The 56,787-nt window shown below is 73.8% G+C and carries 48 protein-coding genes and 3 pseudogenes (1 of these 51 only partly in view); 32 read left to right on the top strand and 19 right to left on the bottom strand.

Translation table 11 applies throughout. The features are described 5' to 3' along the window. Nucleotides 1–463, top strand: partial view of a Uma2 family endonuclease gene (locus tag ACFHW0_RS25435; protein ID WP_416611467.1) — the 3' portion only. It extends 83 nt beyond the left edge of the window; only the last 463 of its 546 coding nucleotides appear in the window; the start codon falls outside the window, past its left edge; its stop codon occupies nt 461–463. Nucleotides 464–594: 131 nt separating this feature from the next. Beyond that, nucleotides 595–1,347: a GH25 family lysozyme gene (locus ACFHW0_RS25430; RefSeq protein WP_416611465.1), complete on the top strand. Its 753-nt coding sequence runs from the start codon at nt 595–597 to the stop codon at nt 1,345–1,347. Nucleotides 1,348–1,445: 98 nt separating this feature from the next. Here ACFHW0_RS25430 and ACFHW0_RS25425 read toward each other — a convergent pair whose 3' ends face one another. Then, nucleotides 1,446–1,676, bottom strand: coding sequence for a hypothetical protein (locus ACFHW0_RS25425; RefSeq protein WP_366640818.1), 231 nt, complete (start codon nt 1,674–1,676; stop codon nt 1,446–1,448). Between the two features lie 90 nt (nt 1,677–1,766). Next, complete coding sequence (locus ACFHW0_RS25420; protein ID WP_416611462.1) at nt 1,767–3,689, bottom strand: protein kinase domain-containing protein; 1,923 nt, start codon at nt 3,687–3,689, stop codon at nt 1,767–1,769. 92 nt (nt 3,690–3,781) lie between these two features. Between ACFHW0_RS25420 and ACFHW0_RS25415 the strand changes: the two genes are divergently transcribed. The 5 genes from ACFHW0_RS25415 (at nt 3,782) to ACFHW0_RS25395 (ending at nt 8,595) form a co-directional block, all read left to right on the top strand. After that, nucleotides 3,782–3,991 (top strand): acyl-CoA carboxylase epsilon subunit, encoded by a 210-nt coding sequence (locus ACFHW0_RS25415; RefSeq protein WP_416611460.1) that lies wholly within the window; start codon nt 3,782–3,784, stop codon nt 3,989–3,991. Nucleotides 3,992–4,135: 144 nt separating this feature from the next. After that, entirely contained in the window at nt 4,136–4,615 is a 480-nt protein-coding gene (locus ACFHW0_RS25410) for a hypothetical protein (protein ID WP_416611458.1), read from the top strand. Between the two features lie 1,450 nt (nt 4,616–6,065). Then, entirely contained in the window at nt 6,066–7,187 is a 1,122-nt protein-coding gene (locus tag ACFHW0_RS25405; protein ID WP_416611514.1) for a S8 family serine peptidase, read from the top strand. 100 nt (nt 7,188–7,287) lie between these two features. After that, nucleotides 7,288–7,932: a Maf family protein gene (locus ACFHW0_RS25400; protein ID WP_416611512.1), complete on the top strand. Its 645-nt coding sequence runs from the start codon at nt 7,288–7,290 to the stop codon at nt 7,930–7,932. A gap of 9 nt (nt 7,933–7,941) precedes the next feature. Continuing rightward, a complete protein-coding gene (locus ACFHW0_RS25395; RefSeq protein ID WP_416611456.1) occupies nt 7,942–8,595 on the top strand; it encodes an O-methyltransferase in 654 nt (217 codons plus the stop codon). 184 nt (nt 8,596–8,779) lie between these two features. On the opposite strand, the gene ACFHW0_RS25390 is transcribed toward ACFHW0_RS25395, so the two are convergent. From ACFHW0_RS25390 to ACFHW0_RS25375, 4 genes and pseudogenes are all read right to left on the bottom strand, one after another. Further along, nucleotides 8,780–10,144 (bottom strand): MFS transporter, encoded by a 1,365-nt coding sequence (locus ACFHW0_RS25390; protein ID WP_416611454.1) that lies wholly within the window; start codon nt 10,142–10,144, stop codon nt 8,780–8,782. Nucleotides 10,145–10,225: 81 nt separating this feature from the next. Beyond that, nucleotides 10,226–10,981: an ABC transporter permease gene (locus tag ACFHW0_RS25385; RefSeq protein ID WP_334605359.1), complete on the bottom strand. Its 756-nt coding sequence runs from the start codon at nt 10,979–10,981 to the stop codon at nt 10,226–10,228. Between the two features lie 18 nt (nt 10,982–10,999). Further along, a pseudogene (locus tag ACFHW0_RS25380) lies at nt 11,000–11,958 on the bottom strand (ATP-binding cassette domain-containing protein). A 131-nt stretch (nt 11,959–12,089) separates the two neighbouring features. Then, nucleotides 12,090–12,701, bottom strand: a complete 612-nt coding sequence (locus ACFHW0_RS25375; protein ID WP_416611510.1) for a PadR family transcriptional regulator — start codon at nt 12,699–12,701, stop codon at nt 12,090–12,092. A gap of 146 nt (nt 12,702–12,847) precedes the next feature. Here ACFHW0_RS25375 and ACFHW0_RS25370 point away from each other — a divergent pair, with 146 nt between their 5' ends. Beyond that, complete coding sequence (locus ACFHW0_RS25370) at nt 12,848–14,599, top strand: acetyl/propionyl/methylcrotonyl-CoA carboxylase subunit alpha (RefSeq protein ID WP_416611452.1); 1,752 nt, start codon at nt 12,848–12,850, stop codon at nt 14,597–14,599. A 162-nt stretch (nt 14,600–14,761) separates the two neighbouring features. On the opposite strand, the gene ACFHW0_RS25365 is transcribed toward ACFHW0_RS25370, so the two are convergent. Continuing rightward, nucleotides 14,762–15,649, bottom strand: coding sequence for a LysR family transcriptional regulator ArgP (locus tag ACFHW0_RS25365; RefSeq protein ID WP_416611450.1), 888 nt, complete (start codon nt 15,647–15,649; stop codon nt 14,762–14,764). A gap of 96 nt (nt 15,650–15,745) precedes the next feature. Between ACFHW0_RS25365 and ACFHW0_RS25360 the strand changes: the two genes are divergently transcribed. Both ACFHW0_RS25360 and ACFHW0_RS25355 read left to right on the top strand, forming a co-directional pair. Next, nucleotides 15,746–16,342, top strand: coding sequence for a LysE/ArgO family amino acid transporter (locus ACFHW0_RS25360; protein ID WP_416611508.1), 597 nt, complete (start codon nt 15,746–15,748; stop codon nt 16,340–16,342). A 77-nt stretch (nt 16,343–16,419) separates the two neighbouring features. Continuing rightward, nucleotides 16,420–17,859 carry a GuaB1 family IMP dehydrogenase-related protein gene (locus ACFHW0_RS25355; RefSeq protein WP_416611448.1) on the top strand — a complete coding sequence of 480 codons (1,440 nt, stop codon included), beginning with the start codon at nt 16,420–16,422 and terminating at the stop codon, nt 17,857–17,859. A gap of 93 nt (nt 17,860–17,952) precedes the next feature. Here the strand turns inward: ACFHW0_RS25355 and ACFHW0_RS25350 are convergent, their stop codons facing one another. Continuing rightward, entirely contained in the window at nt 17,953–18,522 is a 570-nt protein-coding gene (locus tag ACFHW0_RS25350) for a TetR/AcrR family transcriptional regulator (RefSeq protein ID WP_416611446.1), read from the bottom strand. Between the two features lie 82 nt (nt 18,523–18,604). Between ACFHW0_RS25350 and ACFHW0_RS25345 the strand changes: the two are divergent. The 4 genes and pseudogenes from ACFHW0_RS25345 to ACFHW0_RS25330 all read left to right on the top strand — a co-directional run bounded on the left by ACFHW0_RS25345 (nt 18,605) and on the right by ACFHW0_RS25330 (nt 23,406). Next, nucleotides 18,605–19,052: pseudogene (locus ACFHW0_RS25345) on the top strand (DoxX family membrane protein). A gap of 25 nt (nt 19,053–19,077) precedes the next feature. Then, nucleotides 19,078–19,542 (top strand): MarR family winged helix-turn-helix transcriptional regulator, encoded by a 465-nt coding sequence (locus ACFHW0_RS25340; protein ID WP_416611444.1) that lies wholly within the window; start codon nt 19,078–19,080, stop codon nt 19,540–19,542. Then, the gene (locus ACFHW0_RS25335) at nt 19,536–21,269 is read left to right on the top strand and encodes an ABC transporter ATP-binding protein (RefSeq protein ID WP_416611442.1); all 1,734 of its coding nucleotides are present in this window, start codon (nt 19,536–19,538) and stop codon (nt 21,267–21,269) included. Before ACFHW0_RS25340 ends, ACFHW0_RS25335 begins: the two co-directional genes overlap by 7 nt. 175 nt (nt 21,270–21,444) lie before the next feature. Then, complete coding sequence (locus ACFHW0_RS25330) at nt 21,445–23,406, top strand: ABC transporter ATP-binding protein (protein ID WP_416611506.1); 1,962 nt, start codon at nt 21,445–21,447, stop codon at nt 23,404–23,406. Nucleotides 23,407–23,465: 59 nt separating this feature from the next. Here ACFHW0_RS25330 and thrS read toward each other — a convergent pair whose 3' ends face one another. After that, complete coding sequence (gene thrS, locus ACFHW0_RS25325) at nt 23,466–24,683, bottom strand: threonine--tRNA ligase (protein ID WP_416611440.1); 1,218 nt, start codon at nt 24,681–24,683, stop codon at nt 23,466–23,468. Between the two features lie 547 nt (nt 24,684–25,230). Between thrS and ACFHW0_RS25320 the strand changes: the two genes are divergently transcribed. Continuing rightward, nucleotides 25,231–25,878 carry a DedA family protein gene (locus tag ACFHW0_RS25320; protein ID WP_416611438.1) on the top strand — a complete coding sequence of 216 codons (648 nt, stop codon included), beginning with the start codon at nt 25,231–25,233 and terminating at the stop codon, nt 25,876–25,878. A 95-nt stretch (nt 25,879–25,973) separates the two neighbouring features. Beyond that, nucleotides 25,974–26,594, top strand: coding sequence for a DUF998 domain-containing protein (locus tag ACFHW0_RS25315; protein ID WP_416611436.1), 621 nt, complete (start codon nt 25,974–25,976; stop codon nt 26,592–26,594). Here the strand turns inward: ACFHW0_RS25315 and ACFHW0_RS25310 are convergent. Then, the gene (locus ACFHW0_RS25310; RefSeq protein WP_121396632.1) at nt 26,572–27,975 is read right to left on the bottom strand and encodes an NAD(P)H-quinone dehydrogenase; all 1,404 of its coding nucleotides are present in this window, start codon (nt 27,973–27,975) and stop codon (nt 26,572–26,574) included. The two genes, ACFHW0_RS25315 and ACFHW0_RS25310, sit on opposite strands and share 23 nt — an antisense overlap. 165 nt (nt 27,976–28,140) lie before the next feature. Here ACFHW0_RS25310 and ACFHW0_RS25305 point away from each other — a divergent pair, with 165 nt between their 5' ends. Further along, nucleotides 28,141–28,596 carry a gamma-glutamylcyclotransferase gene (locus ACFHW0_RS25305; protein WP_121396633.1) on the top strand — a complete coding sequence of 152 codons (456 nt, stop codon included), beginning with the start codon at nt 28,141–28,143 and terminating at the stop codon, nt 28,594–28,596. 91 nt (nt 28,597–28,687) lie between these two features. On the opposite strand, the gene ACFHW0_RS25300 is transcribed toward ACFHW0_RS25305, so the two are convergent. From ACFHW0_RS25300 to ACFHW0_RS25285, 4 genes are all read right to left on the bottom strand, one after another. Further along, nucleotides 28,688–29,650: a GNAT family N-acetyltransferase gene (locus tag ACFHW0_RS25300; protein WP_416611433.1), complete on the bottom strand. Its 963-nt coding sequence runs from the start codon at nt 29,648–29,650 to the stop codon at nt 28,688–28,690. 76 nt (nt 29,651–29,726) lie between these two features. Further along, nucleotides 29,727–30,470, bottom strand: coding sequence for an SCO6745 family protein (locus ACFHW0_RS25295; protein ID WP_416611431.1), 744 nt, complete (start codon nt 30,468–30,470; stop codon nt 29,727–29,729). Between the two features lie 28 nt (nt 30,471–30,498). Continuing rightward, a complete protein-coding gene (locus tag ACFHW0_RS25290; RefSeq protein ID WP_416611429.1) occupies nt 30,499–31,449 on the bottom strand; it encodes a hypothetical protein in 951 nt (316 codons plus the stop codon). A 5-nt stretch (nt 31,450–31,454) separates the two neighbouring features. After that, on the bottom strand, nt 31,455–32,084 hold the full coding sequence (locus ACFHW0_RS25285) for an MBL fold metallo-hydrolase (RefSeq protein ID WP_416611427.1): 630 nt from the start codon (nt 32,082–32,084) through the stop codon (nt 31,455–31,457). Nucleotides 32,085–32,200: 116 nt separating this feature from the next. On the opposite strand from ACFHW0_RS25285, the gene ACFHW0_RS25280 reads away from it, so the two are divergent. Beyond that, the gene (locus ACFHW0_RS25280) at nt 32,201–33,211 is read left to right on the top strand and encodes a DUF4349 domain-containing protein (RefSeq protein WP_416611425.1); all 1,011 of its coding nucleotides are present in this window, start codon (nt 32,201–32,203) and stop codon (nt 33,209–33,211) included. Here ACFHW0_RS25280 and ACFHW0_RS25275 read toward each other — a convergent pair. Further along, nucleotides 33,168–34,427: an amidohydrolase gene (locus ACFHW0_RS25275; RefSeq protein ID WP_416611423.1), complete on the bottom strand. Its 1,260-nt coding sequence runs from the start codon at nt 34,425–34,427 to the stop codon at nt 33,168–33,170. The two genes, ACFHW0_RS25280 and ACFHW0_RS25275, sit on opposite strands and share 44 nt — an antisense overlap. Nucleotides 34,428–35,229: 802 nt before the next feature. Then, a complete protein-coding gene (locus tag ACFHW0_RS25270; RefSeq protein WP_416611421.1) occupies nt 35,230–36,813 on the bottom strand; it encodes an acyl-CoA mutase large subunit family protein in 1,584 nt (527 codons plus the stop codon). 205 nt (nt 36,814–37,018) lie between these two features. Here ACFHW0_RS25270 and ACFHW0_RS25265 point away from each other — a divergent pair, with 205 nt between their 5' ends. Together ACFHW0_RS25265 and ACFHW0_RS25260 are read left to right on the top strand one after the other, a co-directional pair. Further along, nucleotides 37,019–39,187: a serine/threonine-protein kinase gene (locus ACFHW0_RS25265; protein ID WP_416611419.1), complete on the top strand. Its 2,169-nt coding sequence runs from the start codon at nt 37,019–37,021 to the stop codon at nt 39,185–39,187. A 48-nt stretch (nt 39,188–39,235) separates the two neighbouring features. Beyond that, nucleotides 39,236–40,960: a phospho-sugar mutase gene (locus tag ACFHW0_RS25260; RefSeq protein WP_416611417.1), complete on the top strand. Its 1,725-nt coding sequence runs from the start codon at nt 39,236–39,238 to the stop codon at nt 40,958–40,960. 161 nt (nt 40,961–41,121) lie between these two features. On the opposite strand, the gene ACFHW0_RS25255 is transcribed toward ACFHW0_RS25260, so the two are convergent. Then, nucleotides 41,122–41,799 (bottom strand): GOLPH3/VPS74 family protein, encoded by a 678-nt coding sequence (locus ACFHW0_RS25255; protein WP_416611415.1) that lies wholly within the window; start codon nt 41,797–41,799, stop codon nt 41,122–41,124. A gap of 77 nt (nt 41,800–41,876) precedes the next feature. Then, the gene (gene upp / locus ACFHW0_RS25250) at nt 41,877–42,509 is read right to left on the bottom strand and encodes a uracil phosphoribosyltransferase (protein WP_089002050.1); all 633 of its coding nucleotides are present in this window, start codon (nt 42,507–42,509) and stop codon (nt 41,877–41,879) included. A 131-nt stretch (nt 42,510–42,640) separates the two neighbouring features. Between upp and deoC the strand changes: the two genes are divergently transcribed. The 10 genes from deoC to ACFHW0_RS25200 all read left to right on the top strand — a co-directional run bounded on the left by deoC (nt 42,641) and on the right by ACFHW0_RS25200 (nt 54,115). Beyond that, nucleotides 42,641–43,600, top strand: a complete 960-nt coding sequence (deoC, locus tag ACFHW0_RS25245; protein WP_416611412.1) for a deoxyribose-phosphate aldolase — start codon at nt 42,641–42,643, stop codon at nt 43,598–43,600. Nucleotides 43,601–43,606: 6 nt separating this feature from the next. After that, the gene (locus tag ACFHW0_RS25240; protein WP_416611410.1) at nt 43,607–45,037 is read left to right on the top strand and encodes an aldehyde dehydrogenase family protein; all 1,431 of its coding nucleotides are present in this window, start codon (nt 43,607–43,609) and stop codon (nt 45,035–45,037) included. After that, complete coding sequence (locus ACFHW0_RS25235) at nt 45,030–45,854, top strand: aldehyde dehydrogenase family protein (RefSeq protein WP_416611408.1); 825 nt, start codon at nt 45,030–45,032, stop codon at nt 45,852–45,854. The genes ACFHW0_RS25240 and ACFHW0_RS25235 overlap by 8 nt, the downstream gene beginning before the upstream one ends. 117 nt (nt 45,855–45,971) lie before the next feature. Beyond that, on the top strand, nt 45,972–46,436 hold the full coding sequence (locus ACFHW0_RS25230; protein ID WP_416611407.1) for a BlaI/MecI/CopY family transcriptional regulator: 465 nt from the start codon (nt 45,972–45,974) through the stop codon (nt 46,434–46,436). 10 nt (nt 46,437–46,446) lie between these two features. After that, on the top strand, nt 46,447–47,352 hold the full coding sequence (locus tag ACFHW0_RS25225; protein ID WP_416611405.1) for a M56 family metallopeptidase: 906 nt from the start codon (nt 46,447–46,449) through the stop codon (nt 47,350–47,352). Between the two features lie 288 nt (nt 47,353–47,640). Further along, entirely contained in the window at nt 47,641–48,891 is a 1,251-nt protein-coding gene (locus ACFHW0_RS25220) for a cytochrome ubiquinol oxidase subunit I (RefSeq protein ID WP_416611403.1), read from the top strand. 10 nt (nt 48,892–48,901) lie between these two features. Further along, nucleotides 48,902–49,909, top strand: coding sequence for a cytochrome d ubiquinol oxidase subunit II (locus ACFHW0_RS25215; protein WP_416611401.1), 1,008 nt, complete (start codon nt 48,902–48,904; stop codon nt 49,907–49,909). Continuing rightward, entirely contained in the window at nt 49,906–51,582 is a 1,677-nt protein-coding gene (gene cydD / locus ACFHW0_RS25210; RefSeq protein WP_416611399.1) for a thiol reductant ABC exporter subunit CydD, read from the top strand. Before ACFHW0_RS25215 ends, cydD begins: the two co-directional genes overlap by 4 nt. Beyond that, nucleotides 51,579–53,363 carry a thiol reductant ABC exporter subunit CydC gene (gene cydC, locus ACFHW0_RS25205; protein ID WP_416611397.1) on the top strand — a complete coding sequence of 595 codons (1,785 nt, stop codon included), beginning with the start codon at nt 51,579–51,581 and terminating at the stop codon, nt 53,361–53,363. Before cydD ends, cydC begins: the two co-directional genes overlap by 4 nt. A 92-nt stretch (nt 53,364–53,455) precedes the next feature. Beyond that, nucleotides 53,456–54,115, top strand: coding sequence for a permease prefix domain 1-containing protein (locus ACFHW0_RS25200; protein ID WP_416611395.1), 660 nt, complete (start codon nt 53,456–53,458; stop codon nt 54,113–54,115). Nucleotides 54,116–54,181: 66 nt separating this feature from the next. Here ACFHW0_RS25200 and ACFHW0_RS25195 read toward each other — a convergent pair whose 3' ends face one another. Next, nucleotides 54,182–54,523, bottom strand: a complete 342-nt coding sequence (locus ACFHW0_RS25195; RefSeq protein WP_416611393.1) for a PadR family transcriptional regulator — start codon at nt 54,521–54,523, stop codon at nt 54,182–54,184. Nucleotides 54,524–54,640: 117 nt separating this feature from the next. Between ACFHW0_RS25195 and ACFHW0_RS25190 the strand changes: the two genes are divergently transcribed. Continuing rightward, the gene (locus ACFHW0_RS25190; protein ID WP_416611391.1) at nt 54,641–55,591 is read left to right on the top strand and encodes a DNA primase; all 951 of its coding nucleotides are present in this window, start codon (nt 54,641–54,643) and stop codon (nt 55,589–55,591) included. Nucleotides 55,592–55,631: 40 nt separating this feature from the next. After that, nucleotides 55,632–56,787: pseudogene (locus ACFHW0_RS25185) on the top strand (transposase); the annotation flags it as partial.

Below are 56,787 nucleotides of genomic sequence, written 5' to 3'. Positions count from 1 at the left end.
CGAGTTGCTCGACGGAAGCCTGATCGTGAGCCCTGCCCCGAGCAAGCGACACCAGCGGGTGTCGCGGCTGCTGGCCAACAGCCTGGACGACGCTGCGGGGGCCCTCGCGGTCTTCGAGGCGGTGAACGTCCGGCTCGGCGTCGACCGCATCGTCATCCCCGACGTGGTGGTGGCCGACACCGACGACGAGGGCACCGTGGTCGAGGCGGGCGAGGTCGTCCTCGTCTGCGAGATCGTCTCGCCGGGGAACGCGGCCGCCGACCGGTTGGTCAAGATGCAGCTCTACGCGATCGCCGGGATCCGGTGGTACCTGCTGGTCGAGCAGGACGCCTCCGGCCACTCGCTGCGACTGCACCGGCTCGACGGCACGCACTACGTCGAGGAGCAGGTCGCCAAACCGGGCGAGGAACTCCGCCTGACCGAGCCGATCCGCTGGCGCGTCGACCCGGCCACGCTGCGCTGAGACGGAGACGCGCGCCCGTCCGGGTGGTCGCCTTCCACCGTTCCTGAAGATTTCCTTAGCTCCCCTTGCCATTCGAGGCACTTACCTCCAAAGATGAACGTCTATTAAGTCCGGCGTCCTTGGAGGCATCCATGACCCGTACCGGAACATCCCTGCGGCGGCTGCTGGCCGCCACCCTCGCGGCCCTCGCCACCGCGGCGGCGGGGCTCGTCGCGACCGCGGCCCCGGCGTCCGCCGCCACCACCCCCGGCATCGACGTGTCCCACTACCAGGGCGCCATCAACTGGACCAGCGTCCGCAACGCGGGCATCCAGTTCGCCTTCATCAAGGCGACCGAGGGCACCAGCTACAAGGACCCGAGGTTCAACACGAACTACGTGGCCGCCTACAACGCCGGCGTCATCCGCGGGGCGTACCACTTCGCCCGGCCCAACATCTCCTCCGGGGCGGTCCAGGCGAACTACCTGGCCTCCAACGGCGGCGCCTGGTCGGCCGACAGCCGCACCCTCCCGGCCGCGCTGGACCTCGAGGCCAACCCGTACGCGGGCGGCTACTGCTACGGCCTGAGCACGACCGGCATGCGGAACTGGGTCCAGGACTTCCTCAACACCTACCGCGCCCGCACCGGGCGCTACGCCGTCATCTACACGACCACGAGCTGGTGGAACCAGTGCACCGGCAGCTGGAGCGCCCCGTGGGCGAACCACCCGCTCTGGATCGCCCGCTGGTCGAGCACGGTCGGCGCGCTGCCGGCCGGGGCGCCGTTCTGGAGCTTCTGGCAGTACACCGACCGGGGCAGCGTCGCCGGAATCAGCGGCGGGGTCGACCGCAACCACTGGAACGGTGACCGGAGCCGGCTGATCGCGCTGGCCAACAACACCTGAGCCTGAGTCGCCTGGGGAGGCGGTTGGCGGCAGCGGGATCGGTTGTCACCGTACGGTCGACAACTGGTCCGGCTGCCGCCAGGCCGCTCCTGCGGGCGTCAGGCCCGCCGTCGGGCCGCCACGGGAACGGTCGCCGCGTTCTCGCGGGCGAGCGCGCCCCGCCGGGCGAAGCGCCGGACGCCCACCCCGGCGAGGGTGACGGTGACGACGCTGAGCAGTGCGACCAGCACCGGCAGGCCGGCGGCGGTGAGCAGCAGGACGATGTCGCCGAGGGCCACGAGCATCCACAGTGCCACTCGGGGCCGGGCGTCCCTCCGTCGGTATCCCATGTCGTACCCTCCCTTCCGTCGTAAGGTCAGATACCCCGTACGGCGGAAGGTCATGCGAGTCGATCTCGCAACGGGCGCGAATCCCGCGGGTCAGTCCTTGCGGTCGGGCACGAAGCCCTTGGCGATCCGGTCGAAGTCAACCAGCTTGGCCTGCCAGTCCTTCTCGGCGACCTCCCAGCGGAGGGCGTAACCGCGGTTCCTGGCCGTGACGAAGCCCCGGTTGCGGACGTGGATCCGGGTGCCGTCGCGGGTCTCCAGCCACTCCCAGTCCGCGCAGGTCTTGAAGTAGTCGCAGCGCTCGATGCTCAGGTACTGGTAGTTCCTGACGAGCTCCCGGCGGCCCGGCTCGATCCGCTTCCAGTCGGCGTACGCATCGGACTTCGGCGTGGAGGTCCACTGCACCAGCAGCTCGCCCGGGCCGCCCTGCTCGTCGAAGACGACGGTGTTCTGCCCGGCGTTGCGGCGCACCCAGTTCGCCGGCAGCGGCAGCGCGAAGCCGGCCGGGTCCTTGTGCAGCTTCCAGCCCGCCGGCAGCGCGTCCGGCGTCGGGGAGGGGGTGGCCGAGGGCGTCGGGCTCGGCGCGGCGCTCGTGGGCGGGGCCGGCGCGGAGGACTGCGGCGGCTGCCCCTGGGAGGTCGCCGCACCGGTCGGGTCGGCCTGCGGGGTGCCGCCGCCGTCCCCACCGTCGCCGCTGGTCAGCATCGGCACGACCACCACCAGGCCGAGCAGCAGCAGCGCCACCAGCACGCCGATCAGGACGTTGCGCCGGGTGTTGTCGGGCTTCGTACCGTCGGACGCCACGACCGTCGCCCGGCCGGACGGCGGGCCCACCGGCGGGGGCATCACCGAGGTGGGATTCGCCGGCTTCCGCGGCGCCGGCTCGGCCTTCGTGTCGTCGAGCGCGGGCTTCGGCGGGTCGACCTTCGCCGTCGGAGCCGTGTCCGAGGTGGACGCTCCGACCTTCGCGGTCGGCGCGAGATCCGAGGAGACCGCCGTCGCGTCCTCTGCGGTGGACGCCGCGGCGGCAGCGGCTCCGGCCGCCGCCAGGGGCGCACGCGGTGCCGGCGGGCTGACCGGCCTGTCGGACCCGCCCTCGGCCGGTCGCGGCGCCGGCACCAGCGGCGGGCGCGGCTCACGCGGACCGTTCGGCCCCGGCCGGCGTACGCCGTCGAGCAGCGGGATGGTGCGGGTGCGCTTGCCGCCGGCGCGGCGCAGCAGCTTCTCCGCCACCTCGGCGGTGATCCGCTCCTTCGGGTCCTTGCGCAGCAGGCCGTTGAGCACCGGCTTGAGCGGCCCGGCGTTCTTCGGCGGCGGCATCGGCTCGGTGGCGAGCGCCGCCAGGGTGGCGATGGCCGACGGCCGCGCGTACGGCGACTTGCCCTCGACCGCCGCGTAGAGGGTGGCGCCCAGCGACCAGAGGTCGGCCTCCGGCCCGGCGGTGCCCTCGCGGGCCCGCTCCGGCGAGATGTACGCGGGCGACCCGAGCACCATTCCCGTGCGGGTCACGTTCGGGTCGCCGGGAATCGTGGCGAGGCCGAAATCGGTCAGCACCACCCGGCCGTCGTCGCCGAGCAGCACGTTGCCGGGCTTGACGTCGCGGTGCATCACACCGGCCTTGTGCGCCGACTTCAGCGCGGCCAGCACGCCCAGCCCGATTTCCACGGCGCGCGCCGGCGTCACCGGGCCGTCCTCGGCGAGGGTGTCCTGCAACGACTTCGACGGCACGTACTCCATGACGATCCACGGGTCGCCATCGGTGCGCAGCACGTCGAAGATGCGGACCACGTTGATGTGGTTGAGCCGGGCGATGGCCCGGGCCTCACGCAGCGAGCGCTCCCGCATCTCGCGGCGCTCCTCGTCGGTGAGGCTGGGCGGCGGGACGAGTTCCTTGATCGCCACGTCCCGGTGCAGCACCTCGTCGCGCGCCTTCCACACCCGCCCCATGCCGCCCTGACCGAGCGGCGAGAGGAGCCGGTATCGGTCAGCGACGAGTTGGGGCAGCGCGTTCGACATCGCCCAGACGGTACCCGGAGCCGACGACGCTCACACCGCCGGCACGCCACTGTGCGGTTCAGGTCAACCTCTCCGACGCGTACGCTGGCGCCATGTCTGCCGAAGAGCCGCTGTTCCGGGTCGTCCGCGGGGTCCCCACCGCCGAGGAACTGGCCGCGCTGGTGGGCGCGATCGTCGTACGGTCCCGCCCGGTCGCCGCGGCCCCTCCGGTCGCCGCGTCCGCCTGGGCGCGCTCCGCCCGGCCCGTCGCGGCGCCGGCCGCCGGCCCCGGCGCCTGGCGGGCGTCCGGCCTGCCCCGCTGACCTTTTCCCGTACGGATCACCGCAGCTCGGCGCCCCTGCGCACCCGTGGGGTGGCCGGCGCGTGCCGGGGCGGGGCTGCCGACAGCCCCGGGGACCTATTAACCTCACTCAGGGAAACGACGCAGTGACAGGCAGGGAGGGCCGATGATCCCCGAGGAGGACGGTCCAGCGTCCTGGCTCCGCGGCTACGGCGGCATCGAGGCCGACATCCGCCAGCTCCGCGAGTTCGCCGACAAGCTCCAGGCCGAGGTGGAACGCAACTACGCCCCGCACCTGTCGTACATCGCCGAGGACATGACGGCGCCGGTGCCCAACCCGGCCGACGCGTTCATCGAGCTGGTCGACTTCCTGCGCGTGCACCACGAGACCCAGCAGGCCACCGCCGACATGGTCTGGGGCGTCCGCGACGTCACCGGCCACCTGGCCGTCGCCGCTGGCACCGTCGCCACCCGCTACACCGGAACGGACGCCTTCGCCGCCGCCCGCGTGGCCGACGTCGAACGGGCCCTCGCCAACCCGACCGCCACCGCGCCTCGCGGCGCGCCGCCGGTGCTGCCCGATCCCACCGGCCCGGAGCCCGCGCCGGGGCAGGGGCGAGGGCAGGGGCCGGTGGTGCTGCCATGATCGAACGGGGCACCGGCGGCCGCACGTCCGCCCTCACCGACTGGCGGCTCATGGACGTCGCCAGCATGTGGGCCTGCCTCCAGGACCACGACACCACCAACCACTGGAAGCAGGTCGCCGGCTGGCGCAAGGTCTGCGACCTCGCCCGGACCCACCTGAGCCGGCTCCAGGAATACCGCAAAGGGCTGGCCGAGGCCTGGCCCCCGGAGACCAACGAGGCCGCCCGGGCATACGTCCGCGAGCTGGACGAGCTGATCGACAAGGTGCAGCGCACGCACGACGCCGCCAGCGCCAACTACACCGCGCTCTCCGCCGCCACGCAGGCCATCAGCGCCACCCGGTCAGAACTGAAGAAGATCTACGAGACGTACGCCGTCAAGGTCCTGGAGAAGCAGACGTACGACGCGACGCTCGCCGACCCGAAGGCGGCCATGGGCAGCCGGGTCCCCGATCGCCCGGTGACGGACGCCGACCTCGAACGCCTCAACGTCCAGGCGCGCGGCATCATGTACGGCCTCAGCGGCGAACTCCAACACGCCCAAGTAATGCTCCGCCAGCCTCCGCCCAGGCCTAAGCCTTCACCTGAGGCGGATCAGCCCAACTCCGATGTGTACGGGGGCGCCGTTTCAGCCGCTCCGGTGATTCCGCCCGTCGTTCCCGTGCCGTTGTCGAGTACGACTACTTCGTCCGTTTCCCGGCCGACTACGAACGCGCGACAGGTCTCCCCGCCAACCCCCCGTAGCGTCGGGCCTGTCCTCGGCGGGGTCAAACCCGGTCTAGCGCCTTCTCCAATCAATCCCGCGATGCCAGGTGCAACTCCACCCGGCCTCCCCACTGGTTCCGGCAGTGGACCGATGCCTGCTATGCCGCCAAGCGTGCGGCCTGGGCACGGGATCTCTGGATTGCCGATCGGTCAGCCTGGCCCTAGCGGCCGGCCGGCCAACGGAGCCATTGGCGGGCTCCCGCCTGCCACGCCATCGGGATCGCCCCGGCCCATGCCACCAGGTGGTCTGATCGGCGGAACCCCCGGAATGGGATTTGGACCATCGAGTGGCAGTGGCGCACAGCAACGTCGGGTTAACCCGATTGGTGGAGTAATCGGTGGCGGGGGCGCAGGCACCGCTCCGACCGGGGGCGCAGGCTCCCGCCCCGGGGCTGGCCGCAACTTCAGCGCGGTGCAGGGCATACCGCCAATCGGTGGAGCACCCGGCATGGGCACTGCCCGCGCAGGCGGAATGCCGGGCAGGGCAGGGCGGCACGACGGCAGTGACGAGGAGTCGCGACGCTGGGATCCGGACCACCCATGGGAAGTGGACCGAGGCGTAAGCCCGGTAGTCCGCGCCCCGGACGAAGATGGCCCCATCGACCCAGGTCCGGCTATTGGCTTCAACCGTTGAGAACTCGGACCATCCAAGCCGCCTTGGCGCTGTTCACTCTGACTGTAACACTCCTGCCGTCAACTACCTCGCATGCGTGGTCTAGCCGTAGCGCCGCGAGCCCGCAGGGCGTTGATCGAATCCGGGGGGACCAGTGGCACCTAGACTTTCTCAGAACCGCCGAAGCGCACAGAATTACTCAAGGCGAAGGCGTAACGGTTGCGGTGCCAGACACAGGCGTTCATCCACACCCCGATCTTGCGCGCAATCTGCGCCGAGGCACAGATATTGTTGCTGGGGGTAGCGGCGACGGCCGACAAGACCAAAACAGCCACGGAACTGGCATGGCAGGTCTAATCGCCGCTCACGGGCATGCTGGCAAACTAGGCGCCCTTGGCGTCGCACCAAAGGCGAAGATCCTTCCCATACGGGTAAAAATCAACGACCACGGAGGCACCAGTCACCATTTGGCAGATGCGATCAACTACGCAATAACGCAAAACGTCAAAGTAATCAGCATTTCAGCAGCAGGAGCAGCAGATATCCGTTTACATGCGGCGATCGAGGCCGCAACCCGCGCGGACATTGTCGTTGTCGCCGCAGCAGGCAATAAGCCCTTGAGCCAACATGTCGGATTCCCCGCCTCCTACCCTGGCGCAATTGCCGTGGGCGGGGTTGATCGGCTCGGCCAACGAGCCTCAGTGTCAGTCACCGGACCGGAGATCGACGTGGTTGCTCCCGCAGTCGATATCTACAGCACCAGTGTTGACAGCAAGTACCGCAAGGGCACCGGAACTTCGGGGGCCACTGCCATCGTCGCTGGGGCGGCAGCGTTGATTCGGTCCAAGTACCCGTACCTGCCTGCCTCCGAGGTGGCGCACAGGCTCACCGCCACCGCGACCGACAAGGGACCCCCGGGACGGGACGACGAGTACGGCCACGGGGTCATCGATCTGGTGGCGGCGTTGACGGCTGACGTACCGCCGCTGGGCTTTGGCTCGGCGACGGCGAGCGCGCCTACCCAGACCACCTCGACCACCACGGCGGTAGCGGAGCCGGCGGGTGACGGAAACGGTGGGGCGACGACCCGCGGCCTGGTCACCCTCGGCGTGATCGTGGCAGCCGGCGGCGCGTGGACGTTCATCGCCCGTCGGCGTCGTCGTGGCGACGACCCGCCGCCCCGCATCAGTCGCTGAGCACCCGGACGACTGAGACGGGCGGGGCAAGGGTCGACACGTCCCACCCGAGACGTCGTCGTCCCGGTCAGCCGGTAACGTCGGCGACGTGCCGAAATCCATGCCGCCCCGCCTCGTGCTCGCGTCGGCGAGCCCTGCCCGCCGCAAGATTCTCCAGGCTGCCGGGATCGAACCGGACGTGCTGGTCAGCGGCGTCGACGAGTCCCTCGTGGTCACCGAGCGGGCCGAGGAGCTCTGCCTGGAACTGGCCCGGATGAAGGCGCAGGCGGTGCTCACCCGGCTGCGGCCGGCCGACGACCAGCGGACGTTGGTGATCGGGTGCGACTCGGTGCTGGCCTTCGACGGGGAGATCCTCGGCAAGCCGGACGACGCGGCCGACGCCACCCGGCGCTGGGAGCGGATGCGCGGGCGCAGCGGCGTGCTGCACAGCGGGCACTGCCTGATCGACGTCGAGGCGGGGCGGCGGGCCGAGGCGGTCGCCTCCACGGTCGTGCACTTCGCCGACGTCGGCGACGACGAGATCGCCACGTACGTGGGTACGGGCGAGCCGCTGGCCGTGGCGGGCGCCTTCACGATCGACGGGCTGGGCGGGCCGTTCGTGGAGCGGATCGAGGGTGATCCGAGCACGGTCATCGGGCTCTCCCTGCCGACGCTGCGCCGCCTCCTCGCCGAGTTGGACCTGCGGATCACCGATCTGTGGACGAAGGTCGCGCCCGGCAACCAGACGGTCGAGCCGCTCGGCTAGCGTCCGTTCATGACCACCAAGTCGATCCCGCTCACGTCGGAGCTGCACGCGTACCTGGTCGGGCACGGTGCGCCGCCGGACGAGATCATGCGGGACCTGGCCGAGGAGACCCGCGCGGCCCTGCCGAACGACGCGCAGATGCAGGTCGCACCGGAGCAGGCCGCCTTCCTGACCTTCCTCACCCGACTGCTCGGGGTACGGCAGGCCGTCGAGGTGGGCACGTTCACCGGCCTCTCGTCGCTGGCTATCGCCCGGGGACTGCCCGAGGGCGGGCGGCTGACCTGCTTCGACATCTCTGAGGAGTTCACCGGCATCGCCCGGCGGTACTGGGCCCGCGCCGGTGTGGACGACCGGATCGAGCTGCGGATCGGCCCGGCCGGCGACACGCTGCGCGAGCTGCCCCACGAGCGCCACCTGGACTTCGCGTTCATCGACGCCGACAAGACCGGTTACCCGATCTACTGGGCGGAGCTGGTGCCCCGGATGCGTCCCGGCGGGGTGATCGCGGTCGACAACGTGCTGCGCGGCGGTCGGGTGATCGCCCCGCAGAACGCCGACGACCGGGCCATCGCGGCGTTCAACGACGAGGTGCTCGCCGACGTCCGGGTGGACGCGGTGATGCTCCCGATCGCCGACGGCCTCACCCTGGCCCGAGTGCACTGACCTGACCGGGCAGGACTGCCCCGCGCGATCTTGGTAGGAAACGGCCCCTATGAGGGCCGTTTCCTACCAAGATCGCGGGGAGACGCCAATCGGCGGGCAGGCAGGGACCTTTCCAGACAGGTCTCGGGGAACGGAACGGCGCTCGGTGGGTAGGCAGGGGCCGGGCAGGCCGGTCTGTCAGTGACTAGGCGTTCGTCGTCGCGGGGGTGGTGGGGGCGGGTTCGCCGGCCGGGCACAGGGCGCGGCCCAGACGGGCGGCGAGCAGCGCAGCCGCCGCGATGAAGGCCGGTAGCAGCAGGAAGGCCAGGTGCGGTCCGACGCCGTCGGCCACCCAGCCGAGCGCGACCGGCGCGATCCCGAAGCCGACCCCCATCGAGTACGACGCATAGCCGGCCGCCCGGTCCGCGGCCGGCCCGGCGACGGCGAGCGCGATCGAGATCGCCAGCGGGTAGTGCAGGGCGTTGCCGAGGCCGAGGACGACCAGGCCGGTGACGGCGAGCCAGCCGACGGGCGCGATCCAGAAGAGCGCGAACCCGGCCAGGGACACGCCCAGCGCGGCCAGCAGCAGCGGCACGGGCCGGTACCGCAGGGCGAACCGGCCCCCGACGACCCGGCCCACGAACATGCCGCAGACGATCGCGGCGACGGCGGCCGAGGCCCCGCCGGCCGCCATCCCGGCGTGCGAGCGGAGCACGTCGGCTGTCCAGAGCGACAGGCAGACCTCGATCGAGCCGGTGACCGCCATCAGCACCCAGGCGATCCAGTACGCCGCCGGCAGGCGTCGGCCGGCGTCGGCCCCCGAGGCGACGTCGCCAGGAGCCGAGGAGGCGAGTGCCGAGAAACCGGGAGCCGAGGACCCGGGAGGCGAGGAACCGGAGGCCAGAGAGCCGGAGGCCAAAGGGCCGCGAGCCGAGGAGGCGGGAGTAGCGGAGCCGGGGGCCGGGGCGGTGGGAGGCCCGCCGGGAGCCGCGGCAGCGGGGGCGGGCCGCGGCAGGCGTACGCGGAAGGTCACGGCGGCGAGCGCGACCAGCGCGATCAGGCAGACCTCGACGGCCATCGCCGGTCGCCAGCCCCACCCGGCGTCCACGCTGGCGCCGATGACCAGCGGGGCGAGGATGCCGGCGCCGGCGCAGACGGCGTTGGCCTCGGTCAGCGCCGCCGGTGCGCCGGCGCCGTGCCGGTCGGTGAGCACCACGGACACGCCGCTGATCACCAGCATGCCGAAGGTGGCGATCACGGCGACGGCGGTGATCGTGGCGGGCAGGGCGCGGACGACGCCCAGGGCGGCGACGCCGGCCGCCACGCCCGCCAGCCCGATCCAGATGGCTCGGCCACGGCCGAGGCGCCGGGCCAGGGGTGCGAAGAGCGCCCCGCCGGCCAGCGCGCCGACGGCGATGCCGGTGCTGTGCAGGCCGGCGACGGCGGCCGAGGTGCCCTGTTCGTCGCGGAGCAGCGGTACGACCGGCCCGAAGCCGTAGAGGAAGAAGCCCCAGAGCCCGAGCTGGGCGTAGGTCAGCCAGGTGAGCCGGTCACGGGTGAGGCGGGGCACCGGCCTCACGCTACAAGCGTCGGGCCGGCGCCCCGCCCCTGGTGAGAGGCAACTCTCCCCGTCAGGTAGGGAGGCTCCCGCTCAGCGGACGCTGCGCGCGAACTGCCGGGCGGCCCAGAAGACGCCGGCGGCGGCGAGGATCGCGATGATGCCGAGCCCCTGCCAGACCTTGTCGTCGCCGAGTTCGCCGGCGAAGAGGGCCCGGGTGCCGTCGACCGCCCAGGAGAACGGGTTCCACTCGGCGATGCCCTGGAGCCAGCCAGGGGCGAAGGTCAGCGGCAGCAGGATGCCGGAGAGCAGCAGCACGGGCTGCGCCACGGTGTTCATCAGCGGGGCCAGCGCGTCCTCGCTCTTGACCTTGAGCGCGATGCCGTAGGAGACGGCCGAGGTCATCAGCGCGATCAGGGCGAGCATGAGGTACGCAAGCAGCAGGTCGACGAGGGAGACGCGCAGGTCGAACAGGAGCGCGAGCAGGGTGATGATGACCGCTTGCACGATGAGCGACACCACGTCGCGCAGCGAGCGGCCGAGCAGCAGGGCGAGGCGGCTGACCGGGGTGACCCGGGAGCGTTCGATGACCCCGGCGCGCAGCTCGGCGATCAGGCCGAAGCCCTGGAACAGGCCGCCGAAGATGGCCAGCAGCACCAGCAGGCCGGGTACGAAGATCTTGTAGGCCTCCGCCTGGGTGGGCGCGTTCAGCGCCGGCTTGAGCAGCGGGGCGAAGAGCAGCAGGTACATCACCGGCTGGAAGACGCCGACGAAGACCCAGACGGGGTTGCGCAGCAGCAGCTGGAGCTGGCGCTGGAAGATCAGCCAGGTGTCACGGGCGAGTTTCATGAGGCTCTCCGGTCGGGATCAGGACTCGCGCAGCGAGCGGCCGGTCTTGGTGAGGAAGACGTCGTCGAGGCTGGGCCGGTGCAGCTCGATGGAGTTGAGCCCGAGGCCGGCGGTGTCGACGCGGCGCAGGATCTGCGGGATGGCGGTGGCGCCCTCGTCGACGTAGAGCCGCAGCCCGCCCTCCTCGACGGTCTCCAGCTTGTTGACGTACGGCTCGCCGTCGAGCAGTTGCGCGGCCTGCGGGGTGGCCGCCGCGTCGAGCCCGACCAGCACGACGTCGCCGGAGATCTCGCGCTTCAGCTCCGTCGGGGTGCCCTCCGCGACCACCTCGCCGTGATCCATGATCGCGATCCGGTCGCAGAGCGCGTCGGCCTCCTCCAGGTAGTGGGTGGTGATGAAGACGGTCATCCCGTCGGCCCGCAGCCGGCGGATCTCGTCCCACATGTGCGCCCGGCTCTGCGGGTCGAGGCCGGTCGTCGGCTCGTCCAGGAAGACGATGCTCGGCTCGTGGATGATGCCGAGGGCGATCTCCACCCGCCGGCGCTGGCCGCCGGAGTAGGTCTTGCACTTGCGGTCGGCGTACTCGGTGAGCTGGAAGGCGTCGAGGGCGCGGGTGGCCCGCCGGTGCGCGTCGGCCTTGCCGATGCCGTACATCCGGGCGTGCAGGACGAGCTCCTCCCGGGCGGTGGACTCGTCCCAGGTGCTGCCGCCCTGGGCGACGTAGCCGATGCGGCGGCGCACCTCGGCCGGGTCCTTGCGCAGGTCGGCCCCGGCGACGGTGGCCTCGCCGCCGTCCGGCTCGATGAGCGTGGCCAGCATCCGCAGGGTGGTGGTCTTGCCGGCGCCGTTGGGGCCGAGGAAACCGAAGATCTCCCCTCGGCGACCTTCAGGTCGACGCCGCGCACCGCGTCGACGGTCTTCGTCTGGCGACCCTCTCGGGAGCGGAACGACTTCCGCAACCCTCTGGTCTCGATCATCTCTGCTCCTGGTCGTCCGGGCCGGTGCCACCGGCCACCTGTCTGTCCCTCGGAGACGACGCCGGACGGCATGCTCCCCCGTGGCGTCCCGGGGCAGGCTAACGCGATATAGCTCTTATGGTCAACGTTGATTATTCGTATTCCGTGGGTCGGGGCGGCAGCCGCTCCTCCCAGCCCTGCCATCCCTCCGCCCGCTCCAGCCCCTCGGGCAGGTACGACACCCCCGACTCGATCCGTTCCGCGATCCGCTCGCACCAGGAGATCTCCGCCTCGGACCGGGCCGTCCAGAGCTCGAACATCCACCCCACGTGCACCGGCTTGGTCGAACGCATCCAGTCAGAACTCAACGACGTACGCATCCACTCGACACCGGCGCGCAGCAGGTTCGCCCGGTTGCGCAGGGCGGCCGCCGCCTCGTCGCGCGGCATCGCGGGCAGGAAGGAGAACGCCGCCGTGAACGGATCCGGCGGCTCGTGCAGCTGCCACCACAGGCCCCGCAGCAGCGACTCGAACTCCTCCTCGCCCTTCGGCGTCACCTCGTACGTGGTGCGGGCCGGACGGGCGCCCACCTGCTCGGTGGCCACCTCGCGCAGCAGCCCTTCCTGAGTCAGCTTGCGCAGGGCGTGGTAGATCGACCCGGGCTGCACGTTCGCCCACCTGTCGGCGCTCCAACTGAGCAGCTCGCGGCGTACGTCGTAGCCGTGCACGGGCTGCATCCAGCGCACCAGGCCGAGGATCATCATTCGCGTGGCAGACACCGGATGAGCGTAATAAGCAAATTTGACTAGGGCGCGGTGAACAGTGCGGCATCCCACACTGAGCGATCGTTAGGGCCGCCACGGTGGCCGATACACTCCCGGTCAGTGACCCTCCGGGAGGAGCCAGCAGCGTGCGCAAGGTACTCATCGCCAACCGCGGCGAGATCGCCGTCCGCGTCATCCGCGCCTGTCGCGACGCCGGCCTGGGCAGCGTCGCCGTCTACGCGGACTCCGACCGGGACGCCCTGCACGCCACGCTGGCCGACGAGGCGTACGCCCTCGGCGGGGACACCGCCACCGAGACGTACCTGCGCATCGACAAGCTGCTGGAGGTCGCCGCGAAGGCCGACGCCGACGCGGTCCACCCCGGCTACGGCTTCCTCTCGGAGAACGCCGACTTCGCCCAGGCCGTCATCGACGCCGGGCTGACCTGGATCGGCCCCACCCCGCAGGCGATCCGGGACCTCGGCGACAAGGTCACCGCCCGGCACATCGCCCAGCGCGCCGGCGCGCCCCTGGTGCCGGGCACCCCCGACCCGGTCGGCGGCCCCGACGAGGTGTTGGCGTTCGCGGTCGACCACGGCCTGCCGGTCGCCATCAAGGCCGCCTTCGGCGGCGGCGGGCGCGGGCTCAAGGTGGCCCGCACCATGGAGGAGATCCCGCACCTGTTCGAGTCGGCCACCCGCGAGGCGGTCGCCGCGTTCGGCCGGGGCGAGTGCTTCGTCGAGCGCTACCTGGACCAGCCGCGTCACGTCGAGGCGCAGGTGCTGGCCGACCGGCACGGCAACGTGATCGTGGTCGGCACCCGGGACTGCTCGCTCCAGCGCCGGCACCAGAAGCTGGTCGAGGAGGCTCCCGCGCCGTTCCTCACCGACGCGCAGCGGGCCCAGATCCACGACAGCGCCAAGGCCATCTGCCGGGAGGCGGGCTACCACGGCGCCGGCACGGTGGAATACCTGGTCGGCGCCGACGGCACCATCTCCTTCCTGGAGGTCAACACCCGCCTCCAGGTCGAGCACCCGGTCACCGAGGAGACCGCCGGCATCGACCTGGTCCGCGAGCAGTTCCGGATCGCCGACGGCGAGAAGCTGCGGTTCACCGAGGACCCGACGCCGCGCGGGCACTCCATCGAGTTCCGGATCAACGGCGAGGACCCGGGCCGCAACTTCCTGCCCGCCCCCGGCACGGTCACCGCGCTGCGGCTGCCCACCGGCCCCGGCGTCCGGGTCGACACCGGCATCTCCGCCGGCGACGTGATCGGCGGCAACTTCGACTCGCTGCTGGCCAAGGTGATCGTCACCGGCGAGACGCGTACCGAGGCGCTGGAGCGGGCCCGCCGCGCCCTGGACGAGATGGTCGTCGAGGGCATGGCCACCGCGCTGCCGTTCCACCGGCTGGTGGTCCGGGACGAGGCGTTCACCGCCGAGCCGTTCACCGTGCACACGCGGTGGATCGAGACCGGGTTCGACAACACCGTCCCGCCGTTCACCGCCGCCGCCGGCCCCGCCGAGGCGCCGGCCGAGCGCGAGACCGTCGTGGTCGAGGTCGGCGGCAAGCGGCTGGAGGTCAGCCTCCCCGCCGGCCTCGGCGGGGGTACGGCCACTGCCGCGCCCGCCGCGCGCAAGCCGGCCCGTCGCGGCGGCGGGGCCAAGGCCGGCGTCGCGGTCAGCGGCGACGCGCTCACCTCCCCGATGCAGGGCACCATCGTCAAGATCGCGGTGGCCGACGGCGACACCGTCGCCGAGGGTGACCTGGTCGTGGTGCTGGAGGCGATGAAGATGGAGCAGCCGCTGCACGCCCACAAGGCGGGCACGGTCAGCGGCCTCGCGGCCGAGGTCGGCGCCGTCATCACCGCCGGCGCGGCGATCTGCACCATCGCCTGACCCGCGCCCCGGGCGCGCGGCCTCCGGTCTCGGCGCGGCCGAGGCGGACCCGCCTCGGCGCGGCTCAGGGCCGGCCCCGGCCTCGGCGCAACCCTGGGCCGGCCCGGCCCCCGGCGCGGCCCCGATCTGGCCCTCGACCTCAGCGCGGCTTGAGGTGCGCAGTCAGCGCAGCTCGGCGCCGGCCACCGCCCGGACGGCGGCCGTCAACGCGTCCAGGGTGGTGGAGTCCACCCGCCAGTGCTGCCAGTACAACGGGCGGTCCAGGTGCCGCCCGGCCCCGAGGTCGACGCAGCGTCCGGCGGCGATGTCGGCGTGGGCGATCCGTTCCGGGACCATCCCCCAGCCGAGCCCGAGCCGTACCGCCTCGTTGAAGCCGTCGAAGGACGGGACGTAGTGGATCGGCGGGTCGAGCCGGCGCCGGGTCACGGTGCGGGCGAAGCGCTGCTGGAGCTGGTCCTTGCGGTCGAACGCCAGCATCGGCGCCGACGCGAGGGCGGCCTCGGTGAGACCGTCGGGGAAGTGGCGGGATGCGAACCCGGTCTCGGCCAGGGCGACGTACCGCATGGCGCCCAGCCGCTCCACCCGGCAGCCCTGCACGGCCTCGCGCTGCGCGGTCACGGCCGCCATCGCCGTGCCGTCGCGGATCAGCTCCGCCGTGTGGTCCTCGTCGTCCCGGCGGACGTCGAACAGGAGCGCCAGCTCGGTGGGCAGTCGCGCCAGCGCGCCGACGAACCAGGTGCCCAGCGAGTCCCCGTTCGCCACGACCGTCACCCGGGTGGGTGCGGACCCGCCGACGGCGGGCCGGGCGGCGGCCAGCGCCTCCCGTTCCAGCAGGGCCACCTGCCCGGCGAGCCGCAGCAGCGGCCGGCCCGCGTCGGTGGCCCGGCACGGCTTCGTCCGCCGGACGAGCACCTGACCGACGGACTGCTCCAGCGCCTTGAGGCGCTGGCTGACGGCCGAGGGGGTGACGTGCAGGGACCGCGCCGCCGCCTCGAAGCTGCCCTCGCGGACCACTGCGGCGAAGGTCCGGAGCTGCGTGGTGTCGAGCATGATGAAGCAGAGCTTATCCGCCATGAGAATCTTTAGCTGGGCTGCATCGGATGGGGCTCGTAGCCTCGGCTCGTGCCCGACATCCTCAGCGGTTCCGTGGCCGGCTCCGCCGTTGCCGGCTTCTCCCTCGCCATCGCGCTGATCGCCGCCATCGGCGCGCAGAACGCCTTCGTCCTGCGGCAGGGCCTGCGCCGCGAGCACGTCCTGCCGGTCGTCGCCATCTGCGCCGCGTCCGACGCGCTGCTCATCGCGCTCGGCATCGCCGGCATGGGCGGCGCGACGGCGGAGCACCCCGCCGCCCTCACCGCCGTCCGGTGGTTCGGCGCCGCGTTCCTGCTCGGGTACGCCGCGCTGGCCGCCCGCCGCGCGCTGCGCCCCGGCGCGCTCTCCCCCGCCGACCGGCCGCCGGCCACGCTCGGGGCGACGCTGCTGGCCTGCCTCGCGTTCACCTACCTCAACCCGCACGTGTACCTCGACACCGTCCTCCTGCTCGGCGGGGTGGCCCGCCAGCACCCGCACCACTGGGTCTTCGGCGCGGGCGCCGTGCTGGCCAGCGCGGTCTGGTTCACGGCCCTCGGCGCCGCCGCCCACCGGCTCGCGCCCGTGCTGGCCCGCCCGGTGGCCTGGCGGATCATCGACGGCACGGTGGCCGTCGTGATGGTGGCGGTCGCGGCCACCCTGCTGCTCGACTGACGGCGCCGACCTGCCAGTCGGGGTGTTTTCGGCTACCACCGGGGGCGCGGACGCCGGCGGGCGGGAATGATGGCGACGTGCGGTTCCTTCACGGCGCGGTCCCCGCGCACGACCTGACCTACAACGACGTCTTCATGGCGCCCGTCCGTTCCGAGGTGGGTTCCCGGCTCGACGTCGACCTGGCCACCACCGACGGCACGGGCACCACCATCCCGCTCGTCGTGTCGAACATGACGGCGGTGTCCGGCCGTCGGATGGCCGAGACGGTCGCCCGGCGCGGCGCGATCGCGGTCATCCCGCAGGACATCCCCATCGAGGTGGTGGCGAACGTCGTCGCCTGGGTCAAGCGGCGGCACCTGGTGCACGACACGGCGATCACGCTGGGACCGACCGACACCGTCGGCGACGCGATCCACCTGTTGCCGAAGCGGTCGCACGGCGCCGTGGTGGTCATCGACGAGGAGAGCCGGCCGGTGGGCGTGGTGACCGAGGCCGACACGGTCAGCGTGGACCGCTTCGCCCAGCTCCGGCACGTGATGTCGACGGAGCTGCACACCGTGCCGGCGGACGCGGACCCGCGTACCGGCTTCGAACGGCTCTCGGCGGGGCGGCGCCGGCTGGCCCCGGTGGTCGACGCCGAGGGGCGCCTGGTCGGGGTGCTGACCCGGCAGGGCGCGCTGCGGGCGACCCTCTACCGGCCGGCGCTGGACGACCGGGGCCGGCTGCGGATCGCCGCCGCCGTGGGCATCAACGGCGACGTGACCGGCAAGGCGGCGGCGCTGCTCGAGGCCGGGGTGGACACGCTGGTGGTGGACACCGCGCACGGCCACCAGGAACGGATGATCACCGCACTGCGGGCGGTCCGCGCGCTGGACCCGGCGGTCCCGGTCGCGGCGGGCAACGTGGTGACCGCCGAGGGCGTACGCGACCTCGTGCGGGCGGGGGCCGACATCGTCAAGGTCGGCGTCGGTCCCGGCGCGATGTGCACCACCCGGATGATGACCGGGGTGGGCCGGCCGCAGTTCTCCGCCGTGCTCGACTGCGCCGCGGCGGCCCGGCAGCTCGGCCGGCACGTCTGGGCCGACGGCGGCGTGCGACACCCCCGCGACGTGGCGCTGGCGCTGGCCGCCGGAGCCTCGAACGTGATGATCGGCTCCTGGTTCGCCGGCACCTACGAGTCCCCCGGCGACCTCTACACCGACGCCGACGGCCGGCGTTACAAGGAGAGCTTCGGCATGGCCTCGGCGCGGGCGGTCAGCGCGCGGACGGCCGACGACAGCGCGTACGACCGGGCCCGCAAGGCGGTCTTCGAGGAGGGCATCTCCTCGGCGCGGATGTACCTGGACCCGTCCCGGCCGGGCGTGGAGGACCTGATCGACGAGATCATCGCGGGGGTACGGAGCGCCTTCACCTACGCGGGCGCGCGGGACCTCGCGGAGTTCCACGAGCGGGCCCTGGTCGGCGTGCAGAGCGCGGCCGGCTACACCGAGGGGATGCCGCTGCCCACCAGCTGGTGACACCGCCGTCCGGCTGGCGGCCCACCCGCCGCCGCCGGCCCGCACGGCCCTTCCTGATCTTCCCCGGCCTGGTGCCCGGCGGCGGGGGATCCGTCAGGTCTGCGGGAAGAGGCGGTGGATCACCTCGCGGGCCGCCGCCCGGGGGTCGTCGCCGACCCGGGGCGGCAGCGCGCCCGAGAGCCAGAGCGTGGCGAAGCCGTGCACGATGGACCAGGCCGCGAGCGCGTCGCCCTGCGGGTCCTCCGCCGTCGGGCGTCGCTCGGGCAGCGCGGCGACGCCCGAGCGCAGCGCGTCCCCGGCGCGCTGGCGGGCCGCCACCAGCTCCTCCGCGTCGGGCCGGTAGAGGTCCGGCCGGAACATCACCTCGAAGTGCGCGCGGTGGCCGACCGCGAAGTCGACGTACGCGACGCCCCGGTCGAGCAGGTCGCCGCCGGCGTCGTACAGCGCCTCGGCCAGCAGCTGGAAGCCCTCGGCGGCGAGGGCGGTGAGCAGCCCCGACTTGTCGCCGAAGTGGTGTGCCGGGGCGGCGTGCGAGACGCCCGCCCGGCGGGCCAGGTCGCGCAGGCTCAGGGCCGCCGGGCCCGACTCCTCGATCACCTGCACCGCCGCCGCGAGCAGGGTGCGACGCAGGTCGCCGTGGTGGTAGCCGCGCGTTCCGATCATGCCGCCATCGTATCTAGCCGTTGACAAGATGGCACCTCGGAGGCAATCTTGTCGGCGACAAGTTGCTGCCGAGGGGGTACCGATGGCTCCGCTGATCGCACTCGTGGCCGGCACCGCGCTCGCCCGACTGGCCGGACTGGTCGGCGTGGCCGCCCTCGACGGCTGGCACCCGGCGCTGCGGGTGGGCCTGGCGCTGATGTTCGTGGTGACCGGTGTCGCGCACTTCGCCCCGGCCTACCGGGCCGACATGATCGAGATGGTGCCGCCCGGCCTGCCCCGGCCCGACCTGCTGGTCACCATCACCGGGGTGCTGGAGCTGGTGGGCGCGGTCGGGCTGCTGGTGCCGGCGACCGCCCGCTGGGCCGCGGCCGGGCTGGCCCTGCTGATGCTGGCCATGTTCCCCGCGAACGTCTCGGCGGTCCGGCGCGGGCTGTCCCTGGCCGGCCGCCCGGCGACCCCCCCTCGGCCCGCGTACGGCGGAGCAGATCCTCTTCGTCGGGGTGGCGGTCGCTATTTCGTTTGGGGCCTGACGTTCAGGTCGCTAATCTATCGGCCATGGAACTGATGACGCTACGGGACGTGCCGATAGCGCGACTGCTCGTGGTCGCCGGGCACGTCACCGGACAGCGGTGGAACCGCTACCTGGCGGAGGCGCACGGCCTCACCCAGGCGGGGATGGTCACCCTGATGACCCTCGCCGAGCACGGCGAACTGCCGCACCGCACGGTGGCCGAGCACTGTTTCGTCCGGCCGGCCACCCTGACCGGCATCGTCGACACCCTCGAACGCGACGGCCTCGTCGAGCGGCAGCGCGACGAGGCCGACCGGCGCAGCGTCAAGATCGCGATCACGCTGGCGGGCCGCGCCCGGATCGACGCGCTGACCGCCATGATCCGCTCCGGGCACCCGCTGACCTCGGTCGACGCCGATCCGGCGAAGGCGGCGGTGATCCGCGAGTTCCTCCTCGAAGTCATCGGCAACGGCGACCACGGTACCCCGGAAGGGGGTCCGGCGTGCTGACCCGGCTGCTGCGTACGCACCTTCGCCCGTACCACCGGCCGCTGGCCGCCGTGGTGCTGCTCCAGTTCGTCGGCACGATGGCGTCGCTCTACCTGCCCAGCCTCAACGCCGACATCATCGACCTGGGCGTGGCCCGGGGCGACACCGGCTACATCCTGCGCACCGGCGGCTGGATGCTCGCGGTCAGCCTGGTCCAGATCGTCTGCTCGGTCGCGGCCGTCTACCTCGGCGCACACACGGCGATGGCCTTCGGCCGGGACGTCCGGTCGTCGATCTTCGGGCACGTCAACCGCTTCTCCGCCCGCGAGGTCGCCCGGTTCGGCGCGCCCTCGCTGATCACCCGCAACACCAACGACGTGCAGCAGGTGCAGATGCTCGTGCTGATGAGCTGCACGATGCTCGTCGCCGTGCCCATCATGAGCGTCGGCGGCGTGGTGATGGCGCTGCGCGAGGACGTCGGGCTCTCCTGGCTGATGCTCGTCAGCGTGCCCGTGCTGGCCGTCGCCCTGTGGCTGATCATCCGGCGGATGGTGCCGGGCTTCCGGCTCATGCAGACCCGCATCGACACGGTCAACCGGGTGCTGCGCGAGCAGATCACCGGCATCCGGGTGGTGCGCGCGTTCGTCCGGGAGCCGTACGAGACGGATCGCTTCGCCGCGGCGAACGCCGACCTCACCGCGACCGCCCTGCGCATCGGCCGCCTGATGGCATTGATCTTCCCGGTGGTGATGCTGGTGCTCAACGTCTCCAGCGTCGCGGTGCTCTGGTTCGGCGCCGAGCGGGTGGACGCCGGTGCGATCCAGGTCGGCGCCCTCACCGCCTTCCTCCAGTATCTGATGCAGATCCTGATGGCCGTCATGATGGCCACCTTCATGCTGATGATGGTGCCGCGGGCGGCGGTCTGCGCCGAGCGGATCGTCGAGGTGCTCGACACCGACTCCTCCGTGGTGCCCGCCGCCCACCCCGTGACCGAGGTGACCGCCCAGGGCGAGCTGGAACTGCGCGACGTCGCGTTCCAGTACCCGGGCGCGGCCGAGCCGGTGCTGCGCAACGTGTCGTTCCGGGTGACGCCGGGGACGACGACGGCGGTCATCGGCAGCACCGGCGCGGGCAAGACCACCCTGCTGTCGCTCGTGCCCCGGCTGGTCGACGCGACCGCCGGCGCGGTGCTGGTCGACGGCGTCGACGTACGGGACCTGGCGCCGGACGAGCTGTGGCGCCGCATCGGGCTGGTGCCGCAGCGGCCGTACCTGTTCACCGGGACGGTGGCGAGCAACCTGCGCTACGGCAACCCGGACGCGACCGACGCGGAACTCTGGGAGGCGTTGGAGATCGCCCAGGCGCGGGACTTCGTCGAGGCGATGCCCGAGGGGTTGGAGGCGCCGGTCGCGCAGGGCGGCACGAACGTCTCGGGCGGGCAACGGCAGCGGCTGGCCATCGCGCGGGCCCTGGTCCGGCGGCCGGAGATCTACCTCTTCGACGACTCGTTCTCCGCGCTCGACCTCGGCACGGACGCGCGGCTGCGGGCGGCGCTGCGCCCCGTCACCGCGGACGCCGCCGTGGTGATCGTGGCGCAGCGGGTCTCCACCATCGTCGGCGCCAACCAGATCGTCGTGCTCGAGAACGGGGGCGTGGTCGGGATCGGCCGGCACGACGAACTACTACTCACCTGCCCGACGTACGCCGAGATCGTGGCGTCGCAGAACACCACGGGGGTGGTCGCGTGAGCGCGCGGAGCGAGCGAACCGTCAGGCACAGCGGCGCGGCGCGGCGCGCCGTCGCCGAGCGGAGCGAGGTGACGGAGTGAGCACCATACCGCAGCAGAAGCCGGCCGCCGACGCGGCGACGCCGAAGCGGCTGCCGGCCGGCGGGCAGCGCGGCGGTCCGCACGCGGGCGTCGGGATGCCCGCCGAGCGGTCGATGAACTTCGGGCCCTCGGCCCGGCGGCTGCTGGGCCGGCTTCGCCCGCAGCGCCTCCAGCTCATCGCCGTGATCGCGCTGGCGGTGCTCAGCGTCGGGCTCAGCGTGGTCGGGCCGAAGGTGCTCGGCTGGGCCACCGACCTGATCTTCACCGGGGTGATCGGCCGGCAGTTGCCGGCGGGCACCACCGCCGACCAGGCGGTGGCCGCGGCGCGGGCGGCCGGCAACGACAACTTCGCCGACATGCTCGCCCGGATGGACGTGGTGCCCGGCGTGGGCATCGACTTCGCCGCGCTGGCGCGGGTGCTGCTGCTGGCGCTCGGGCTCTACCTGGCGGGCAGCCTGCTGATGTGGTGGCAGGGCTGGCTGCTCAACGGGGTGGTGCAGCGCACCGTCCTGCGGCTGCGCGCCGAGGTGGAGGAGAAACTGAACCGGCTGCCGCTGCCCTACTTCGACCGGCAGCCCCGGGGCGAGCTGCTCAGCCGGGTCACCAACGACATCGACAACATCTCGACGAGCCTCCAGCAGACGCTGAGCCAGCTGCTCACCTCGCTGCTCACCGTGGTCGGCGTGCTCGCCATGATGTTCTGGATCTCGCCGCTGCTCGCCCTGGTGGCCCTGGTCGCGGTCCCGGTCTCGGTGGTCGTCACCACCGCCATCGCCAAGCGGTCGCAGCGGCAGTTCATCGCCCAGTGGGCGCACACCGGCGAGCTGAACGGTCAGATCGAGGAGGCGTTCACCGGCCACGAACTGGTCAAGGTCTTCGGCCGGCAGCGCGAGGTCGAGGCGGCCTTCACCGCGAAGAACGACGAGCTGTTCCGGGCGAGCTTCGGCGCCCAGTTCATCAGCGGGATCATCATGCCGGCGATGATGTTCGTCGGGAACCTCAGCTACGTGGCGATCGCCGTGGTCGGTGGCCTGCGGGTGGCGTCCGGGTCGATGAGCCTCGGCGACGTGCAGGCGTTCATCCAGTACTCGCGGCAGTTCACCCAGCCGCTCACCCAGGTCGCCTCGATGGCGAACCTGCTCCAGTCCGGGGTGGCCTCCGCCGAGCGGGTCTTCGCCGTGCTCGACGCCGAGGAGCAGAGCCCCGACCCGGCCGAGCCGGCCCGGGTACGCGACCCGCACGGCCGGGTCGAGTTCGCGAACGTCTCCTTCCGGTACTCCCCCGACAAGCCGCTGATCGAGGACCTCTCCCTGGTCGCCGAGCCCGGCCACACGGTCGCCATCGTCGGGCCGACCGGGGCCGGCAAGACCACGCTGGTCAACCTGGTCATGCGCTTCTACGAGCTGGACGCCGGCCGGATCACGCTCGACGGGGTGGACGTCACCACGATGCGCCGCGACGACCTGCGCGGCCGGATCGGCATGGTGCTCCAGGAGACCTGGCTCTTCGGGGGCACCATCCGCGACAACATCGCGTACGGCCGCCCCGGGGCGACCGAGGAGGAGATCCTGGCCGCGGCCCGGGCGACGTTCGTGGACCGGTTCGTACGCAGCCTGCCCGACGGCTACGACACGGTGATCGACGAGGAGGGCAGCAACGTCAGCGCCGGCGAGAAGCAGCTCATCACGATCGCCCGGGCCTTCCTCGCCGAGCCGTCGCTGCTGATCCTGGACGAGGCGACCAGCTCGGTGGACACCCGCACCGAGGTGCTGCTCCAGCGGGCGATGGCGGCGCTGCGGTCGGACCGGACGAGCTTCGTCATCGCGCACCGGCTCTCCACCATCCGTGACGCCGACCTGATCCTGATGATGGAGGACGGCCGGATCGTGGAGCAGGGCACGCACGACGAGCTGCTCGCCGCGCGGGGCGCGTACCACCGCCTGTACCGGTCGCAGTTCACCGCCGCCCTCCAGCCCGACCCCGACCCCGAGCCCGCCCCCGGGCCCGGCCTCCGGCCCGACCCCGAGCCCGCGCCGCTCGAAGGGTCGTCCCGGTGACGGGGAGGCCGCCGGCGGCGACGGGCGGGCGGGCGACGGGGTCGGGGCCGGGCGGGGGCTCAGCGGGTCGGCAGCAGGGCCGGGCCGCGGTCGGCCACCACCGCGCCGATGAGCCGGAGGGCGTCGGCGGCGGGCATCGGGTCCAGGGCCCGGCCGCCGCGCAACCGCAGCGAGACCGCGCCCTCGGCCGCCTCGCGGGGGCCGACGACGGCGGCGTACGGGACCCGGGCGCGGGCCGCGTCGCGGATGCGGGAGCCCAGCGAACCGGCCCCGTCGACCTCGACGCGCAGCCCGGCGGCCAGCGCGTCGCGGGCGAGCCGGGCCGCCGCCCCGGCCTGCTCGTCCCCGACGGGCAGCACCACCAGCTGCACCGGGGCGTACCAGGCGGGGAAGGCGCCCTCGTGCACCTCGATCAGGTACGCGAAGAGCCGCTCCATGCTGCCGACGAGACTCCGGTGCACCATCACCGGTCGACGCCGCGCCCCGGACGCGTCGGTGTACGACAGGTCGAACCGTTCCGGCTTGTCGAAGTCGAGCTGGACGGTGGAGAGGGTGAACTCACGGCCGGCGGCGTCCACCACCTGAATGTCGATCTTCGGGCCGTAGAAGGCGGCCTCCCCCGGGGCCTCGGTGAACTCCACCCCGTCGAGCGCGGCGCGGAGCAGCTCCTCCGCCCGCGCCCACTGGGCGTCGTCCCCGACGTACTTCTCCCCCGGCCCGCGCAGCGACAGCCGAAACCCCGCAGCCCGTACGCCGAGCGCCGCGTGCGCCTCGCGGATCAGCCGGAGGATCTCGACGACCTCCTCGCCCACCTGCTCCAGGGCGCAGAAGTTGTGCGCGTCGTTGAGCGAGATGGCCCGCACCCGGGACAACCCGCCGAGCACCCCCGAGCGCTCGGCGCGGTACATGCCGCCCAGCTCGGCGATCCGCAGCGGCAGCTCCCGGTAGGAGCGGCCCCGGGCCCGGAACACCAGGGCGTGGTGCGGGCAGAGCGCCGGGCGCAGCACGAACTCGTCGTCGGCGGAGAGCGCCATCGGCGGGAACATGTCGTCGGCGAAGTAGTTGAGGTGGCCGGAGAGTTCGAAGAGTTCCCGCCTGCCCAGCGGCGGGGTGAGCACGTGCCGGTACCCGGCCCGGCGTTCCAGCTCGCGGACGTACTCCTCGACGGCGTGCCGGGCGGCGGCGCCGGCCGGCAGCCAGAGCGGCAGCCCGGCGCCGGCCAGCGGGTCGGAAGCGAACAGCTCCAGCTCCCGGCCGAGCCTGCGGTGGTCGATCATGTCGCGCTCCTTGATCGGGTACGGCCCGGAGGCGACCCGGTCACCGGACGCGACGAGGCCCCGGGGCGGATCGCCCCGGGGCCTCGTCGACGGTCAGGTCAGTACGGCGCGCCGGGGTCTCCCGGCGTCGTGGTGGATACCGCACTGCGCATGGGGCGACGGTACGTCCCCGGTCGCGGAGACCGCAGCCGGTTTTTCCGGGCGGTCCGGCACCCGGACGGCGGGGACGGGAGCACGGGTCGGCACGCCGCGCGGCACGGGGGCGGGCCGCCGGCACGGGACCTGCCGGCGGCCCGCGGCGGCCGCACCGTCAGGAACGGGGGACCCGACGGTCGTGGGGCCGCGCGCCGACAACGGTACGCCGGGCCGTCCCGATCCGCCGACCCTCGACGCTGCGCCGAGGCGTCACCTGCGGCGGTGTCCGCTCGTTGTGTCCGGTGGCCCTGCCGTGTCGGTGGTCACCACGCGCCAGGGCCCTGCCCCGTGACGCCGGACGACCCGTCAGGCTCGGTACCCGCAATCGGCCCCGTCCGGCGAGGTGGCAGTCGTGCCCGAACTACTCACTGAGGTCGCATCGCCGGCCTGGGCGTACCTCGCACTGCTCGCGCTGCTGGTCGCGGACGCCTTCGTGCCCGTGATCCCCACCCAGGTCGTGATGATCACCGGCGGCGCCCTCACCGTGTACGGCGGGCTGAACCTGCCGGTGACCATCGCCGTCGGCGCGCTCGGCGTCTTCGTCGGGGACCTGGCCTGCTACCTGCTCGGGCGGGGCGCGCCGGACCGCCGGGCGCCGCGCGACGCCCAGCGGGGCCGGGCCCGGCGCGTCGCCAGCCGGGTCACCCAGGGGCTGCGCCGGCCCGGGCCGCTCGTGATCCTGCTCTGCCGCTTCGTGCCGGGCGGCCGGATGGCGGCCTGCTTCTCGGCCGGCCGCAGCCGGTACCCGTACCGGCTCTTCCTGCTCTACGAGGGCCTGGCGGCGCTGGGCTGGGCCACGTACGGCGGGCTGGTCGGGCACCTCGGCGGGACGGCGCTCACCGAGTCCGCGTGGCGGCTGGCGCTGATCGCGGGGGTCGCCGCGGCCGGTTTCGCGGCGGCGGGCTGGGCCATGACCGCCGTCGGGGCCCGGCGGGCCGCCGAGTCGGTCGCGGTGCCGATCGTCGCCCCGGCGCGGCGGGACGCGCCCGGGGCGGAGTGACCGGCCGCTCCGGCGCCGCCTAGGGGTGGTCCCGGGGACCGATCTCCGTGGGCGGCCCGGATCCGCCTGGGGTCCCTGCCGGGACAGGCTGGGCCATGCGCGGAACCCGGAACAGTGGACTGCTGGCGCTCGGCGGGATCGCCCTGGCGACGCTGCTCGCCGTGGTCGGCCACGTCGAGGTGAACGAGAACCTGGACCCGTGGACGCTGACGGTCAGCGACTACGCCGTCTCCGACCGGGGCGGCGTCATCGACGTCGCCATGCTGGTGCTCGCGGCGGCCACCGCCGTGCTCCTGCCCGCCCTGTGGCGCGTCCACCGGCCGCCCGCCGCCGGAGCGGGGCGGGCTGCCGAGGCGTTCCTGGCCGCCTGGGTCGGCGGCCTGCTGCTGGCCGCGGTGGTGCCGACGAACGAGCCGGGCCTGCCCATGGACACCGCCGCCTACGTCCACCGGTACGCCTCGGTGGTCGCCTTCCTGGCGCTGCCGGTCGCCGGCTGGCTGCTCGCCCGACGCCTGCCGGAGGCCGCCGGCCGCCGGGTACGCGGTCTCGCCACGGCCAGCGTGGTCCTGGCGGCGGCGATGGTCTGGTCGGCCTACCCCGGCGACCGGCTGCTGCTCGGCCTGGTCGAGCGCCTGCTGATCCTCACCGAGGTCGCCGTGCTCGTCGTCGTCGCGGTCGCCCTGCTCCGGCGGGTCACTCCAGTTCGTGCAGCATGAGCTGGCGGGCGGCCTCGGTGATGGAGCCGGAGAGGCTCGGGTAGATCGTGATCGTCTGGGCCAGCTCGTTGACCGTCAGGTTGTTCTCCACCGCCATGGTGATCGGCAGGATCAGCTCGCTCGCCTTCGGCGCCACCACCACGCCGCCGATCACCTGCCCGCTGGCCGGGCGGCAGAAGAGCTTGACGAAGCCGTCGGCGAGGTCGTCCATCTTGGCGCGGGCGTTGCCGTCCAGCGGCAGCATGACCTGTCGGGCCGGCACCTTGCCCGCGTCGACCTCGTCCTGCGAGACGCCCACGGTGGCCAGCTCCGGATCGGTGAACACGTTCGCCGCGACGGTACGCAGCCGCAGCGGCCGGACCGCCTCGCCGAGCGCGTGCCACATCGCGATCCGACCCTGCATGGCGGCCACGCTGGCCAGCGGCAGCACCCCGGTGCAGTCGCCGGCCGCGTAGATGCCGGGCACGTTGGTCCGGGAGACCCGGTCGACGGTGACGTAGCCGCCCCGGGCCAGCGCCACGCCGTACTCGGCCAGGCCCAGGTCGGCGGTGTTGGGGATGGAGCCGACCGCGATCAGCGCGTGCGAGCCGGCCACCCTGCGGCCGTCGGAGAGCTCGACCTCCACCCCGTCGGCGGTACGCCGGACCGCGTCCGCCCGGGAGTTGTTCAGGATGCTCATGCCCCGGTTGCGGAAGACCCGCTCGATGGCCATGGCCGCGTCGGCGTCCTCGTGCGGCATCACCCGGTCGCGGCTGGAGACCAGGGTCACCTGCACGCCCATCGCCAGGTAGGCGCTGGCGAACTCCGCGCCGGTGACGCCGGAGCCGACCACGATCAGGTGCTCGGGCAGCTCCGGCAGGTCGTACACCTGGCGCCAGGTCAGGATGCGCTCGCCGTCCGGGACGGCGGTGGGCAGCTGGCGCGGGGTGGCGCCGGTGGCGACCAGCACGGTCGACGCGGCGATGGACTGCTCCCCGCCGCCGTCGGTCGGGGTGACGAGCACCCGGTGGGTGTGGCCGAGCGTGTCCTCGCCGAGCCGGGCGGTGCCCGACACGAAGGTCACCCCGGCCTTGACCAGCTTGGCGTGGATGTCGGCGGACTGGGCGAGCGCGAGGCGCTTGACCCGCTCGTGCACCGTGCGGGCGTCGACCGTGACCGCCTCCAGCCCGTCGGAGTGCACCCCGAACTCCTCGGTGTCCCGGTAGCCGGTCACCACCTCGGAGCTGGCGATGAAGGTCTTCGACGGTACGCAGTCGGACAGCACACAGGCCCCGCCGGCGCCCTCGGCCTCCACCACGGTGACATCAGCGTCCAGCTGCGCGGCGACCAGGGCCGCCTCGTAGCCGGCCGGTCCACCGCCGATGATCACGATCCGGCTCACAGGGCCATCCTTTCGTTCGCGGCTGCGGGGCTCCGCTCCGCTGCACTCCTCGCGCTCACCGTGCCCGCCCCCGACCAATGCTCACAGTGACTTTCTTCTCCCGAACGCGTCCGACACGCTCCGTCGTATTCTCCCCCACCCCGCGGGCGGGCTATCGTCATCGCCGTGCGTCATCACGCCGCCTACGGCTCTAACCTCGACCCCGCCCGCATGCGCGCCTACTGTCCGCATTCGCCGATGGTGGGCACCGGCTGGCTGGAAGGCTGGCGGCTCACCTTCGCGGGTGAGAACGTGATCGGCTGGGAGGGTGCGGTCAGCACGGTCGTCGAGTCCCCCGGCGACCGGGTCTTCGTGGCGATCTACGACATCCACCCCTACGACGCCGCCCAGCTCGACGAGCTCGAGGGGGTGACCGCCGGCACGTACCGCAAGCTGCACGTGCGCGTCTCCACCCTCGACGGCGACGTGACCGCGTGGATCTACGTCTTCGACGGGTACGAGGGCGGGCTGCCCACGGCGTGGTACCTCTCGGAGATCGCGAACGCCGCCGAGAAGGCGGGCGCACCGGACGACTACGTCACCGAGCTGCGGTCCCGCCCCACCGGCACCGCGTCGGCCTAGCCCGTACCGTCGGCCCAGCGCGTATCCCACGGCCCCCAGTCTGCTCCGGCACCGGACGGGGCCCCCATCCGGCCCCGCCCGGCGTCGTCAATCACACACCGGCGGCCGGCACGACCAGCTCGTACATGTCGGTCCAGCTCACCTCGCGCAGCCCGACCGACCGGTAGAGCGTCACCGGGGCGGTCGGGTTGGTCAGGTCCACGCCCAGCCCGGCGGACTCCCGCCCCTTGGCCGCGTAGGTGGTGAAGGCCCGCAGCAGCAGCGCCGCGCCCACCCCCCGCCGCCGGTACGGCGGCAGCACCGACAGGCTGCGTACGAAGCCCTCGTTCTGATCCAGCGCCTGGTCCGAGGACTGGAGCGCGCCGGCCGGCACGCCGTCGACCTCGGCGATGAACCACTCGTCCCAGGTGGTGCCGTACGGGGTGAGCCGCTGGCGCCACTGCTCGAAGCCGACCGGCTCGTAGTCCGGGGTGTCCCGGAACGCCGTGTCGAAGATCCGGTGGAACTCGCGCAGGTCGGCCTCGTCCTCGCCGCGCAGCGGACGGAGGGTCACCCCGGGCGGGAGTGGCGGCTCGGCCGCCAGCCCGGCCAGCGACCGGCGCATCCGCACGTACCGCTTGGCCAGGGTGAACCCGGCCTCGGCCACCTCCGTCGCCCACCGCGTCTCTGGGGCGAAGACGGCCGTACGGACGGTGAGCGCCGGCACGCCCCGGTCGGCGGCACGTTCGGCGACCCGGTCGAGCTGCCGGGCCAGCAGTGGCGCCCGTAGGTCGTCGCCCCGCCCCGGTTCCACGTACACCTCGACGAACTCGCGCCCCACGCCGGTCGGATTGTCGAGCGTCGCCCAGGCCGCCACCACGTCCCCCGGGTCGGTGACGACCCACGAGTCGCGGGCCGGGTCGAAGAACGGCGCGGTCAGCGCGGCCGTGACATCGTCGGCGTCGAAGTCCGGGTAGCCGACGGCGAAGGTGTCGGCGGCGTGCACCACCGTCAGGATCGCCGGTACGTCGTCCAGGGTGGGGCGGCGGGCGTGCCAGCCGGCGGGAAGAGTCACGGAGGCGATCCTGACAGGCGGGCCGGCGGGTCGCCGCCGATTTTCCGGCCACCCCGGGCGGCCGCGTGCCGGCGGCTCAGCCCGGGTCGGTCAGGTGGGTCCGGGTCGCGGTGAGCAGCTCCACCAGCTCGGCGCCGTCGGCCGGGCCGAGCGCCGCGAACGCCGGCGAGGCCAGCCGGTCGGTCACCGCCTCGGCCCACAGCCGCCGCCGGACCAGCGGACCGACCGGCGGGTACGGCGGCGGCCAGCCGCAGGCGACCGCGCCCGCCTCCCCCTCCGGCCCGGCGAGCACGGCCTCCAGCGGGGTCATCCCGCTGGCCCGGACCGCGATCAGGTGCGCCCCTGCGAAGTACTCCCGGAGCAGGCGCAGGCCGACGGCCGCCCGGGCACCGGCCGTCCGGACCGGCACCGGCATGGCGCGCCAGGCGGCGAAGAGCGGCATGCCGCTGGCGTCCGCGGCGTCGACCGCGCGGCTGAGCAGGGCCGCGAGCCGGCTCACCCCGGCGAGGGCGTCGAGCCGCTCCTCGCCCCACCGGCAGCACTCGACCAGGGTGGCGGCGGCCACCTCGACCGGCGGGACGACCCGCCGGGCCGCGTCCCAGCCGTCGGCGACCGCTTCGGGGGCCAGGAAGCCGAGGGCGGCGGCCACCGTCTCGGCGCGGACGTCCCCGAGGGCGCCGGCCCGCCCGGTGACGTAGAACGCCCAGCCGGAGATGCCGAGCAGCCGCGCCCGACGCAGGGTGGTGGGGCAGCGGGTGAAGACGTCGCCGAGGTCCAGCACGATCGGTTTGCTGGCCGCGGCGACCTGTTCCGGCGTCATCCGCGCACTCCCCGTCCGTCCACAGGGGTCAGTCTGCCGCGCCGTCGCCCGACTCGGCATCCCCCTCTTCGGCGTCGAGGGCCTCCACCGCCGCCTCGACCTCGCCGGCGCGGCGGCGCGCGGCCGTCACCACCCGTTCCGCCCCGCGCCGCGCCAGCCTCGCCCGGCTCAGGTCCTGCTCGGCGACGGCCCGGCGCCGCTCCAGCTCGGCCAGTTCCGCCTCGATCGCGTCCAGGGCGCCGGCGCCGTCGCGCTCGGCCGCCGTCGCGCCCGCCAGCTCCGCCTCGGCGCGTTCCTGGTCGGTACGCGCCTTGGCCAGCTCCTTCTCCAGCGCCCGCCGTCGGCGCGCCCGCTCCGCCTGGGCGGCCCGTTCCGCCTGCTCGGCGCGGAGCGCGGCCCGGTCGGTGCCGCCCCGCTGCTTCCCGGTCGGCTCGGGCCGGGGCGCCGGCTCCGGCTCCTCCCCACCGGTCACCAGACGCAACTGGGGGCGGGGCACCTCGCCGAAGCCGGCGTAGGTGGCGGCCCGCAGCAGCCGGCCGGAGCGGACCTGTTCGGCGACGTCGGTGTCGGCGAGCGCGGCGTTGAGGGTGGCCTCCACCTCCGCCAGCGGCAGCTTCCCGGCCGGCGGGGCCCCCTCGGCCCCGGCCGCCAGCTTACGCACCTCCGCGACGAGCGCGCCGACGACCGCCCGCCGCTGGGTGGAGAGTTCCCGCAGCCGGGGCCCGCGCAGCTCGCGTTGGGCGGTGCGCAGCGCCTCGGCGAGCTGAGCCAGGTCGGCGACCAACTCGGGGCGGCGGATGGCGAGCAGGTTGACCAGCCAGGCGGCCACGGTGGGCCGGCGCAGCCGGGCGATCTCCCGGGCGGCCTTCGGGTCGCCGGCGCGGCGGGCCTCGGCGACAGCCTCGGCGCGGATCGCGACGAACCTGTCCGGCGGGGTGGTGTAGAGCCGGTGCACCAGCTCTCGGGGCGGGCCGGGCATCGCTGTCAGGCGTCGACCCGGGTGCCCGGCTCGAGCCGGCGGTACTCCACGTCGGACAGCCGGGCGAAGTTGCCGTTGAGCACGTTGAGCCCGTTGTCGTTGAGCAGCCCGTCGTGCAGCGCGTACGCCCGGCGTGGGGCGACCGCCCGGAGGAAGTCCAGCGACTCGGAGAACTTCGTCCACGGGGCGTGGATCGGCAGGAAGAGCGTGTCGACCTGCGCGTCCTCGGGGACGACGAGGCTGTCCCCGGGGTGGTAGACGACGTCGTTCAGCAGGTACGCCAGGTTGTCGACCACCGGGATGTCGGGGTGGATCACGGCGTGCCGGCCGCCGTGGGCGCGTACCGGCACGCCGGCGGCCGTGAACGACTGTCCGGGTCGGACCGCGTCCAGCGCCTCGGCGGCGTCGCCCAGGGTGCCGGCCAGCGACGCCGGGCCGTGGATGACGAACCGGCGCCGGTCGAGCTGCCGGGTGACCGCCTCGACGTCGAGGTGGTCGGGATGCTCGTGGGTGATCAGCACCGCGTCGGCCCCGTCGAGCGCAGCCGCCTCGCTGAACACGCCCGGGTCGATGACCAGCACTCCCCCGTCGTGCTCCACCCGCAGGCAGGAGTGGGCGTACTTGGTGAGCTGCATCGTGACTCCAAGATTATCGAATCGTGATGTCCTCAGCGCAGTCTGCCGGAACCGGCGTGGTGGCGCGTCACGTCTGAGGTATCGCCCCGCACGGGGGCGAGGACGATGGAGGCGGGATGGACGGACGGGAACGGCGACGTCGGGGCGTACGACTGACGGCCGCCGCGCTGGTGGCGCTGCTCGCGCTGGCGGGCTGCGGCAGCGACGCGGGCGACAACGCCGACAGCGCGCCGGCGGCGGCCCCGGCGGATCGGGACCGGGCCGGCGGCGCGGCGGACCAGGCGGGCGGCGCGGCCGAGCGGGCCGGCGACGCGGCCGACAAGGGCGGCGGCAAGGCCGAGCAGGGCAGCGGCGCCGGCGCACCGGACCTGCGGGTCGACCAGCGCTCCATCATCTACACCGGCACGATGCGCGTGCAGGTGGACGATGTGGACGCGGCGGCACGCAGTGCGATCGCCGCGGTCACGGCGGCCGGCGGTTTCGTCGGCGGTGACCAGCGGCGCAGCGCCGACGCGGACGCGCGGGCCGAGCTGGAGCTGCGGGTGCCGGCGGCGAAGTTCCACGGCGTTGTCGACGAGCTGGCGAAGCTGGGCCGGCAGCAGCGGCGGGAGATCCGCACGGAGGACGTCACCGAGCAGGTGGTCGACCTGGACGCGCGGATCACCACCCAGCGCGCCCGGGTGGAGAGCGCCCGTCGGCTGCTGGCCCGGGCCACCTCGATCAGCGACCTGGTGTCGCTGGAGAACGAGCTGTCCCGCCGGGAGGCCGACCTCGCCTCGCTGGAGGCGAAGAAGGAGCGGCTGGCGGACCTGACCAGCCTGTCGACGATCACCGTGTCGCTGGTCGGCCCGGACGCGAGCACCGCCGACGAGGAGACCGAGGTCGGCTTCCTGGTGGGGCTCGAGGGCGGCTGGAAGGTCTTCCTGACCTCCATGACCATCCTGCTGACGGTGCTGGGTGCGGTGCTGCCGTGGCTGCTGGCGATCGGCGTACCGCTGACGGTGCTGCTGGTGGTGCTGCGCCGACGGCGGCGCGCGGCCCCGCGGCCGATGACGCCGGCCGGACCGGCCGCGCCGCTGCCGCCTACCGCGCCGCCGCCAGTGCCCGCAGCGCGGTCTGGACCATGAGTCGTACGCCGACCGGGATGGCCCGTTCGTCCACGTCGAACGAGGCCCGGTGCAGGTCCACGTTCGGGCCGGAGCGGCCGACGCCCAGCCGGGCGAGCGCGCCGGGGACGTACTCCAGGTACCAGGAGAAGTCCTCGCCGCCCATGCTCTGCGGGGTCTCGGCGACGCCCTCCGGCCCGAGCGCGGCGACGGTGGCGCCGGTCAGGACCTGGATGGCCCGGGAGTCGTTGCACACCGGCGGGCGGCCCCGCAGGTATTCCAGGTCGACCGTGGCACCGGTCGGGGCGACGACGTCGCGCACGACCTGACCCACGATCTTGGGGGCCAGCTCCCAGGTGTCGCGGTCCATCACCCGCAGGGTGCCGGAGGCGCACGCCTCGGAGGGGATGACGTTGTAACGGGTGCCGGCCGAGGCGTGGCCGAAGACCAGCAGCAGCCCGCTGTTGGCCGGCACCCGGCGGCTGACCAGGGCCGGCACCTCGGTGATCAGGCGGCCCAGCGCGTCGACCAGGTCGACGGTCAGGTGCGGGCGGGCGGTGTGCCCGCCCGGGCCGGTGAGCCGGACGGTGACGTTGTCGGCGGCGGCGGTGATCGGGCCGACCCGCAGGCCGATCTGCCCGACCGGCAGGTTCGGGTCGCAGTGCAGCGCGAAGATCTGCACCACGTCGTCCAGGCCGCCGGCCTCGATGACCTCCAGCGAGCCGCAGGGCAGGATCTCCTCGGCGGGCTGGAAGATCAGCCGGACCCGGCCGGGCAGCTCGCCGAGGTCGGCGAGCTGGGCCAGCAGCATGCCGACGCCGAGCATCACGGTGGTGTGCACGTCGTGACCGCAGGCGTGGCAGACGCCGTCCACCGTGGAGCGGTACGGCACGTCCTTCGAGTCGGTCAGCGGCAGGGCGTCGATGTCGGCGCGCAGCGCGACCACCGGGCCGTCGGGGCGGCCGTCGATGTCGCAGATGACCCCGTTGCCCTTCGGCAGCAGCCGCGGCCTCAGGCCGGCCAGGGTGAGTTCCCGGGCGATCAGGGCGGCCGTCTCGAACTCCTCGCCGGAGAGCTCCGGGTGCGAGTGGAGGTGGCGACGGGTGGCGATCAGCCCGGGCACCCGGAGGGCGAGCAGGTGGTCCAGCTCGAACGGCAGGGGCTGGGACCCGGACGGCGCCTCCAGCCAGGACGACGCCAGCTGGTTGCCGGTGGGCAGCGTCAACGCACTCGTCACGTCGAATTCTCGTTCGCTAGAGATGGATGGATCATCAGGAACAGCAGACAGCCTAGACCTCCGACGGTGACGCTGGGCAACCTCGTTCCGGTAGTGGTCGGACCGCACAGCGTCACGTATGCCCTGCTCGGAGCGCTCGCAGATCTGCGGGACAGCAGGTAGATCGCGGTCGAACGCCGTCATCTGCCCCACACCTCCTACAACGCGTAACCGGACCGGCGGCCCCGAAATCGGCGTCGATCTCGAGAACCGTCGTTCCGAATTGTCGCATTAGTCGGTCAGGTGAACTGACACTCCGACAATTACCCGACCACGCCCCGACCGCGGGCACCCGAGACGGTCACACGCTCCGTCCCCGACCAACCGCACACCGTGTGCGTCCACGTCCACCCGGTCGGGTTACCCCCGAACCCGTCCGGCACACGCCTCGGCCGGTGGGCCACGGCGCTCCCCGCCGCGCGCCGAGCCCTCCGGCGGCGTCGCCGGGGCCCGCTCCGCGCGTCCGCCGCCGGCGGCCGGCGGCGGCTCCTCCTCCGACTGTCGCGCTCCGCCCGCACCCCCGCGACCAGCGAAAACGTCCCGTGGGTCCGTCGTTACCGGCACGTGGACCGGCCGGTTACGACGCGGGAGGCGAAGAGCGGTCCCACCGCGACCGAGACCCCACCGACGCCAAGCCGACCACCGCGAAGAAGGCGGAGGCCACCGCGGTTGGTTGCCCCGGACCGCCGACAGTGCGGGCCCGACGCCGACGGCCGCCCGTCCCCGGCGCGGCGGGAGATCGGACGGCCGTCGGAGGGAGTGATCAGAACCGGTCGGTCGGGCGGTAGAGCCCCCACACCTGGCGCAGGGTGCCGCAGACCTCGCCCACGGTGGCGCGGGCCCGCAGCGCCTCCTTCATCGGGTAGAGCACGTTCTCGGTGCCCTCCGCGGCGGCGCGCAGCTCGGCCAGCCCCCGCTCGACCGTCCCGGCGTCGCGCTCGGCACGCAGCCGGGCCAGCCGCTCGGCCTGCGCCGCCTCGATCGTCGGGTCGACCCGCAGCGGCTCGTACGGCTCCTCCTCGTCGACCGTGAACCGGTTGAGGCCCACCACCACCCGCTCGCCGGAGTCGATCTCCTGCGCGATCCGGTAGGCGGACTGCTCGATCTCCCGCTTCTGGAAGCCCGCCTCGATGGCGTCGACCGCCGAGCCGTGGTCGGCCACCCGCTCCATCAGCTCGGTCGCCGCCGCCTCGATCTCGGCGGTCATCGCCTCCACCACGTACGAGCCGGCGAACGGGTCGACGGTGGCGGTCAGGTCCGTCTCGTACGCCAGCACCTGCTGGGTGCGCAGCGCCAGCCGGGCCGCCTTCTCGGTGGGCAGCGCGATCGCCTCGTCGAAGCTGTTGGTGTGCAGCGACTGGGTGCCGCCGAGCACCGCGCCGAGACCCTGCACCGCCACCCGGACCAGGTTGACCTCCGGCTGCTGGGCGGTGAGCTGCACGCCCGCCGTCTGGGTGTGGAAGCGGAGCATCATCGACTTCGGGTTCCTGGCGCCGAAGTCGTCGCGCATCACCCGGGCCCAGATGCGGCGGGCGGCCCGGAACTTGGCCACCTCCTCCAGCAGGGTGGTGCGGGCGACGAAGAAGAACGACAGCCGGGGCGCGAAGTCGTCCACGGCCAGCCCGGCCTCCAGCGCGGCCCGGACGTACTCGACGCCGTTGGCCAGGGTGAACGCGATCTCCTGCGCGGGCGACGCGCCGGCCTCGGCCATGTGGTAGCCGGAGATGGAGATGGTGTTCCACTTCGGCACCTCCTTGCGGCAGTAGCCGAAGGTGTCGGCGACCAGCCGCAGCGAGGGCTTCGGCGGGAAGATGTACGTCCCGCGGGCGATGTACTCCTTCAGGATGTCGTTCTGGATCGTGCCGTTGAGGGCCGAGCCGGGAACGCCGGTCTCCTCGGCCACCAGCTGGTAGAGCAGGAGCAGCACCGAGCCGGGCGCGTTGATGGTCATCGACGTCGAGACCTTGTCGAGCGGGATGCCGTCGAAGAGCAGCCGCATGTCGTCGATCGAGTCGATGGCCACCCCGACCTTGCCCACCTCGCCGTGCGCGATCGGGTCGTCGGAGTCGTAGCCCATCTGCGTGGGCAGGTCGAAGGCCACGGAGAGGCCCATCGTGCCGGCCCGCAACAACTGGTGGTACCGCGCGTTGGACTCGGTGGCGGTGCCGAAACCGGCGTACTGGCGCATGGTCCAGGGGCGGGAGGTGTACATGGTGGGGTAGACCCCGCGCGCGTACGGGAACTCGCCCGGGCCGCCGAGCCGGGAGTCCAGGTCCTCCGGAAGGTCCGCCGCCGTGTAGACGCCCTTGATCGGGAAACCGGACTCGCTTGACCGCGGTTCGCTCATTAGCGGATGGTAGGACGCGCGACGCCGTCGGCGGGTGAGGGATACCGCACACCGGTCGACGGACATCGACGAGAGGTGAACGTTCGGGTACGTACTGTCCAGTTCGGTAAACGTCCGCCGCGTCGGGTTTCGCATCGGGCGTCGGAACCAGCAAGATAGGGGGGTTGTGTCCCAGCCCCCCTCGAATTCCCCCGGTGGCTTTTCTGTGACTCAGATCCCGACGTGGAGCGGCGGACCAGTCAGTCCCCCCAACGGACGCGCGACGCCCGGCACGACGATCGGTGGCCGTTACTCGCTGCGTTCGGCGGTGGGCAACGGCGGCATGGGCACGGTCTGGCGTGCCACGGACACACTCCTGCGGCGCGACGTGGCCGTCAAGGAGGTCGTCCTGCCCCCGGGGTTGGCCCCGAGCGACCGCGACGCCATGTACGAGCGCACCCTGCGCGAGGCCCGCGCCGCCGCCGCGATCCAGCACCCGGCGGTCGTCCAGGTCTACGACGTGGTCACCGAGGGCGGCCGGCCGTGGATCGTGATGGAGCTGCTCGACGCCCGCAGCCTCGCCGACATGGTGATCGAGGACGGGCCGGTCGCGCAGCGGGTGGTCGCCAAGATCGGCATCGCGCTGCTCGGCGCGCTGGAGGTGGCGCACGCGATCGGCGTGCTGCACCGCGACGTCAAGCCGGCCAACGTGCTGATCTGCGCCGACGGGCGCTGCGTGCTGACCGACTTCGGCGTGGCCCGGATGCCCACCGACGTGCAGCTCACCACCCCGGGGATGGTGCTCGGCTCGCCGCACTTCATCTCCCCCGAGCGGGCGATGGGCCAGGAGTTCGGCCCGCCGAGCGACCTCTTCTCGCTGGGCGTCACGCTCTACACGGCGGTGGAGGGGCGGCCCCCGTTCGACAAGGGCGACCCGATCGAGACCATGCACGCCGTGGTCGAGGACCCGCCCGCCCCGCCGCAGCGCAGCGGGCCGCTGGCCCGGGTGCTGATGGGCCTGCTGGAGAAGGACCCGGCCCGCCGCCTCGACGTGCACACCGCCCGGGCCATGCTGCGCGAGCTGCTCGCCGGCCCGCTGACCAGCAACGCCGCCGCGGTGAACTCGGTGACCGATCCCTACTCGGTGGTACCGGTGCAGCGGCCCGTGCCGACCCCGCCGGCCGCTGCGCCCGAGGAGCCGAAGCCGAGCGGGCAGATCGGCGGGCGGGCGATGCTCAATCCCGGCGAGTCGCTCACCGACCGGCTGGCGGCGCTGCGCCGGGGCGAGCGGCCCGCGCAGGCCGCGCTCCCCGCCAGCCCCGCCGCGATGGAGGACACCAGCGCCGACGCCCTGGCCGGGCCACTGCACACCCCCACCGGCGCGATGCCGGCGCCGAGCGGGTCCACGCCGGCCGGCCGCACCTACGGCGGCGCCGAGACGACCCAGCGGATGGCGTCCGGCGGATCGGACGCCACCCAGCAGCTGCGGACCAACGCCGCCGGCCTGGTCGGCTTCAGCGGCCCGACCGAGGCGACCCAGCGGGTGAAGGCGGGCCCGCCCACCTTCGGCACCCCGCCGGAGGCCACCCAGCGGGTGAGCGCCGGAACTCCCGTCTTCGGCGCACCGCCGCCCGAGGCGACGCAGCACCTCGGCGGGACGTACGGCGGCGGCCAGTGGTCGGTGCCGGGCACCGGGCAGGCGTGGGCGACTCCCGCCACCGCGCCCGCCCCGAGCGGCTCGGGCGGCGGCATCGGCGGCCGGGTCGGCGCCGTCGGCAACCAGCTCGTCGGCACGGTCAAGGGCTGGCCGCGCAAGGTGCAGCTCGCCGCCGCGGGCGGCCTGGCCGTGCTGCTGCTGATCGGGGCGGTCGTCCTGTTCACCGGCGGCGACGACCCGGCGCCGACCGTCCCGCAGGCCGCACCGACCTCGTCGGCCCCGGCCGCCGGCGTACCCGAGATGAAGGAGCACGCCGGCAAGGGCGTGCGGGTCATGGTGCCGCAGGGCTGGGAGATCAAGAGCGCCGGCAACTGGGTGGACTACGTCGACCCGGAGGACGAGGGCCGCAAGGTCCGGATTCTGGTCGAGGACTTCCGCACCAACTCGATGCGCTGGGCCGAGGTCGCCGAGGACGGTCTGAAGAACCGCTCCAAGTCCTGCGCGAAGCCGTACGCCCAGCTCGCCATGAACGAGGTGCAGTGGGTCGGCAAGTCGGCGGCCGAGTTCGAGTACACCTGCGGCGAGGGCGAGGCCAAGCGGCACGGCGTGTGGCGCGGCGTGGTCCACGAGGGCAAGGTCTACTCGTTCTATCTCACCTCGACCGACGCGAAGTTCGCCGACAGCCGGCCGATCTTCGACGAGATGGTCAAGTCGTTCCAGCTCACCGAGGCCGGCTGAGCCCCGGGGGAAGCGCGGTGGTGATCCGCCGGCGTGCTATCAAGAGACATGCCGGCGGAAACCACTGACATCGACGACATTCGCGAGCAAGCGCGGCGCTGGCTCGACGACGATCCCGACCCGGCCAGCCGGGAGGAGCTGCGGGCGGTGCTCGACCGCCTGCCGGCGAGCGCCCCGGAGCTGGCCGACCGGTTCGCCGGCCCGCTGACCTTCGGCACCGCCGGGTTGCGCGGCCCGCTGCGCGCCGGCCCCAACGGGATGAACCTCGCGGTGGTCACCCGGGCCGCCGCCGGGCTGGTCGACTGGCTCGCCGCCCAGGGCGGCACCGGCCCGCTGGTGATCGGGTACGACGCCCGGCACGGCTCCCGGCAGTTCGCCGAGCGGACCGCCCAGGTCGCCACCGGCGCGGGACGTCCGGCGCTGCTGCTGCCCCGCCCGCTGCCCACCCCCGTGCTCGCCTACGCGGTGCGCCACCTCGGGGCGGTGGCCGGGGTGATGGTGACCGCCAGCCACAACCCGCCGCAGGACAACGGCTACAAGGTCTACCTCGGCGCGGAACTGGGCGGGACGCTGGGCGCGGGCGCCCAGATCGTGCCGCCGGCGGACGCCGGCATCGAGGCCGCGATCCGGTCGGTGGGGCCGCTGGCCGAGGTGCCGCTCGGACCGGCCGGGCAGGTGCTCGGCGACGACCTGGTGGCCTCCTACGTGGAGCGGGCCACCGCCGTGATCGACCCGGACGGGTCGCGCGACCTGGCGGTGGCGTACACGCCGCTGCACGGGGTGGGTGCGGCGGTGCTCACCGCGGCGTTCGCCCGGGCGGGTTTCCCCGTGCCCGGTGTGGTGCCCGAGCAGGCCGAGCCGGACCCGGCGTTCCCGACCGTCTCCTTCCCCAACCCCGAGGAGCCGGGGGCCGTGGACCGGCTGGTCGCGCTGGCCGAGGCGACCGGCGCGGACATCGCCATCGCCAACGACCCGGACGCGGACCGCTGCGCGGTGGCCGTCCGGGACACCGGTCCGGCGGCGAGCACGGGGGCGGAGGTCGCCGGCCCGGCCCAGCCCGACGGGAACCCGCCCGGCTGGCGGATGCTGCGCGGCGACGAGGTGGGCGTGCTGCTCGCCGACCACCTCATGCGGCGCGGCGTGACCGGCCTGTACGCCACCACGATCGTGTCGTCGTCCCTGCTGCGGGCGATGTGTGCCGCCCGCGGCATGCCGTACGACGAGACGCTGACCGGGTTCAAGTGGATCGTCCGCGCCGGCGGCGGGGCCGAGCCGCTGGTCTTCGGCTACGAGGAGGCGCTCGGCTACTGCGTCGCCCCCGAGCACGTACGCGACAAGGACGGCATCACCGCCGCGCTGACCGTGGCGGAGCTGGCCGCCGGGCTCAAGGCCCGGGGCCGCACCCTGACCGACCGGCTGGACGAGCTGGCCGCCGAGTTCGGCGTGCACCACACCGACCAGCTCTCGGTGCGGGTGGACGACCTGCGGGAGATCGCCGCCGCGATGGCCCGGATCCGGGCCGCCACCCCGACGACGCTGCTCGGGCAGCCGGTCACCGAGGCGCAGGACCTGCTCCCCGAGGCGGACGTGGTGATCCTGCGTACCGGCGCCGCCCGGGTGGTGATCCGCCCCTCGGGCACCGAGCCGAAGCTCAAGGCGTACCTGGAGGTGGTGGAGCCGGTGGCGGACGGCGACGTCGCCGCGGCCCGCACCCGCGCAGGGGAGGCGGTCGCCACCCTCCGCACCGAGATGGCCAACGCCCTGGGCCTCTGACCACCAACCCCACCCACCCCCGCCACGTTGATCATGAGGTTAGCGGCGCCGGTAAGCGCTTCCCCGGCCCGCCAACCTCATGATCGACGGGATGTCGGGGGCGGGGGCCGGGTGGGTGGGTGGGGCCGGGTGGGTGGGTGGGTGGGTGCAGCCGGGGTGGGTCAGCGGCGGGGGCCCAGGGCGGCGTCGACGGCTCTGCCCAGCGCGGCCACGACGAGGCCGACCGAGGGGCGGACCACGGAGTCGTCCAGGCTGACGGTGCCGGAGAAGCCGGCGCCGCCGGCGATCTCCTCCAGCCGCTGCCGGGCCTCCCGCGCCGCGTCACCGGCCAAGCCGAGCGCCGGCTCCATCCGCAGCACCGCGACCAGGGTCGCCAGGGCCGCCGTCCGCTCGTCGGGCAGTTCCCCGCTGGCCAGCGCCTCGGCGAGCCGGCGTCGGGTGTCCGCCTCGACGGCGGGGTCCACCGTCGGGTAGCGGTGCACGTGGATGAAGCCCAGCTCGGTCTCGTCGACGTCGCGCACGACGCCCTGGGCGCACAGGTCGCCGAGGATCTTGTCGCGCAGGCCGTGCCGCAGCCGCTGCACCCAGGACGAGGGGCTGTGCGGCGTGTCGGCGGCCATGCGGGCGAGGACCCCGTCGACGAGCGGCTCGCCGGTGGGGGTCGGGTCGACCACCGTCAGGGACCCCTCGGAGTACACGATCCGGCCGGCCAGGGCCAGTTCGATCAGCACCGCGGCGGCCATCCCCAGGTCGAGGCTGATCCGCGGCATGGTCGCCTTGCCGGTCTCGTCGTCGTACGCGAGGAGAAGCAGCTCTTCGGCGAGCGCAACACCAGTCATGGCCGGAGACGGTAGCGGCTGCGCGCATCCCGCGCACGGACTCGCGCACGGATTCACGCGCAGCCGCACGGCGGACCTCAGAAGCGGGGCATGCCACCGAACTGGCGGTCGCCGGCGTCGCCGAGGCCCGGCACGATGAACATGCGGTCGTTGAGCCCCTCGTCGATCGAGGCGGTGACCAGGCGCAGCGGCAGGCCGGAGCGCTCCAGCCGCTCGATGCCGACGGGCGCGGCGAGCACGCAGAGCACGGTGATGTCGGTGCAGCCGCGGTCGGCCAGCAGCCGGCAGCAGTGCTCCAGCGAGCCGCCGGTGGCGAGCATCGGGTCCAGCACCAGCACCGGCAGGCCGCTGAGGTCGCGCGGCAGCGACTCCATGTAGGCGCGCGGTTCGTACGTCTCCTCGTCGCGAGCCAGGCCGACGAAGCCCATCGAGGACTCCGGCAGCAGGCCGAGCGCGGCGTCGGCCATGCCCAGGCCGGCCCGCAGCACCGGCACGAGCAGCGGCGGGTTGGCCAGCCGGGTGCCCTCGGTGCCGGTGACGGGGGTCTGCACCGGGTACTTCTCGACGGGGAACGAGCGCGCGGCCTCGTACACCAGCATGGTGGTGAGTTCGTGCAGCGCCGCCCGGAACGAGGAGGAGTCGGTGCGCGCGTCCCGCATGGCGGTCAGCCGCGACTGGGCGAGCGGATGGTCAATGACGTGTACGTCCACGATCGCTCAACCTACCGGTCCGCCCGCCCCGGCACTGCGGGTGAGGCGGGACGGCGACGTCGCTCACCACCGTGCCGCCGACGGCACCGTGACCAAGATCACCCCTCGGCCGGGTGCGTAGACTTCGGGGCATGACGGCGACAGCGACGTCGGCCCGGTCGGAGCTCTCCGAGTTGGGACGATCCGAGACCGCTCTGCGGACCTTCCTGCACGGCCTGCCCGGCGTGGACCAGGTCGGCGCGGAGCAGCGGGCGGCACAGCTCGGCACCCGCTCCATCAAGACCACCGCCAAGGCCCAGGCCATCGACCTGGCGATCCGGATGGTCGACCTGACCACCCTCGAAGGGGCGGACACCCCGGGCAAGGTGCGGGCCCTCGCGGCCAAGGCGCTGCGCCCCGATCCGGCCGACCCGTCCTGCCCGCACGTGGGCGCGGTCTGCGTCTACCCCTCGATGGTGCCCCACGTGGCCGAGGTGCTGCGCGGAAGCGGTGTGCACCTGGCCAGCGTGGCGACCGCCTTCCCGTCGGGCCAGGCCCCGCTGGAGGTCAAGCTCGCCGACACCCGGGCCGCCGTGGCGGCCGGCGCCGACGAGATCGACATGGTGATCAACCGGGGCGCCTTCCTCGCGGGCCGCTACCAGGAGGTCTACGACGAGATCGTGGCCACCAAGGAGGCCTGCGGCGACGCCCACCTCAAGGTCATCCTGGAGACCGGCGAGCTGGCCACGTACGACAACGTGCGGCGCGCCTCCTGGCTGGCGATGCTGGCCGGCGGCGACTTCATCAAGACCTCCACCGGCAAGGTCCCGGTCGCGGCCACCCCGCCGGTGACCCTGGTGATGCTGGAGGCGGTGCGCGACTTCCGGGCCGCCACCGGGCGGCAGGTCGGCGTGAAGCCGGCCGGCGGCATCAAGACCACCAAGGACGCGATCAAGTACCTGGTGATGGTCAACGAGACCGTCGGCCCGGACTGGCTGGACCCGGACTGGTTCCGGTTCGGCGCGTCCAGCCTGCTCAACGACCTACTCATGCAGCGCACCAAGCTGACGACCGGCACCTACTCCGGTCCCGACTACTTCACCCTGGACTGAGAGCCGATGTTCGAATACGCACCCGCCCCCGAGTCCCGCTCGGTGGTGGACCTCAAGGCCTCCTACGGGCTCTTCGTCGACGGTGAGTTCGTCGACCCCACCGACGGCGGCACGTTCAAGACGGTCAACCCCGCCTCCGAGGAGGTGCTCGCCGAGGTCGCCGAGGCCGGCGCGCAGGACGTGGACCGCGCCGTCCGCGCCGCCCGGCAGGCGTACGAGAAGGTCTGGGGCCCGATGTCGGGCCGGGACCGGGCCAAGTACCTCTTCCGGATCGCCCGGATCATCCAGGAGCGCTCCCGCGAGCTGGCCGTGCTGGAGTCCCTGGACAACGGCAAGCCGATCAAGGAGTCACGCGACGTCGACCTGCCCCTGGTCGCCGCGCACTTCTTCTACTACGCCGGCTGGGCCGACAAGCTCCCGTACGCCGGCTTCGGTCCCGAGCCGAGGCCGCTGGGCGTGGCCGCGCAGGTCATCCCGTGGAACTTCCCGCTGCTGATGCTGGCGTGGAAGATCGCCCCTGCGCTCGCCGCCGGCAACACGGTGGTGCTGAAGCCGGCCGAGACGACCCCGCTGACCGCGCTGCTCTTCGCCGAGATCTGCCAGCAGGCCGACCTGCCCGCCGGCGTGGTCAACATCGTCACGGGCGCCGGCGAGACCGGCCGCGCGCTGGTCGAGCACCAGGGCGTGGACAAGGTCGCCTTCACCGGCTCGACCGAGGTGGGCCGGGCCATCGCCCGCGCCGTGGCCGGCACCCGGAAGAAGCTCACCCTGGAGCTGGGCGGCAAGGCGGCCAACATCGTCTTCGACGACGCCCCCGTCGACCAGGCGGTCGAGGGCATCGTCAACGGGATCTTCTTCAACCAGGGGCACGTCTGCTGCGCCGGCTCCCGGCTGCTGATCCAGGAGAACGTCGCCGACCGGGTGCTGGAGTCGCTGAAGCGGCGGATGGCCCAGCTGCGCGTCGGCGACCCGCTGGACAAGAACACCGACATCGGCGCGATCAACTCGGCCGCGCAGCTGGCCCGGATCCGGGAGCTGTCCGACGCCGGGTCCGCCGAGGGCGCCGAGCGCTGGTCGCCGCCGTGCGAGCTGCCGGAGCGCGGCTTCTGGTTCGCGCCGACGATCTTCACCGGGGTCACCCAGGCGCACCGGATCGCCCGCGAGGAGATCTTCGGCCCGGTGCTGTCCGTGCTGACGTTCCGCACCCCGGCCGAGGCCGTCGAGAAGGCCAACAACACGCCGTACGGGCTGTCGGCCGGGATCTGGACCGACAAGGGCTCCCGGATCCTGTGGATGGCCGACCGGCTGCGCGCCGGCGTCGTCTGGGCCAACACGTTCAACAAGTTCGACCCCACCTCGCCGTTCGGCGGCTACAAGGAGTCGGGCTACGGTCGCGAGGGCGGCCGGCACGGGCTGGAGGGCTACCTCAATGTCTGAGCGGGTCGCGGTACGCAAGACGTACAAGCTCTTCATCGGCGGGAAGTTCCCGCGCAGCGAGTCGGGACGGTCGTATCTCGTGCAGGACTCCAACGTGTCGCTGGCCTCCCGCAAGGACGCGCGGGACGCCGTCGTCGCCGCCCGCGCCGCCGTCAAGGGCTGGGCCGGGGCGACCGCGTACAACCGGGGTCAGATCCTCTACCGGGTCGCCGAGATGCTGGAGGGCCGGCGCGAGCAGTTCGTCGCCCTCGGCGTGCCCGGCGACGAGGTCGACGCGGCCGTGGACCGCTGGGTCTGGTACGCCGGTTGGTCCGACAAGCTCCCCCAGGTGTACGGCGGCGCCAACCCGGTCGCCGGGCCGTACTTCAACCTGTCGGCGCCCGAGCCGACCGGCGTGGTGGCCGTGGTCGCCCCCGAGTCCCCGGCGCTGCTCGGCCTGGTCAGCGTGATCGCCCCGGCGATCGTCACCGGTAACACGGTGGTGGTGGCGACCTCGCCGACGCAGCCCCTGGCGGCGGTGACCCTGGCGGAGGTGCTCGCCACCTCCGACCTGCCCGGCGGCGTGGTCAACCTGCTCACCGGCCGGATCACCGAGACCGTGCCGGCGCTGGCCGCCCACATGGACGTCAACGCCATCGACCTGACCGGGGTGGCCGACGCCGAACTGGCGACGGAGCTGGAGATCAAGGCGGCGCAGAACCTCAAGCGGGTGCTCCGGCCGGCCCCGGCGGACCACGACTGGTCCGCCGACCCGGGCATCACCCGGATGACCACGCTGCTGGAGACGAAGACGGTCTGGCACCCCAAGGGGGTGTGAGGATCTCTGTCCGTCCGCGGACAGGTCCGTGGGAAAGCTCAGCTCAGGTGTGCTGCCTCGGGTGGGCCGCTGTGGTGCGGGGCGGGGCAGATCTACTACCGGGGGTAGGATTGCGGCGTGACTCGGCTTGGTGATCTCGAACGTGCGGTGATGGACGTCTTGTGGGACTCGGTCCCGGGCACGTCGGACGGGATCACCGTGCGCGAGGTCGCCGACGCGTTGGACGGCCGCGAGCTGGCGTACACGACGGTGATGACCGTGCTGGACCGGCTCGCCGGCAAGGACATGGTGCAGCGCGAGCGGGAGGGGCGGGCCTGGCGTTACCGGGCCGCCGCCAGCCGCGAGCAGTACATCGCCCAGCTCATGCTCGACGCCCTCGACCTCGGGGGCAGCCGGGACGCCGCGCTGGTGCGCTTCGCCCGCTCGGTGACCGGCACCGAGGCCGAGGTGCTGCGCGCCGCCCTCGGAGCCGAGGCCGAAGGGGTCGGGCACGACGGGGACGCGCTGACCGGTCGCGTCGAGGCGCCGTCGGTCGACGGGGTCGGCCGACCGCCCCGGGCCGACAAGGCAGCGGACCGGTAGGGCGGCGGTCGTGGCGTACGCCCTGCACTTCGCCGCGTCGATGCTGGCCTGCTGGCTGACCGCGCAGGTGCTGGCCCGCTCCACCTGGACCTGGCGCAGTCCCCGGGTCGCGATCGTCTGCTGGCAGGCCGTCGGGCTGGCCCTCGGGCTCTCCGCCATGGGCGTGCCGATGGCGCTGGGCCTGTCCGCGTACGACCGCCCGACCGGCAGCGCGCTGGTCGCCCTCGCCACCGACCTCGCCCACGGCACCCTGCCCGTCGGGCTGGGCGCGCCGCACCTGGCCGCCGTCGGGGTGGGCTTCGGCATCGGCGCGGTCCTGCTGACCACGACCGTGCGCAGCATCCACGGCACCGTACGCGCCCAGCGCCGGCACCGGGACCTGCTCGCCCTGGTCGCCCGCCGGGACCCGACGGTGCCCGGGGCGCTGGTGCTCGACCACCCGAGCGCGGCGGCGTACTGCCTGCCCGGGATGAGGCCCCGGGTGGTGGTCAGCGCGGGCACGCTCGACCTGCTGGACAGCGCCGAGCTGGCGGCCGTGCTCGCCCACGAGCGTGCGCACGCCCAGGAACGGCACGACCTGGTGCTGCTGCCGTTCACCGCGCTCAGCCGGGCGCTGCCCTGGTTCGCCTGGGTCCGTGAGGCGCACGACCGGGTCGCCCTGCTGGTCGAGATGCGGGCCGACGACAAGGCCCGGGAGGCGCACGCCGACGCCCCGCTGGCCGGTGCGCTGCGCCGGTTCGCCGCGGCCGGCAACCGGGTCACTCCGGCCGGCACGCTCGGGCTGGGCGACCGGGACCTCGACGTCCGGGTGCAGCGGCTCCTGGTCGCCGACCGGCCGCCCCGGCTGCTCGGGGCCGCCGCGCTGGCCGTGGCGACCACCGTGGCCGCCCTGCCGGTCTCCCTCTTCCTGAGCTGACCGGGCGGCCCACCGGCCGCTGCCCCGGCGGCGGGCCGTATCCGTGCCGGCGCAGCGCCGCGCCCGCGAGCGCCCCTCCCCGCACGGTGGAGTTACCGACGCGTGGATCGCGTGCGGACATGCTGGGACCGGACCGCCCGCGACCGCGACCCGCCCGGCGCCCCATCCTCCCCCACAGCTACTACAACTCGTCGTAGCATCGTCTACGACGGGCCATAGTAGTCATGTGTAGAGAACCTACGTGTAGGCTCGCTACGACAAGTGAGCCAACCGTACGGAGAGCCGGCCATGGACACCCTGCTCCTCGCCCGCCTGCAGTTCGCCACCACCACCTCGATCCACTTCCTCTTCGTGGCGGTGACCCTAGGCCTCGTGACCCTGCTGGTCGGTCTCCAGACCGCCTGGGTGATCACGAACAAGCCGGTCTACGAGCGGCTGACCCGCTACTGGGGCCAGCTCTACGTCATCAACTACGTGCTCGGCATCGCCACCGGCATCGTGATGGAGTTCCAGTTCGGGCTGAACTGGAGCGGGCTGTCGCGCTACGTCGGCAACGTCTTCGGCGCGCCGCTGGCCATCGAGACGCTTGTCGCCTTCTTCCTGGAGTCGACGTTCCTCGGCATGTGGATCTTCGGCTGGCACCGGCTGCGTCGGGGCGTCCACCTCGCCCTGCTCTGGGGCGTCGCGATCACCGCGTACGCCTCGGCGTTCTGGATCATGGTGGCGAACTCCTGGTTGCAGAACCCGGTCGGCTACGAGGTACGCGACGGGGTCGCGCACCTCACCGACTTCTCCGCGCTGCTGGACAACCCCACCTTCCGCGTGGCCCTCGGGCACGTCGTCACGGCGGCGCTGCTCGTCGGCGGAATGCTGATGGCGGCGGTCAGCGCGTGGCACCTGGTCCGGCGCACCGACGACTTCGCGCTGCACCGCAAGGGGCTACGCATCGGCCTGATCACCTCGGCGGTGGCGATCTTCTTCGTGCAGGGCTTCGGCTTCGCCCAGTTCTTCGCGATCAGCGACGTGCAGCCCACCAAGTTCGGCGACGACCCCGCCGCCGCGCCGCTGATCGCCGACTGGACCGCCCGGTTCGGCCCCGGCGACTACACCCCGCCGGCCCTCGCCAACGTCGGCCTCGGTTTCATGATCCTTATAGGCTTCACCCTCGGCCTGCTCTGGCTGATGCTCCCGCTGCTCTGGCGGGACTGGGTGATCCGGCTGCGCGTCCCGCTGTGGATCCTCCAGTTCGCCCTGCCGCTGCCGTTCGTCGCGATGATCCTCGGCTGGATCGCCCGCGAGGTCGGCCGCCAGCCCTGGGCCGCGTACGGGCTGCTGCCCGTGGACCAGGCGGTGTCGCCGGTCAGCCCCTGGCTGATGCTCACCTCGCTGATCGGCTTCAGCCTGCTGCTCGGCGCCCTCGCCGTCACCAACTGGGTGCTGCTGGCCCGGCACGCCGCCCGGGGAGCGCACGACCCGGCCCTGGGCCGGCAACCGGACCAGCCGCCGGCCGACCCCCACCCCGAGCCCGCCTTCGCCTGAGGAGACGACCGTGGAACTCGCCTGGTACGCCCTGCTCGGCCTCTTCTTCGCCGTCTACCTGGTGCTCGGCGGCTACGACTACGGCGTCGGCCTGCTGCTCGCCCGGGGCGCCGACCCCGCCCGCCGCCGCGCCGCGCTCAACGCGGTCGGCCCGTTCTTCCTCGGCAACGAGGTCTGGCTGGTGGCCGCCGTCGGCATCCTGTTCGGCGCCTTCCCGGTGCTGGAGGGGGAGCTGCTCTCCGGCTTCTACCCGGCCGTGCTCGGCGCGTTGACCGGGGTCGTCCTGGTGACCGCCGGCGTGCAGCTGCGCAGCCGCCCCGACGGGCAGCGCGCCCGCGCGTGGTGGGACCGGGTCGTGGTCGTCGGCAGCGTGCTCGCCGCGCTCGGCTGGGGCGCCGTGCTCGCCGGGCTGCTCCAGGGCGTACCGCTGCGCGCCGACGGCCACGTCGCCGGGGTGACCCACCTCTTCACCCCGTTCGTGGCCGCCGCCGGGCTCGCCGTCGTCGCGCTGGTCGCGCTGCACGGTGCGACCTTCCTCACGCTCCGGCTGCCCGCCGCCGACGCCGCGCCGGTCGGGCGGCTGGCCGCCAGGCTCGTCCCGGTGGCGCTGGCCACCGTCGGCGCGGCCACCGTCCTCGGCCTGCTCTCCGCCGACGTACGCGCCGCCACACAGCAGCCGATGGTGGGCGTACTGCTGCTGTCGTTGCTGGTCGCGGCGCTGCTGACGGCCCGGGCGGCGCTCGCCCGGCGGCGGCCGGGGCTGGCCTTCGCCGCCACCTGCGCGTCCCTGGCGCTGCCGGTGGCGCTGGCCGGCACGACCATCTGGCCCTACGCGCTCGTCTCCACGGTCGACCCGGGCGCGTCACTGACCGTGGCCGACGCGGCGGCGAGCACACCCACGCTGCGGCTGCTGGGCTGGGTGACGCTGCCGCTCCTGCCGGCCCTACTAGGCTTTCAGGCGATGTGCTGGTGGGTGTTCCGGGGACGGACCGACGGCAGGGCACCGGTGTACTGGTGAACCGCCGTCCCTTCGACCCGCGTCTGCTGCGTCGGGTCCCGGGGGCCCGACGCGACCTCGCCGTGCTCGCGCTGCTCGGCGTGCTGGCCGCGGGGCTGGTCGTCGCGCAGGCCACGGCGCTGGCCGCGCTGCTGGCGACCGCGTTCGAAGGACGACTGGACCGGCCCGCGCTGGCCGGCTTCGCGGCCGCGGTGGCCGCCCGCTCGCTGCTGGTCTGGGCGCAGGGCACGGTGTCGGCGCGGGTCGCGGCGACGGTCAAGGCGGCGCTGCGGGCCGACCTGCTCGCGGCGGTCGGCCGGCACGGCCCCGGTTGGGTCGCGGGACAGCGCGCCGGGCAGCTCGCCACGCTGACCGGGCGCGGGCTGGACGCGCTGGACGCCTACTTCACCGGCTACCTGCCGCAGCTGGTGCTCAGCGTCACCGTGCCGCTCGCCGTACTGGCCCGGATCTTCGTCGCCGACTGGAGCTCGGCGCTGATCATCGCGGTCACCCTGCCGCTGATCCCGATCTTCGGCGCACTGCTCGGCTGGCAGGCGCAGGCCGCCACCGAGCGGCAGTGGCGGCGGCTCTCGCTGCTCGGCGGGCACTTCCTCGACATGGTCGCCGGGCTGCCCACGCTGCGCGCGTTCGGCCGGGCCCGGGCGCAGACCGAGGTGGTCCGCCGGATGGCCGACGGCCACCGCGTCGCGACCATGAAGACGCTGCGGATCGCGTTCCTGTCCGCCCTGGTGCTGGAGCTGGTGGCCACCCTCTCGGTGGCGCTGGTCGCCGTGCCGGTCGGCGTGCGGCTGCTCGGCGGCGGGCTGACCCTCCAGACCGCGCTGCTGGTGCTGCTGCTCACCCCCGAGGCGTACCTGCCGCTGCGGGCGGCCGGCGCCCGGTTCCACGCCAGCATGGAGGGGCTCACCGCGCTGGACGAGGCGCTGACGCTGTCGGCCGCCGCCCCCGCGCCGCCGCCCGGCGCGGGCGCGGCCGTCCCCGACGGTCGCGGCGAGCTCCGGTTCGAGGCGGTGACCGTGGCGTACGAGCGGACCACCGCCCTGCGCGACGTCACGCTGACCATCCGGCCGGGCGAGCGCGTCGCCGTGATCGGGCCGAGCGGCGCCGGCAAGAGCACCCTGCTCGGCCTGCTGCTCGGCTTCGTCACCCCGACCGCCGGGCGGGTCACGGTGGGCGGGGTGGACCTGGCCGACGCCGACGCCGACGGCTGGCGCCGCCAGGTGGCCTGGGTGCCGCAGCGGGCCCACCTCTTCGCCGCCTCGCTGGCCGACAACATCCGCCTCGGCGCCCCCGACACCCCCGACGCCGCGCTCGCCACGGCGGTCCGCGACGCCGCCCTGGACGACGTGGTCGCCGGGCTGCCCGAGGGGCTCGCCACCGTCCTCGGCGAACGCGGGCACGGCCTCTCCAGCGGGCAGCGGCAGCGGGTCGCGCTGGCCCGCGCGTTCCTGCGGGACGCGCCCGTGGTGCTGCTCGACGAGCCGACCGCCCGGCTGGACACCGCCGCCGAGGCGGTCGTCCTCGACGCCACCCGCCGGCTGGTGGCCGGGCGTACGGCGCTGCTGGTGGCGCACCGGCCGGCGCTGCTCGCCGACGCGGACCGGATCCTGCGCGTCGAGGACGGCCGGGTCACCGAGCTGACGCCCACGGCGGCCGGGGAGGCGACCCGATGACCGACGAGCCCCTGTCGTCCGGCGCCCGGGCCGCGCCGGGCCGCGCCGGCTCCGCCGAGCGGGCCGTGCTGCGGCTGGCTCGGCCGTACCTGAACCGGCTGCTCGGCGCGGGGCTGCTCGCCGCCGCCACCGAGTACGCCGGCCTCGCCCTGATGGCCACCGCGACCTGGCTGCTGATGAGCGCCGCCGGCCAGCCTCCGCTGGACCGCCTCACCGTGGCGATCGTGGCGGTCCGGGCGCTGGCGATCAGCCGGGGCGTGCTGCGCTACACCGAACGGCTCGCCGGGCACGACGCCGTGCTACGGCTGATCACCGACGTCCGGGCCCGGGTCTTCGGCACCCTCGCCGCCCGCCCGACGCCACGGCAGCGCTCCGGCGACGCGCTGAGCCGGCTCGTCTCCGACGTGGAGGCCGTCCAGGACCTGCTGCTGCGGGTGCTGGTGCCGGCCTCGGCGGCGGCGCTGGTCAGCGTGCTCGCGGTCGGCGGGGCGGCGCTGATGTCACCGGCCGCCGCCGGGGTGCTCGCGGTCGGGCTGCTGGTCGCCGGGGTGGCGCTGCCCGCGCTGGCCACCGCGCTGACCCGGCGCGCCGCCGCCGAGCTGGCGCCGTTGCGCGGTGCCCTCGCCACCGACGCGGTCGACCTCACCCACGGCGCCGCCGACCTGGCCGCATTCGGCGCCACCGGGCACGCGCTGGAGGCGGCCGGGGCACGGGCCCGACGGCTGGCCCGGTTGGAGCGGCGGCTGGCCGCCACGGGCTTCGCGGTCGACGCGGCCGGGGTGCTGGTGGCCGGGCTGACCGCCGGCGCGGTGGTGCTCGCCGCGCTCGCCGACGGCGTGGACGGGGTGCTGGTCGGCGTCCTGGCGGTCGGCACGCTCGCCGCCGTCGAAATCGCGCTGGCGCTGGTCGGGGCCGCCCGGCAGTGGACCCAGCTGCGGACCGGCCTGACCCGGGTCGCCGCCCTGCTGGACGCCCCGGCCGGTCCGGCCACTCCCGGCGGCGCGGAGGTCGGCCCCGGGCCGTACGACGTGCGGTTCGAGGAGGTCACCGTCCGGTACCGGGAGGGCGCCCCGCCCGCCCTGGACGGGTTCAGCCTGGACCTGCCGCCCGGCGGCCGGGTCGCGGTGGTGGGGCCGAGCGGCGCCGGCAAGAGCACGCTGGCCGCCGTCCTCACCGGCGCGGTGCGCCCCGCGCACGGACGGGTCACCCTCGACGGGCGGGAGCTGTCGGCGTACCGGGCCGACGACCTGCCGCGCGCCGTCGGGGGACTGCTCGCCGAGGCGTACGTCTTCCACGCCTCGGTGCGGGAGAACCTGCTGCTCGGGCGGCCCGCCGCCGGCGAGGAGGAGCTGGCGGCGGCGACCGCGGCGGCCGGGCTGCTGGACTGGGTGCGCGAGCAGCCGGACGGCTGGGACACCGTGGTCGGTGAGGAGGGCGGCCAGCTCTCCGGCGGTCAGCGGCAGCGGCTCGCGCTGGCCCGGGCGCTGCTCGCGGCGCCGGGTGTGCTGGTGCTCGACGAGCCGACCGAAGGGCTCGACCCGGCCGCCGCCGACGCGGTGCTCGCCTCCGCGCTGGCGGCCACCCCGGCCGGGCACTCCGTGCTGCTGATCAGTCACCGGCTCAGCGGGCTCGCCGGGCTGGACGAGATCGTGGTCCTGGACGGCGGGCGGGTGGCCCAGCGCGGCCGGCACGCCGAACTGGTCGCCGCCCCCGGCTGGTACCGGGACCAGTGGCTGATCCAGGAGGCGGCCGAACGCGGGTACCTGGCACTGCGCCCCTGACCTCCGCCCGGCCTGTCGCGCCCGCCCGGTTCCGGGTCGGGCCAGGGTTGTCCCCGACGACGTCCGGCGCCGGCCCGTGACAGGGTGGGGCCATGCGGGGCGAGGACGACGCGACGATGGTGGAGGAACGGCTGCGGGAGCTGGGCGCGCACCTGCGGGGGTCGCGCCGGCTGAAGTCCGACCTGCTGACCGAGGCACGGCACGGGCTGCTGGACGCCGTCGACGCGTACCGGGCGGACGGGCTGCCGGCGACGGAGGCGCAGCGCCGGGCGGTGGCCGAGTTCGGCTCCCCGGCACAGCTCGCCCCGGCCTATCAGGCGGAGCTGGCGGCGGGTGCGCTGCGCGGGCTGTCGCTTCGGGTCATCACGCTCGCCACGGTCGCGTTCGTCGCGGGCGACCTCACCTGGCAGGGGTCGAGCTGGGACGGATCCCCGCCGCCGGCCGGCTACCAGGTGCTGTCGGCGTCGGTGGGCTGGGTCTGGGCGGCGGCGTTCGTGCTGGCCGCGACGGGGCTGCTGCCGGCCGGCCGGTCGGCGCTGCGCGGCGGTGCCGCCGACCGGGCGGTGGGGGCGGCCCTCACCGGGGTCCTCGCCCTCGGCGTACTGACCGGCTCGGCCCTCTTCGCGTGGTCGATCGGCCTCTGGGACGCCGCGCTCACCTGGCCTCCCATGATCATCGGTGCGACGGTGGCCGCCGCCGGCTATCTCTGGCTCGGCCGGGCCGCCCGCACCTGGCTGCTCGCCGCCCGCTGAACCCCGCCGGGGTGGGCTCCGCCGCCGTGGCCCTCTCGGCCGGACGGCACCCACCGGCGGTCCCGGTCAGGCCGGCGCGGCCGGCGGGGTGTCGGTGTCGAGGAACCGGCCGACGGTGGAGCGGAACTCGTGCCACCCGGACCGCTCGCCGGCCAGCGCCCGCCGGCCCTCGTCGGTGAGTTGGTACGTCCGCCGTTCCCGCCCGTTGACGGTGCTCCAGGTGCTGGCCACGTGGCCGGCCCGCTCCAGCCGGCGCAGCGCGGGATAGATGGTGCCGGTCGGCAGGTCGAGCTGCCCGTCGCTGCGGATACGCAGCGCCTCGATGATCGCGTAGCCGTGCAGCGAACCCTGCTCGAGCACCGCGAGCAGCAGCGCGTCGAGGTGTCCGTGCAGCGCCTGGGCCTTCATGTGTAGCAACGCTACTTGTCGGCGGCCCGCGCCGCCACCGGGGTGCGGGCACGCTCTCCCGGAGACGCCCACTAGGGTATGTGCCCAGAGTCACTCGCCGGCGGCGGACGCCGGCGGGTGGGCAACCCGAAGCACACGGAGGTCAGCGTGGCCCGCCAGTCGCCCCAACGGCCCGACGCCGACGAGCCCGAGCTCGCCGAAGCCGACGCCCCGGCCGAGTCCGGCACCGCAACCGTCTCGGCCGAGGCCGCCCGCGCCCTCTGGGACGAGCTACGCATCGACCCGGTGGAGATCGCGCTGCCCGCCGGCACCGGCTACACCCTGCGGGCCTACCGGCCGGCGCGGGAGCTGACCCCCACCGACGTCGCCGAGCGCGACCAGGACGACCCGTTCCTGGCCCGTCGCCAGGTCACGGAGGCGGACGAGGATGACGACGACGAGGCCGTCGTCATCCTCGACGAGGAGGTCGCCCAGGAGTTCGCCGAGAGCGACGAGGAGGAGGCCAAGGGCCGCCGCCGAGACGCGACCGACGACGAGGACGCCGCGACCGCCGACGAGGACGACGAGGACGAGGCGGGCGACGAGGAGGTGCCGGCCTTCCTCAGCCACCGCGGGAAGCTGCTGCTCTTCAAGACGCCCGAGTCGCTTGTCAGTTTCATCCGCTCCGGGGCGCCCAACGACCTGTCTCAACTGGACAGCTGGAATGAACTGTCCGAACGGGTGGAGCCGGCCGACATCGCGCCGCTCGACGAGGACATCTACGAGCTCGACCTGGTGGTGGAGAACCTCCGCGGCGGGCACGACACCTGGGACCCGACGCTGCTCATCGAGGCCGGCGAGGTGGCCCGCGACCTGGCGTACGCGCTGCGGCTGCCCGCGGTGCTGGACATGCTCTCCGCCGGCTCCAGCCTCGACGACCTGGACGAGGCGCTGCGCGCCACGGTCGACGGCGGCGTCGGCGGGTTCTTCGGTCGGCGCCGACTGAAGAAAATCGGGGCACAAACCGCAAGTCTGGGTTGGCGCACCATTGTCGGGAAGATCTCTGCGACGGTGGACTGGCGCGACTGACCCTTTACGGGGAGCATCAGTCTCTGGCAGTGAAAGCCTTGTGTCCCGGGAGGAGGACGACGCCGTGGCGCTCGTGCGCGTGTACTGCGGTCTGGCCTCGGCGGATCCGGCCGACCGACCGGTCTCGGCCGGTTCGACGCTGACGTCCGCTGTGGTCGACGACGCAGGCCGTCTGCTGCATGTCTGCGAGATCGGCGACGACCCCGCTGGCTACGCCCAGCTGGTCGCGCTGCTCGTGGAGCGGTCGGGCGGGCCGAGCGGTGCGGCCATCGCCGCCGACAGCGACGACCACACGGTCACCTCGCTGCTCAGCGCCGCCGGGCGTCCACTGGCGATCGCCGACGACGACTCCGTCGACGACTTCGCCGAGCGCTTCGCCGACGACGACTCCCTGGAGGAGATGCAGTCGCCCCCGGCCGAGCGGCGCGCCGTCGGCCTGGCCCGCGCCCTGCAGGCCGGCGCCCTCTCCGCCGTCACCCTCCCCGCCCCCCGGGACCTCGCCGGCTACAAGCAGGTCCTCGCCGCGCACGCCGCCCTGTCCAGCGGCCGGCACTCCGCCGCCGTCGCGCTGCGGGAGGTGCTCCGCGAGCTCTACCCGGCCGCGTTGCGGGCGTACCCGGACCCGGCCGAGCCGGTCTCGCTGGCCGTGCTGGACGCCTTGCCCGAGCCCGGGATGCTCAGCGGCACCGCGGGTCGCGGCGACGACGCCCCGGTCCCCGCCGAGGCCGTCGCGGCGCGTCTCGCCGCCGACGGGGTCGCCGACGCCGACGAGCTCACCTCAGCGGTGACCGCCCTGCGGGTGGCCATCAGCGAGACGCCCCGGCGCGCCACCGTCAACCGCGCCCTCACCTCCGCCGTGGCGGACACCGTGCGGCAGGCGGTCGCCTCCGTGCGGGCCTGCGACGCCGGCTGCCAGGCGCTGGTCGGCGCGCTCAACGACCGGGTCGGCGCGCCCGCCACCCCCGCCTCCGGGCGCCGCGCCGCGATCCGACACGGCGAACCCCTCGGTGACACGCCCGGCCGCACCCCCACCGGCGGCGCGCTGCCCGGCCTCAGCCCCTCCGGCGGTGGCCTGCGGGCCCTCCGGCCCGCCGAGCCCGAGCCCGCCCCGGGCGGTGGCCGCCGCAGCCGGCCCGAGCCCGCCCCCGGCGCGAAGCCCCCGGCCCCCCGGCCGCTCGGCCCGCCGCCGGTCGCAC

It is taken from the genome of Micromonospora sp. LOL_025, from assembly GCF_048060285.1.
Lineage (GTDB): Bacteria > Actinomycetota > Actinomycetes > Mycobacteriales > Micromonosporaceae > Micromonospora.
This window is presented reverse-complemented; position numbering and strand designations above follow the sequence as displayed.

Coding starts and splice junctions, on each gene's coding strand:
- ACFHW0_RS25270 (WP_416611421.1), bottom strand. CDS start 36,813: ATGAGCGAACCGCGGTCAAGCGAGTCCGGTTTCCCGATCAAGGGCGTC.
- ACFHW0_RS25255 (WP_416611415.1), bottom strand. CDS start 41,799: ATGACTGGTGTTGCGCTCGCCGAAGAGCTGCTTCTCCTCGCGTACGAC.
- ACFHW0_RS25400 (WP_416611512.1), top strand. CDS start 7,288: ATGCCGCCCCGCCTCGTGCTCGCGTCGGCGAGCCCTGCCCGCCGCAAG.
- ACFHW0_RS25295 (WP_416611431.1), bottom strand. CDS start 30,470: ATGACGCCGGAACAGGTCGCCGCGGCCAGCAAACCGATCGTGCTGGAC.
- ACFHW0_RS25365 (WP_416611450.1), bottom strand. CDS start 15,649: ATGCTCGACACCACGCAGCTCCGGACCTTCGCCGCAGTGGTCCGCGAG.
- ACFHW0_RS25420 (WP_416611462.1), bottom strand. CDS start 3,689: ATGTCGAACGCGCTGCCCCAACTCGTCGCTGACCGATACCGGCTCCTC.
- ACFHW0_RS25410 (WP_416611458.1), top strand. CDS start 4,136: ATGATCCCCGAGGAGGACGGTCCAGCGTCCTGGCTCCGCGGCTACGGC.
- ACFHW0_RS25235 (WP_416611408.1), top strand. CDS start 45,030: ATGTCTGAGCGGGTCGCGGTACGCAAGACGTACAAGCTCTTCATCGGC.
- ACFHW0_RS25200 (WP_416611395.1), top strand. CDS start 53,456: ATGCGGGGCGAGGACGACGCGACGATGGTGGAGGAACGGCTGCGGGAG.
- ACFHW0_RS25290 (WP_416611429.1), bottom strand. CDS start 31,449: ATGCCCGGCCCGCCCCGAGAGCTGGTGCACCGGCTCTACACCACCCCG.
- ACFHW0_RS25240 (WP_416611410.1), top strand. CDS start 43,607: ATGTTCGAATACGCACCCGCCCCCGAGTCCCGCTCGGTGGTGGACCTC.
- ACFHW0_RS25375 (WP_416611510.1), bottom strand. CDS start 12,701: ATGATGATCCTCGGCCTGGTGCGCTGGATGCAGCCCGTGCACGGCTAC.
- ACFHW0_RS25430 (WP_416611465.1), top strand. CDS start 595: ATGACCCGTACCGGAACATCCCTGCGGCGGCTGCTGGCCGCCACCCTC.
- deoC (WP_416611412.1), top strand. CDS start 42,641: ATGACGGCGACAGCGACGTCGGCCCGGTCGGAGCTCTCCGAGTTGGGA.
- thrS (WP_416611440.1), bottom strand. CDS start 24,683: ATGATCGACCACCGCAGGCTCGGCCGGGAGCTGGAGCTGTTCGCTTCC.
- ACFHW0_RS25285 (WP_416611427.1), bottom strand. CDS start 32,084: ATGCAGCTCACCAAGTACGCCCACTCCTGCCTGCGGGTGGAGCACGAC.
- ACFHW0_RS25385 (WP_334605359.1), bottom strand. CDS start 10,981: ATGAAACTCGCCCGTGACACCTGGCTGATCTTCCAGCGCCAGCTCCAG.
- ACFHW0_RS25315 (WP_416611436.1), top strand. CDS start 25,974: ATGCGCGGAACCCGGAACAGTGGACTGCTGGCGCTCGGCGGGATCGCC.
- ACFHW0_RS25330 (WP_416611506.1), top strand. CDS start 21,445: ATGCCCGCCGAGCGGTCGATGAACTTCGGGCCCTCGGCCCGGCGGCTG.
- ACFHW0_RS25425 (WP_366640818.1), bottom strand. CDS start 1,676: ATGGGATACCGACGGAGGGACGCCCGGCCCCGAGTGGCACTGTGGATG.
- cydC (WP_416611397.1), top strand. CDS start 51,579: ATGACCGACGAGCCCCTGTCGTCCGGCGCCCGGGCCGCGCCGGGCCGC.
- ACFHW0_RS25280 (WP_416611425.1), top strand. CDS start 32,201: ATGGACGGACGGGAACGGCGACGTCGGGGCGTACGACTGACGGCCGCC.
- ACFHW0_RS25220 (WP_416611403.1), top strand. CDS start 47,641: ATGGACACCCTGCTCCTCGCCCGCCTGCAGTTCGCCACCACCACCTCG.
- ACFHW0_RS25260 (WP_416611417.1), top strand. CDS start 39,236: ATGCCGGCGGAAACCACTGACATCGACGACATTCGCGAGCAAGCGCGG.
- ACFHW0_RS25395 (WP_416611456.1), top strand. CDS start 7,942: ATGACCACCAAGTCGATCCCGCTCACGTCGGAGCTGCACGCGTACCTG.
- ACFHW0_RS25415 (WP_416611460.1), top strand. CDS start 3,782: ATGTCTGCCGAAGAGCCGCTGTTCCGGGTCGTCCGCGGGGTCCCCACC.
- ACFHW0_RS25340 (WP_416611444.1), top strand. CDS start 19,078: ATGGAACTGATGACGCTACGGGACGTGCCGATAGCGCGACTGCTCGTG.
- ACFHW0_RS25195 (WP_416611393.1), bottom strand. CDS start 54,523: ATGAAGGCCCAGGCGCTGCACGGACACCTCGACGCGCTGCTGCTCGCG.
- ACFHW0_RS25350 (WP_416611446.1), bottom strand. CDS start 18,522: ATGATCGGAACGCGCGGCTACCACCACGGCGACCTGCGTCGCACCCTG.